Annotated in this window: 52 protein-coding genes (1 of these 52 running past the window's edge); 27 read left to right on the forward strand and 25 right to left on the reverse strand. The window is 52.1% G+C overall.

The window, feature by feature from the left end; all coding sequences use genetic code 11:
* The 4 genes from ACTG3Z_RS11065 to ACTG3Z_RS11080 form a co-directional block, all read left to right on the forward strand.
* On the forward strand, positions 1–764 hold a 764-nt coding region (locus ACTG3Z_RS11065; RefSeq protein ID WP_439143130.1), incomplete at its 5' end, for a hypothetical protein.
* A 155-nt stretch (positions 765–919) separates the two neighbouring features.
* Positions 920–1,702 carry a 30S ribosomal protein S2 gene (gene rpsB / locus ACTG3Z_RS11070; RefSeq protein WP_439143131.1) on the forward strand — a complete coding sequence of 261 codons (783 nt, stop codon included), beginning with the start codon at positions 920–922 and terminating at the stop codon, positions 1,700–1,702.
* A gap of 72 nt (positions 1,703–1,774) precedes the next feature.
* On the forward strand, positions 1,775–2,650 hold the full coding sequence (gene tsf / locus ACTG3Z_RS11075; protein ID WP_439143132.1) for a translation elongation factor Ts: 876 nt from the start codon (positions 1,775–1,777) through the stop codon (positions 2,648–2,650).
* 169 nt (positions 2,651–2,819) lie between these two features.
* Complete coding sequence (locus tag ACTG3Z_RS11080) at positions 2,820–4,043, forward strand: hypothetical protein (RefSeq protein ID WP_439143133.1); 1,224 nt, start codon at positions 2,820–2,822, stop codon at positions 4,041–4,043.
* Positions 4,044–4,370: 327 nt separating this feature from the next.
* On the opposite strand, the gene ACTG3Z_RS11085 is transcribed toward ACTG3Z_RS11080, so the two are convergent.
* The 7 genes from ACTG3Z_RS11085 to ACTG3Z_RS11115 all read right to left on the reverse strand — a co-directional run bounded on the left by ACTG3Z_RS11085 (position 4,371) and on the right by ACTG3Z_RS11115 (position 10,497).
* Positions 4,371–5,132 (reverse strand): helix-turn-helix transcriptional regulator, encoded by a 762-nt coding sequence (locus ACTG3Z_RS11085; RefSeq protein WP_439143134.1) that lies wholly within the window; start codon positions 5,130–5,132, stop codon positions 4,371–4,373.
* The gene (aroQ, locus tag ACTG3Z_RS11090; protein ID WP_439143135.1) at positions 5,129–5,563 is read right to left on the reverse strand and encodes a type II 3-dehydroquinate dehydratase; all 435 of its coding nucleotides are present in this window, start codon (positions 5,561–5,563) and stop codon (positions 5,129–5,131) included. The genes ACTG3Z_RS11085 and aroQ overlap by 4 nt, the downstream gene beginning before the upstream one ends.
* 265 nt (positions 5,564–5,828) lie before the next feature.
* The gene (locus ACTG3Z_RS11095) at positions 5,829–7,052 is read right to left on the reverse strand and encodes an acyl-CoA dehydrogenase (protein WP_439143245.1); all 1,224 of its coding nucleotides are present in this window, start codon (positions 7,050–7,052) and stop codon (positions 5,829–5,831) included.
* Between the two features lie 167 nt (positions 7,053–7,219).
* On the reverse strand, positions 7,220–8,404 hold the full coding sequence (locus ACTG3Z_RS11100; protein WP_439143136.1) for a trans-sulfuration enzyme family protein: 1,185 nt from the start codon (positions 8,402–8,404) through the stop codon (positions 7,220–7,222).
* 3 nt (positions 8,405–8,407) lie between these two features.
* Positions 8,408–8,929: a gamma carbonic anhydrase family protein gene (locus ACTG3Z_RS11105; RefSeq protein WP_439143137.1), complete on the reverse strand. Its 522-nt coding sequence runs from the start codon at positions 8,927–8,929 to the stop codon at positions 8,408–8,410.
* The gene (gene gmk / locus ACTG3Z_RS11110) at positions 8,926–9,585 is read right to left on the reverse strand and encodes a guanylate kinase (RefSeq protein WP_439143138.1); all 660 of its coding nucleotides are present in this window, start codon (positions 9,583–9,585) and stop codon (positions 8,926–8,928) included. Before gmk ends, ACTG3Z_RS11105 begins: the two co-directional genes overlap by 4 nt.
* A gap of 6 nt (positions 9,586–9,591) precedes the next feature.
* Entirely contained in the window at positions 9,592–10,497 is a 906-nt protein-coding gene (locus tag ACTG3Z_RS11115; protein ID WP_439143139.1) for a YicC/YloC family endoribonuclease, read from the reverse strand.
* Between the two features lie 276 nt (positions 10,498–10,773).
* Between ACTG3Z_RS11115 and ACTG3Z_RS11120 the strand changes: the two genes are divergently transcribed.
* The gene (locus ACTG3Z_RS11120) at positions 10,774–11,553 is read left to right on the forward strand and encodes a PAS domain-containing protein (protein ID WP_439143140.1); all 780 of its coding nucleotides are present in this window, start codon (positions 10,774–10,776) and stop codon (positions 11,551–11,553) included.
* Between the two features lie 61 nt (positions 11,554–11,614).
* Here ACTG3Z_RS11120 and ACTG3Z_RS11125 read toward each other — a convergent pair whose 3' ends face one another.
* On the reverse strand, positions 11,615–12,982 hold the full coding sequence (locus tag ACTG3Z_RS11125; protein ID WP_439143141.1) for a class II 3-deoxy-7-phosphoheptulonate synthase: 1,368 nt from the start codon (positions 12,980–12,982) through the stop codon (positions 11,615–11,617).
* 201 nt (positions 12,983–13,183) lie between these two features.
* Between ACTG3Z_RS11125 and ACTG3Z_RS11130 the strand changes: the two genes are divergently transcribed.
* Positions 13,184–14,191 carry a GlxA family transcriptional regulator gene (locus ACTG3Z_RS11130; RefSeq protein WP_439143142.1) on the forward strand — a complete coding sequence of 336 codons (1,008 nt, stop codon included), beginning with the start codon at positions 13,184–13,186 and terminating at the stop codon, positions 14,189–14,191.
* A 47-nt stretch (positions 14,192–14,238) separates the two neighbouring features.
* Here ACTG3Z_RS11130 and ACTG3Z_RS11135 read toward each other — a convergent pair whose 3' ends face one another.
* The gene (locus ACTG3Z_RS11135; protein WP_439143143.1) at positions 14,239–15,327 is read right to left on the reverse strand and encodes a PQQ-dependent sugar dehydrogenase; all 1,089 of its coding nucleotides are present in this window, start codon (positions 15,325–15,327) and stop codon (positions 14,239–14,241) included.
* Between the two features lie 243 nt (positions 15,328–15,570).
* On the opposite strand from ACTG3Z_RS11135, the gene ACTG3Z_RS11140 reads away from it, so the two are divergent.
* From ACTG3Z_RS11140 to ACTG3Z_RS11160, 5 genes are all read left to right on the forward strand, one after another.
* Positions 15,571–16,347, forward strand: coding sequence for an ABC transporter ATP-binding protein (locus tag ACTG3Z_RS11140; RefSeq protein ID WP_439143144.1), 777 nt, complete (start codon positions 15,571–15,573; stop codon positions 16,345–16,347).
* A gap of 81 nt (positions 16,348–16,428) precedes the next feature.
* Positions 16,429–17,142 carry an ABC transporter ATP-binding protein gene (locus ACTG3Z_RS11145; RefSeq protein ID WP_439143145.1) on the forward strand — a complete coding sequence of 238 codons (714 nt, stop codon included), beginning with the start codon at positions 16,429–16,431 and terminating at the stop codon, positions 17,140–17,142.
* A gap of 2 nt (positions 17,143–17,144) precedes the next feature.
* On the forward strand, positions 17,145–17,597 hold the full coding sequence (locus tag ACTG3Z_RS11150) for a hypothetical protein (RefSeq protein ID WP_439143146.1): 453 nt from the start codon (positions 17,145–17,147) through the stop codon (positions 17,595–17,597).
* Positions 17,597–18,607, forward strand: coding sequence for a branched-chain amino acid ABC transporter permease (locus ACTG3Z_RS11155; protein WP_439143246.1), 1,011 nt, complete (start codon positions 17,597–17,599; stop codon positions 18,605–18,607). The genes ACTG3Z_RS11150 and ACTG3Z_RS11155 overlap by 1 nt, the downstream gene beginning before the upstream one ends.
* On the forward strand, positions 18,604–19,908 hold the full coding sequence (locus tag ACTG3Z_RS11160; RefSeq protein ID WP_439143147.1) for a branched-chain amino acid ABC transporter permease: 1,305 nt from the start codon (positions 18,604–18,606) through the stop codon (positions 19,906–19,908). Before ACTG3Z_RS11155 ends, ACTG3Z_RS11160 begins: the two co-directional genes overlap by 4 nt.
* Positions 19,909–20,060: 152 nt before the next feature.
* Here the strand turns inward: ACTG3Z_RS11160 and ACTG3Z_RS11165 are convergent, their stop codons facing one another.
* Positions 20,061–20,834: a 3-hydroxybutyrate dehydrogenase gene (locus tag ACTG3Z_RS11165; RefSeq protein ID WP_439143148.1), complete on the reverse strand. Its 774-nt coding sequence runs from the start codon at positions 20,832–20,834 to the stop codon at positions 20,061–20,063.
* A gap of 329 nt (positions 20,835–21,163) precedes the next feature.
* Here ACTG3Z_RS11165 and ACTG3Z_RS11170 point away from each other — a divergent pair, with 329 nt between their 5' ends.
* The 8 genes from ACTG3Z_RS11170 to ACTG3Z_RS11205 all read left to right on the forward strand — a co-directional run bounded on the left by ACTG3Z_RS11170 (position 21,164) and on the right by ACTG3Z_RS11205 (position 33,902).
* Positions 21,164–22,984, forward strand: coding sequence for an extracellular solute-binding protein (locus ACTG3Z_RS11170; RefSeq protein WP_439143149.1), 1,821 nt, complete (start codon positions 21,164–21,166; stop codon positions 22,982–22,984).
* Positions 22,985–23,067: 83 nt separating this feature from the next.
* Entirely contained in the window at positions 23,068–23,325 is a 258-nt protein-coding gene (locus tag ACTG3Z_RS11175; protein ID WP_439143150.1) for a hypothetical protein, read from the forward strand.
* Between the two features lie 81 nt (positions 23,326–23,406).
* A complete protein-coding gene (locus ACTG3Z_RS11180; protein WP_439143151.1) occupies positions 23,407–24,915 on the forward strand; it encodes a class I adenylate-forming enzyme family protein in 1,509 nt (502 codons plus the stop codon).
* Positions 24,908–25,552, forward strand: a complete 645-nt coding sequence (locus tag ACTG3Z_RS11185) for a DsbA family oxidoreductase (protein ID WP_439143152.1) — start codon at positions 24,908–24,910, stop codon at positions 25,550–25,552. The genes ACTG3Z_RS11180 and ACTG3Z_RS11185 overlap by 8 nt, the downstream gene beginning before the upstream one ends.
* Positions 25,549–26,766, forward strand: coding sequence for a multidrug effflux MFS transporter (locus ACTG3Z_RS11190; RefSeq protein ID WP_439143153.1), 1,218 nt, complete (start codon positions 25,549–25,551; stop codon positions 26,764–26,766). Before ACTG3Z_RS11185 ends, ACTG3Z_RS11190 begins: the two co-directional genes overlap by 4 nt.
* Before the next feature lie 67 nt (positions 26,767–26,833).
* On the forward strand, positions 26,834–28,048 hold the full coding sequence (locus ACTG3Z_RS11195; RefSeq protein WP_439143154.1) for an NADP-dependent isocitrate dehydrogenase: 1,215 nt from the start codon (positions 26,834–26,836) through the stop codon (positions 28,046–28,048).
* A gap of 168 nt (positions 28,049–28,216) precedes the next feature.
* A complete protein-coding gene (locus ACTG3Z_RS11200) occupies positions 28,217–31,891 on the forward strand; it encodes a calcium-binding protein (protein WP_439143155.1) in 3,675 nt (1,224 codons plus the stop codon).
* A gap of 427 nt (positions 31,892–32,318) precedes the next feature.
* A complete protein-coding gene (locus ACTG3Z_RS11205) occupies positions 32,319–33,902 on the forward strand; it encodes a calcium-binding protein (protein WP_439143156.1) in 1,584 nt (527 codons plus the stop codon).
* Between the two features lie 178 nt (positions 33,903–34,080).
* Here the strand turns inward: ACTG3Z_RS11205 and ACTG3Z_RS11210 are convergent, their stop codons facing one another.
* Both ACTG3Z_RS11210 and ACTG3Z_RS11215 read right to left on the reverse strand, forming a co-directional pair.
* Positions 34,081–34,875 carry a class II glutamine amidotransferase gene (locus tag ACTG3Z_RS11210; RefSeq protein ID WP_439143157.1) on the reverse strand — a complete coding sequence of 265 codons (795 nt, stop codon included), beginning with the start codon at positions 34,873–34,875 and terminating at the stop codon, positions 34,081–34,083.
* 3 nt (positions 34,876–34,878) lie between these two features.
* The gene (locus ACTG3Z_RS11215; protein ID WP_439143158.1) at positions 34,879–35,085 is read right to left on the reverse strand and encodes a DUF6356 family protein; all 207 of its coding nucleotides are present in this window, start codon (positions 35,083–35,085) and stop codon (positions 34,879–34,881) included.
* Between the two features lie 118 nt (positions 35,086–35,203).
* Here ACTG3Z_RS11215 and ACTG3Z_RS11220 point away from each other — a divergent pair, with 118 nt between their 5' ends.
* Together ACTG3Z_RS11220 and ACTG3Z_RS11225 are read left to right on the forward strand one after the other, a co-directional pair.
* Positions 35,204–35,659 carry an Lrp/AsnC family transcriptional regulator gene (locus ACTG3Z_RS11220; protein WP_439143159.1) on the forward strand — a complete coding sequence of 152 codons (456 nt, stop codon included), beginning with the start codon at positions 35,204–35,206 and terminating at the stop codon, positions 35,657–35,659.
* 12 nt (positions 35,660–35,671) lie between these two features.
* Positions 35,672–36,007 (forward strand): DMT family transporter, encoded by a 336-nt coding sequence (locus ACTG3Z_RS11225; protein WP_375266840.1) that lies wholly within the window; start codon positions 35,672–35,674, stop codon positions 36,005–36,007.
* Positions 36,008–36,010: 3 nt separating this feature from the next.
* Here ACTG3Z_RS11225 and ACTG3Z_RS11230 read toward each other — a convergent pair whose 3' ends face one another.
* Positions 36,011–36,883, reverse strand: a complete 873-nt coding sequence (locus ACTG3Z_RS11230; protein WP_439143160.1) for an NAD(P)-dependent oxidoreductase — start codon at positions 36,881–36,883, stop codon at positions 36,011–36,013.
* Between the two features lie 119 nt (positions 36,884–37,002).
* Here ACTG3Z_RS11230 and ACTG3Z_RS11235 point away from each other — a divergent pair, with 119 nt between their 5' ends.
* Entirely contained in the window at positions 37,003–39,474 is a 2,472-nt protein-coding gene (locus ACTG3Z_RS11235; protein WP_439143161.1) for a penicillin acylase family protein, read from the forward strand.
* Positions 39,475–39,521: 47 nt separating this feature from the next.
* Here ACTG3Z_RS11235 and hflX read toward each other — a convergent pair whose 3' ends face one another.
* From hflX to dusB, 9 genes are all read right to left on the reverse strand, one after another.
* Positions 39,522–40,793: a GTPase HflX gene (gene hflX, locus ACTG3Z_RS11240; protein ID WP_439143162.1), complete on the reverse strand. Its 1,272-nt coding sequence runs from the start codon at positions 40,791–40,793 to the stop codon at positions 39,522–39,524.
* Positions 40,793–41,032, reverse strand: a complete 240-nt coding sequence (gene hfq / locus ACTG3Z_RS11245) for an RNA chaperone Hfq (RefSeq protein ID WP_072631698.1) — start codon at positions 41,030–41,032, stop codon at positions 40,793–40,795. The genes hflX and hfq overlap by 1 nt, the downstream gene beginning before the upstream one ends.
* 150 nt (positions 41,033–41,182) lie before the next feature.
* A complete protein-coding gene (locus ACTG3Z_RS11250; protein ID WP_439143163.1) occupies positions 41,183–42,700 on the reverse strand; it encodes a TrkH family potassium uptake protein in 1,518 nt (505 codons plus the stop codon).
* Positions 42,701–42,709: 9 nt separating this feature from the next.
* Positions 42,710–44,086, reverse strand: a complete 1,377-nt coding sequence (gene trkA / locus ACTG3Z_RS11255; protein ID WP_439143164.1) for a Trk system potassium transporter TrkA — start codon at positions 44,084–44,086, stop codon at positions 42,710–42,712.
* Positions 44,087–44,251: 165 nt separating this feature from the next.
* Positions 44,252–45,658 carry a nitrogen assimilation response regulator NtrX gene (ntrX, locus tag ACTG3Z_RS11260; RefSeq protein ID WP_439143165.1) on the reverse strand — a complete coding sequence of 469 codons (1,407 nt, stop codon included), beginning with the start codon at positions 45,656–45,658 and terminating at the stop codon, positions 44,252–44,254.
* 34 nt (positions 45,659–45,692) lie between these two features.
* Complete coding sequence (locus ACTG3Z_RS11265; protein WP_439143247.1) at positions 45,693–47,900, reverse strand: ATP-binding protein; 2,208 nt, start codon at positions 47,898–47,900, stop codon at positions 45,693–45,695.
* Between the two features lie 172 nt (positions 47,901–48,072).
* Complete coding sequence (locus ACTG3Z_RS11270) at positions 48,073–49,440, reverse strand: response regulator (protein WP_439143166.1); 1,368 nt, start codon at positions 49,438–49,440, stop codon at positions 48,073–48,075.
* Positions 49,440–50,525, reverse strand: a complete 1,086-nt coding sequence (locus ACTG3Z_RS11275) for a two-component system sensor histidine kinase NtrB (RefSeq protein ID WP_439143167.1) — start codon at positions 50,523–50,525, stop codon at positions 49,440–49,442. Before ACTG3Z_RS11275 ends, ACTG3Z_RS11270 begins: the two co-directional genes overlap by 1 nt.
* A complete protein-coding gene (dusB, locus tag ACTG3Z_RS11280) occupies positions 50,522–51,517 on the reverse strand; it encodes a tRNA dihydrouridine synthase DusB (protein WP_439143168.1) in 996 nt (331 codons plus the stop codon). The genes ACTG3Z_RS11275 and dusB overlap by 4 nt, the downstream gene beginning before the upstream one ends.
* Before the next feature lie 157 nt (positions 51,518–51,674).
* Here dusB and ACTG3Z_RS11285 point away from each other — a divergent pair, with 157 nt between their 5' ends.
* The 4 genes from ACTG3Z_RS11285 (at position 51,675) to ACTG3Z_RS11300 (ending at position 55,104) form a co-directional block, all read left to right on the forward strand.
* Positions 51,675–52,802: a bifunctional 2-C-methyl-D-erythritol 4-phosphate cytidylyltransferase/2-C-methyl-D-erythritol 2,4-cyclodiphosphate synthase gene (locus tag ACTG3Z_RS11285; protein ID WP_439143248.1), complete on the forward strand. Its 1,128-nt coding sequence runs from the start codon at positions 51,675–51,677 to the stop codon at positions 52,800–52,802.
* Positions 52,799–53,296 carry a phosphatidylglycerophosphatase A family protein gene (locus tag ACTG3Z_RS11290; protein WP_439143169.1) on the forward strand — a complete coding sequence of 166 codons (498 nt, stop codon included), beginning with the start codon at positions 52,799–52,801 and terminating at the stop codon, positions 53,294–53,296. Before ACTG3Z_RS11285 ends, ACTG3Z_RS11290 begins: the two co-directional genes overlap by 4 nt.
* Complete coding sequence (locus ACTG3Z_RS11295; RefSeq protein ID WP_439143170.1) at positions 53,293–53,769, forward strand: CinA family protein; 477 nt, start codon at positions 53,293–53,295, stop codon at positions 53,767–53,769. Before ACTG3Z_RS11290 ends, ACTG3Z_RS11295 begins: the two co-directional genes overlap by 4 nt.
* A gap of 156 nt (positions 53,770–53,925) precedes the next feature.
* A complete protein-coding gene (locus ACTG3Z_RS11300) occupies positions 53,926–55,104 on the forward strand; it encodes an ammonium transporter (RefSeq protein WP_439143171.1) in 1,179 nt (392 codons plus the stop codon).
* A 73-nt stretch (positions 55,105–55,177) separates the two neighbouring features.
* Here the strand turns inward: ACTG3Z_RS11300 and ACTG3Z_RS11305 are convergent, their stop codons facing one another.
* The 3 genes from ACTG3Z_RS11305 to ACTG3Z_RS11315 all read right to left on the reverse strand — a co-directional run bounded on the left by ACTG3Z_RS11305 (position 55,178) and on the right by ACTG3Z_RS11315 (position 57,519).
* On the reverse strand, positions 55,178–55,852 hold the full coding sequence (locus ACTG3Z_RS11305) for a hypothetical protein (protein ID WP_439143172.1): 675 nt from the start codon (positions 55,850–55,852) through the stop codon (positions 55,178–55,180).
* Between the two features lie 168 nt (positions 55,853–56,020).
* A complete protein-coding gene (locus ACTG3Z_RS11310; RefSeq protein WP_439143173.1) occupies positions 56,021–57,034 on the reverse strand; it encodes an alkane 1-monooxygenase in 1,014 nt (337 codons plus the stop codon).
* 29 nt (positions 57,035–57,063) lie between these two features.
* The gene (locus ACTG3Z_RS11315) at positions 57,064–57,519 is read right to left on the reverse strand and encodes a type II toxin-antitoxin system RatA family toxin (RefSeq protein ID WP_439143174.1); all 456 of its coding nucleotides are present in this window, start codon (positions 57,517–57,519) and stop codon (positions 57,064–57,066) included.
* A 71-nt stretch (positions 57,520–57,590) separates the two neighbouring features.
* Between ACTG3Z_RS11315 and hpt the strand changes: the two genes are divergently transcribed.
* Positions 57,591–57,671: the beginning of a hypoxanthine phosphoribosyltransferase gene (gene hpt / locus ACTG3Z_RS11320; protein ID WP_439143175.1), read on the forward strand. It continues 483 nt past the right edge of the window; only the first 81 of its 564 coding nucleotides appear in the window; it begins with the start codon at positions 57,591–57,593; its stop codon lies off the right edge, out of view.

Genomic DNA, 57,671 nt, shown 5'->3' on the forward strand with positions numbered 1-57,671 from the left:
CAACTGCTCATGTCCGCGAGCTATCACGCTGGATTCACACAGTGAATCCTACAGTGCCCGATTTGTGCAACAAAGCCGGTGCAAACACAACGATTGGTGATGCCAATGCGCTTACGCCGTCGGCTTTGGTAGGTGTTGCTGCGTCAAGCGCTGTGCGTGTGCTGACGTTTGACACAAACAACGATCAGATCGGCGATGTCGCGGGCGTTTATGATCCGCTTAGCAATGAAGTTACGATTGCGGGCACAGGATATGCGCTCGCATCTGATGGAAATAGTGCGGCTGGAAAGTTGATTGGCGGCGGAAACAATCTCGCGGCAATTATCCAGACACCATCGGCCATGGTTCCAACAGGGGGTAGCGCAACATTGCGTGGTACTGGCGATGTAATCTACGTCAACCAACCGACATCCCAGGTCTTTACCAGAACGATGAATGCAACAGTTACTGCGAATTTCGCAACCGACCGCGTCAATATCACAATGAATAATCCAAATGGTCAGATCGACGGTGTCGCTTATGCCAGTGGTGGCTCCATCGAGGTGGATGAGCTCGCGCTTAACGGCGCGAAATATCAAGATGACAACCGTACGACTGGTTCTGTGACTGGATTTGTCGGTGCAACTGATCTGAATTCCGGTTCCCAAACGGTGAACGCTCTAGGCATTTTGGGCGGCGCTACAGCGAACGAAACAGCGGCAGTAGCACAGATAACAGATGGCAGTCGCGGCACTGCAATTTTGCGTGTGACCGCACAAGAATAAAAGCACTTGAACAATGCCCGCGCGTGTCCTAAACGCGCCCTACTAAATCCCGCAGGTGGGGATGGGCTCTCGGGGGAGAAATCCTCGCAGTAGTCCGCCGGTTTGAACATTCGTTCATCACCCCCACCAAGGCGAAACCGGAAAAGGAAAACGACATGGCTCTTCCAGAGTTCACCATGCGCCAACTGCTTGAAGCAGGCGTACACTTCGGCCACCAAACGCAGCGTTGGAACCCACGTATGGGCCCGTTCATCTACGGCGCGCGTAATGGCATCCACATCATGGACCTGACACAGACCGTTCCAATGCTCGATGCAGCGTTGAACGCGATCCGTGACACCGTCGCTAAAGGCGGCCGCATCTTGTTCGTTGGAACAAAGCGTCAAGCGGCAGCGCCCGTTGCTGCAGCTGCAGAGCAGTGCGCACAGTATTATATGAACCACCGTTGGTTGGGTGGCACTTTGACAAACTGGAAAACAGTTTCTCAGTCCATCAACCGTCTTAAGTCCATCGATGAGAAGTTCGAGACAGGCTTTGAAGGTCTGACCAAGAAAGAGCGCCTCGGCATGGAGCGCGATCAAGGTAAACTTCAGGCGTCCCTCGGCGGTATCCGCGAAATGGGCGGTGTTCCTGATCTTATCTTCGTCATCGACGTGAAAAAAGAAGCGTTGGCAATCGCAGAAGCCAACAAGCTCGGCATCCCTGTCGTGGCGGTTGTTGACACGAACTGCTCCCCGGATGGCATCGATTACATCATCCCAGGCAACGACGACGCGGCACGCGCAATCGCGCTCTACACAGATCTCGCAGCACGTGCAGCGCTTGACGGTATGTCCGCACAGCTTGGTGCCGCTGGTGTTGACCTTGGTGCGATGGAAGACGCGCCAATGGAAGAAGTTGTTGCAGAAGCAGCACCTGAAGCGCCAGCAGCGAGCTAAGCTCTAAGCCTTTATTGAGCGAGGGCAGGGACCAACCCCGCCCTCGTTTTCCCCATTCTAGGAGATATGAAAATGGCAATCACAGCAGCCATGGTTAAAGAACTGCGCGATACATCCGGCGCAGGCATGATGGACGCGAAAAAAGCGCTCACAGAAGTTGACGGCGACATGGAGGCAGCAATCGATTGGCTGCGCACCAAGGGTCTTGCGAAAGCGGCAAAGAAATCCGGCCGTACAGCAGCAGAAGGCCTCGTGGCGGTTGCTGTCGAAGGCGGCAAAGGCGTTGCGGTTGAGGTGAATTCCGAGACAGACTTCGTTGGTAAGAATGCTGAATTCCAAGAGATGGTTGGCGGGATCGCCGCTGTCGCAATGGGCACGACTTCCGTAGAAGAGCTGGCTGGCGCGGACATGGGCGGCAAGCCAGTGTCTGAAGTGCTGACAGACAAGATCGCGACAATCGGCGAGAACATGTCCCTGCGCCGTATGGCTGCGGTCGATGCACCAGCAGTTGTATCTTATGTGCACAACGCAGCGGCAACTGGCATGGGCAAGATCGGCGTTTTGGTTGGTTTGTCCGCAGACAACGAAGCGTTCGGCAAGCAGGTTGCGATGCACATCGCGGCGGCAAACCCAGCGGCATTGTCCGAAGCAGATCTGGACCCGGCAATCGTTGAAAAAGAAAAGCAAGTTCAGATGGATATCGCACGCGAGTCCGGCAAGCCTGAGCAAGTGATCGAAAAGATGATCGTTGGTCGTATGAAGAAGTGGTTGGCGGAAAGCACACTTCTGGGCCAAGCTTTTGTTGTGAACCCTGACCTGACGGTTGGCGAAGCGGCGAAAGAAGCAGGCGTTGAGATCGCATCCTTCGTGCGTCTTGAAGTTGGCGAAGGCATCGAGAAAGTTGAAGAAGATTTCGCGGCAGAAGTTGCGAAAACAATGAAGGGCTAAGAGCTTTTTACTTCTTAGATTTTTGGCGTTGCATGTTAATCCATGCAGCGCCTTTTTTTGGTGACAGCTATTCAGCGTTAGAAAAGATTTGATTGGTGTGCAGATTACGGCCAAGCTTTTGAAGCGAGTTTCCTATTTTGGGAGCATTTCGCTTAAGTAGAGAGATCATATGAAATTTTTTTCCAAAATAGAGATACTGTTTGAGAGTTTTAAACCAAAGTTTTTTGGGAAATCCGCGCTGGCTGTTTTGCTTGCCGCTTCGACATTTGTGCTGCCAAGCAGTGCAAGTGCAAAAATGATACGGGTCGAAGCAATTGGCGAAATTACACAAGTGAACAGCTTTGCAAGCAGTCAATTTCGCCGCGGCGAACTTGGCATAATGATTCTTACCTATGACACAGCCGCGATTGACACTGATCTTTCGAGCCAAAGCGGAAAATATGCTATTGGAGCACTGAAATTTTTTCAGATTCTCGACAAAACTTACCGACCTCATTTTGAATTCGAGCGGAGTGCCAATGGTACGATAACACTCAGGGATCTTCTCGTAGCAGGTGACAGCTTTAAGGTTGAAAGCCTGTCAGGTCTGGGAAGGGCAGGCGATCTGGATGACGGTTTTGTCGCGCCTGAGAGAGCCGGGCTGAAAATCGCTGGCGCTACGTTTGAGCTTCATGAATCTGTGCGAAGTGTTCTTAAGAGTGACAAGCTTCCCGTAACGCTTGGCGCAATCCCTGATGATTGGAGCACATCACAACCGCCTAGTTTCGCGCTGCAATACTGCTTTAGCTGTGGCACCGGGGTTCTTGTAAATGTGACGTTCACCATCAAAGAAGCACGCGTTTACGAGCTGACAGAACCAATTTTGAGTTTTGAGCTTGTTGGCCAAGAGCTTGTCGCAAAGGGCGAGATAGATGCAACCGCGCTTGATGCATTTAAGAAAGCGCAACGGCGAAACCCGAGCGTGAAGAAACTGGTTTTGAAGTTTGTTCCAGGATCCGGGGATGACGATGCCAATCTGATTCTAAGCTCAAGGGTACGTGGGTCTCAATTTGCAACGCATGTTCCGTCTGACGGTTTGATTGCTTCTGGTGGTGTTGATTTGTTTCTTGCGGGCATAAAGCGCTCATTTGATGCTGGTGCTTGCGTTGGCGTTCACAGTTGGGAAGGTGGTGGAGTAGAAGGGCGTGACCTTCCCAAATCCAGTCCCGAGCATGACAAATACCTTGAGTACTTTCGCAAGCTGGGCATTCAAGAAGACTTTTATTGGTTTACGCTCGAAAAAGCTGCGGCAAATGACATGTATTACATGACGCAGGCCGAAGTCGATAAATATGGCGTAAGCACTGAACCAGCGCCGGTCATGGGCACGCAAAAAGAATGCATCTACCGCTAACGCTTAAAGAAAAAGGCGGCGCAACCCGAGGGGGCGCGCCGCCAAAAATCATCGCCAACCCGTTACATGGGGATGAGGCAGACCAGCGACAAGTCCGATCAGACGGTTGACTATACGCCACCTGACCGGTGTTGAATTGCTTCAACAAGGGCGAAAGCGCTTCGGTATCGCGAAGATTTCCCCCAAAAGTTCCTAGGCTAAAGCCACCACTCACGGAACAAGGTGACGATAGGTCAGGTTTGCGTTAATCGAAAGTACAGGATTCCATACCTTCAAGATATTAACGCAAAACTAACGATGCTGGAATCGAGCTATGGACGCATCCAGTTAGATAGGGTCGACCACAAACATCTGGTTTTGAAAGGCAGCTTTCAGTACCGCTTGCGCAGTCGTTTCAACGCTGAGAGTTGCGCGCGCAAGACGCAAGTGCTTTTCAACTGTCGCGGGTGTTAGGCCCATCAACATTGCAATATCTTGCGTCGTTTTCCCATCGCCAACCCATTCGAGCGCTTCGCGTTGACGATTGGTCAAAGACCGATCACCGCGTTGATGGGGCAGGGTGACGATTTTGAGATGCGCAATATTGTTCATAAGAATGATATCGCTACCATGCTCTGCCCAAATCGAGTCGGCGTCTGCTTGGCTCATGCCTTGGCGCGCGGTCAAAGCAATGGCACCCTTGGAACGGGATGTGATTGCTTTGAAACTGATAGAATAGCCTGCGATTACGCCATGTTTTGCGTTCATTTCAACGACTTGTTTTTCATGTTCGCTTAGCGTGCCGCGCTCCATTTCATCCCACAAATAACCCCAGCTGCACGCACCAACGTTATTGAGCGCCCAACGTACCATCGGCGCATCCCTATATAATCCCGTATCTATGAACAGCTTCATGTACTCTGGCGCATGGTTTGTTAGCAGGACAAAATCATCCGGATCCCCCATAGAGGTTGGCGACATAAAGTGAGACAAGCCATAGATAATCCGGTCAAACCCGAACTCTGCCATTTTGGCGCAATGTTTGGTCCACAGTACCTCTGCGCTTTGTGCTGCTGTCAGATCTTCTAAATACCTTCGCAGTGCGCTCATGCTGAAGCTGCCAAATGCGCGCGCAATGCGTCAAGCGCAAATAGATATCCTTGCGCGCCAAACCCGGCGATCTGACCAAGCGCGACTGGCGCGATATAGGAATGATGGCGAAACGCTTCGCGCGCGTGAATATTGCTAAGGTGTACTTCAACGCTCGGCAGCTCGACTGAGGCGAGGGCGTCGTGCAACGCGATTGACGTGTGCGTGTATGCACCAGCGTTCAAGACAATTCCGTCCTGGTTGGTCTTTGCGTCATGGATAGCATCAATCATCGCGCCTTCATGATTGCTCTGAACAAAGCTCAGTTGAGCATCAGGCGCATGTACGCGACACATGTCTTCTACATCAGCGAGTGTCGTTGTGCCATAGACGTCTGGCTGGCGCGTGCCCAGCAAGTTCAGGTTCGGTCCGTTCAAGATAAGTACGCGCATGCTATTCGCCAGTCTTTGAAAAGTGTGATGGTAGTGTGCGTAACCTAGTCGATGCTGTCCAGTATGGATATCGTTGTTTTCATTGGGTTTTGGTAATTCTTAAGGTTACATAATACTGATTATGCGTTACATGCATTGCAAGCTGGGCCAGCAGATAAATGGCTCCAGATACCCCACTACATGAAGGTAGCGCTTTAAAGAACTCGCATAAGTGATTGATAAGACTGGAAAGACAGAAATCATATCTGTCTTTCCAGTCATTGTTTTAAAAGAATGCCTGCAAACCAGTTTGCGCGCGCCCTAGGATCAGAGCGTGCACATCATGCGTGCCCTCATAGGTGTTCACAGTTTCAAGGTTCATCATATGGCGGATGACACCAAACTCGGCAGAAATCCCGTTACCGCCGTGCATGTCGCGTGCCATGCGCGCGATATCTAGCGCTTTGCCACAATTATTTCGCTTCACGATCGAAATCATTTCCGGCGCGGCCTTCGCCGTATCCATCAAGCGACCCACTTGCAAGCTCGCCTGGAGCCCCAATGTGATCTCTGTTTGCATATCTGCAAGCTTCTTCTGGAAAAGCTGCGTTTGCGCCAAAGGCTTGCCAAACTGTTTGCGATCAAGTCCGTATTGAAGCGCTCCGTGCCAGCAAAATTCCGCAGCGCCCATGACACCCCAGCTGATGCCATACCGCGCGCGATTCAAACATCCGAATGGGCCTTTTAGACCTTGAACATGTGGCAGCAACGCGTCGTCGCCAACCTCGACATTGTCCATCACAATTTCACCTGTGACCGACGCACGTAAACTCAGCTTATTACCAATCTTCGGTGCGCTAAGCCCTTTCATGCCTTTCTCAAGAACGAAGCCACGGATTTTGCCACCGTGCTCTTCTGATTTGGCCCACACGACAAAAACATCGGCAATCGGGCTGTTCGAAATCCACATTTTGGAGCCGGTGATCTTATACCCGTTCGCCGTTTTCTCGGCACGCGTTTTCATACCTGCAGGATCAGAGCCTGCATCAGGTTCGGTCAAACCAAAGCAGCCAATCCATTCACCGCTTGCCAACTTAGGCAGATATTTCTTACGCTGTGCTTCAGAACCATAGGCATAAATCGGATACATCACCAAAGAAGACTGCACAGACATCATTGAGCGATATCCACTATCTACGCGCTCAACTTCTCGCGCGACCAAGCCGTAGCTCACGTAGCTCGCGCCAATACCACCGTATTCTTCTGGGATGGTCGTCCCAAGCAATCCCATCGCGCCCATTTCGCGAAAGATCTCAGGATCTGTCTGTTCTTCGACAAATGCCTCTAATACTCTGGGCTGAAGTTTCTCCTGCGCATATGCGCGGGCACTGTCCGCAATCATCCGCTCATCTTCACTAAGCTGTTCGGACATACGCAGCGGGTCATCCCATTGAAAGCTGCTCAAATCAGGCTGATCTTTTGCACGCAATATCGGTGCATTTGTGGACATTTCGTTCATGGTTGTCTCCAAAACATACGATCGATTAGGCTAAGTATAGCGCAGAAATTCATGTGAGGCGAAAGACTCCGTGACGTCATAAACTATAGCTTCATTTTTCTAGTGAAACTCCGGGGGGACTTGGCACCGCCAAGTTGGGGGCTGGCCCCCCTTCTCGCCTAAACTGCTGCGGCCGCCTCAACCGCTTGCGAAAAGACCTCATTCAATGCCGCGCTCTCTTCAAGGCCAACTGACACGCGAAAGAATCCTTCGCTCATGCCAAGCGCTTCTCGGGCTTCAGGTGCTAATGCGCGGTGTGATGAACTTGCAGCGTGCGACAAGGTGGTTCCAACATCCCCAAGCGTAGGTGCAAAAGCAATCCCTTCAGCTGCGCGAGCAAGTGCGTTCGCTGCGGCGCGACCACCACTGACTTCAAAACTAACCATATTGCAGCCCTGCCCGTTCAAAAGTGAGGCTGCGCGTGCGTGATCTGGATGATCGGCCCGCGTTGGATATAGCACACGTTTCACACCTGGCAGCTCTGCCAAATGATCAGCAAGAGCAGCGGCATTGCTCTGCGCGCGCGCAAAACGAAGCTCGAACGTGGCAAGGCCACGCTCGGCAAGCCAGCAGTCAAACGGGCTCGCTGTCATCCCTGTTGTGACAGCAAAATCGTAGATTTTCTTTTGCATTGTGGGATCTTTGGCGGCGACATAGCCGAGCGTTACATCCGAGTGCCCAGCGAGCAGTTTGGTCACCGAGTGAATGACGACATCAGCCCCATTTTCAAACGGGAGATAGCCGCGCGGCGTCGTAAAGGTATTGTCGACCATCAGGATTAAACCGCGTTCACGGCAAAGCTCTGCAATGCCTTGCATATCTGCAATCCGTAGCGTCGGGTTCGAAACAACTTCGATCAAGACCGCTTTAGTGTTGGGGCGGATCGCCTTAGCGAAAGCAGTCGCATTGGTCGGATCTGCAAGAGATGTTTCAATGCCAAAGCGCGGAAGGTCTTCCTTCATCAACCTCAATGATCGGCCATAGAGTTGATCGCCACCAATCACATGATCACCTGCGCTTAATATGCCTGCCAGCGCCGCAAAGACCGCTGACATGCCAGAGGACGTTACGATCCCCCCGCTCACCCCTTCTAGCGCATCGATGCGTTGCGCTAAAACGGCGGCATTGGGATGACCCTCTCGCGCATAGGTGAAACCCTGTTCGCGCCCCTCATATTGTGCGTCCAACTCGTCTGGTGTGGTCGAGGCAAACGCTACAGCCGTGCTCAATGGTGTTACAATCGGGCGGCTTATGCTTTGTGGTGCGCCGACTGGACGGATCAGGGTTTCCTTGGAATTGCGCATATTTTAAAGGGCTTTCAAATTGTCGCGAAAGTGTCGCATATTTTCTTGGTAATGGAGCGCTGATGCGCGCAGTCCTTGGATGCCTTGTTCGTCTAATTGCCGCACAACCTTGCCTGGTGCGCCCATAACAAGCGAACCATCGGGGATAACCTTGCCCTCTGTGATCAGCGCGCCTGCTCCGATGAGACAATTCTCACCAATCACAGCACCGTTCAGGACAGTTGCTCCCATGCCGATAAGCGAATTATCCCCAATTGTGCATCCGTGAAGCATGACTTTGTGCCCAATAGTGCAACCTTTCCCAATTGTTAACGGATAGCCGCTATCTACATGCATGACCGTGTTTTCCTGCACATTGGTGCCCTCGCCGATGTGAATAATCTCGTGATCTGCACGAAGGGTCGAACAAAACCAAACAGAGCTGCCCGCCTCCATCACCACTTGGCCAATCACATTTGCATCATCTGCAATCCATGTGTCGTTGTGTACAGTCGGGTGTTTTTCACCCAAGGCGTATAGGGTCATTTCAAATCCTCGAATTGGCTCTGCAACGCGCGCACATGCTCTGTGAGGTCGGGCTGTTGCGAGCGGCGCAAGCGCGTGGCGGTGATGATCGTCTTTAGCTGCTCTTCCGTTTGATCAAGGTCGTCGTTGATCAGGACAAAATCATAGCCATCCCAATGGGAAATTTCGTCCCAGCTTTTGGACATGCGTCTCTCAATAATCTCTTCGCTATCTTTGGCACGGCTCACAAGTCGGCGATGAAGCTCTGTTATTGACGGTGGCAAAAGAAAAATCGAAAGGGTGTTTTGACCCAAAGATGAATTTCGAATTTGCTGCGCGCCTTGCCAATCGATATCAAAAAGCACGTCTTGCCCTGCGTTGATCGCGGCTTCTACAGGACCTTTAGGCGAGCCATAGAAATTCCCAAAAACATGTGCATGTTCAAGCATCTCGCCCTCAATCACGGCGTTTTTGAATTTGGCTTCGTCCGTAAAATGATAGTCTTGCCCGTCGACTTCCCCGTCGCGCGGGGCCCGTGTTGTCGCGGAGACGGAAAAGCGCACGGAATCGTCCCATGTGCGCAAACGCCCTGCCAGCGTCGATTTACCGGCCCCCGAGGGGGACGACAGGATAATCAGCAAACCACGCCGATCTTTGCTTTGGTGATCCACACTCATGCGCGTTTACTCCACATTTTGCACCTGCTCGCGCATTTGATCGATCAGGACTTTCAGCGCCAGTCCGATTTCAGTCAGCTTTGCGTTTTGTGCTTTGGAGCACAGCGTATTGGCTTCACGATTGAATTCTTGGCACAGAAAATCAAGCTTGCGGCCGACGGGGATACCACTGGCGAGCAAGTCGCGTGCAGCGCTGACGTGAGCGTGAAGGCGATCAATTTCTTCAGTGACGTCGGACTTCACAGCAAGCACCGCGATCTCTTGCGCAATACGGAATTCATCCAAGTCAGCGCGATTGTTCATCACTCGTGCAATTGCAGCCTTGAAGTTGTTTTGCATGTCATCCGCTCTGTCTGCTAACAGTCCTTGAGCCTGATCCGTCAAACTTGCAATTTCATCAAGTTGACGGGTGAGAACGCCGTGTAAAGACGCGCCCTCAGTCGCACGCATCGCATCAAAACTTTCCAGCAGCGGCGCAATATCGGCGCGCAACGCGCTCAATAGTGCAGCGCTTGCATCGCGGTTTTGCGGAGCATCCATAACACCGCGAAAGTTCATCACGTCACTGGCGCTTGCAGGCGTTAGGTTAACGCCCTTGCTTCCGGCTTGATCCTCGATTTGCGCGATTGCATCCAAGACCCGGGCCAGCGCATCTGGGTTTATTTCAACCGCATTGTCACCCGCATCGCGCGTTATGCGCAGATTGAGTGATACAGAACCACGCGCAACGATTGCGCTTACCTGTTTGCGCAAATCTGCCTCAAGCACCCCAAGCCAATCGGGCATGCGAAACCGCAGATCAAAACCTTTGCCGTTGACGGAACGCAATTCCCAGCTCCATGTGAAGCCTTCTGCCTGTCCAGCGCGTGCGGCAAAGCCTGTCATCGATGTGAGGCGCTCGGTGCTTGCCATCAATTTCTCTCTTTCACTCGATATAAGTTGGTCGTGTCACGTGTTGCGGGAGTTACGCCAATTTAGCGGGGAGCTGCAAGTTTTGTAACGTATTCAAATTATGGGACTGCTGTTTTTTACGTTAACCAAGAGCTGAACTTTCACTCAAGTTTTCGCAGAGTTTGATCTATTAAAGGTTTTGTAACCTCCGTTGATATATCTTTAAACAAGAGCGCCGCCCTGCATGCCAAGCTTAACAGGTCGCCTCTCTGCATTAAGCAAAGGCAGCACCTCACGATGATTGATCGGCCTGACATCCCTTCCCTTTCTGCAAAACCAATCAGTGCCGCCGATAATGTCGTTGAGCTGCAAGATGGGGCGCTTTCACAAAGCCATACAAGCTTTCGAACCTGCGCAGATCTTTACGAATATTGGCAACATTTGCGCGGTGATCGCCAAATGCCTGCACGGAGTGAATTTGATCCGCGCGACATTCAAAGTTCGATCGCCGGGACATTTGTTGCGGAAAAGGTTGCCCCGCGTGTCGCGCGCATACGTGTGTCGGGCTCTGTTTTGAACGATACGCTTGGGATGGATGTGCGTGGCATGCCAATCACAGCGCTTTTCGACCCAATTGCACGCGACACAGTTGCGGAAGCGATCAATGATTTGTTCGTCGCACCGTCGATGGTTGTGCTGGATTTAACCTCTCGCCATGGATTTCCACGCAAATCAATCCAAGCACGTATGGTTTTGTTACCCATGAGCGATGCTGCGGGAAATATCACCCGCGCGGTTGGATGTTTAGACATAAAGGGGGAAATCAGCAAAACACCACTGCGCTTCAAGGTCAGTTCTGTGCGTCATACGGAGCTTACGGGCGATGCGCCGCTTGCACATCCTGTTGAAACAGCGCCCTTTACGCAGGCGCTTGCAGACCGACAGTCTGAACCAAGTTTTGCATTTGCCGAAGGTGTCACTGAATTTCGCCCAAAACGACACGACGATGCTGTGAACAGTGCGAGAAGCAGCGCCGGCCCGTCCAAGTTGAGATTGATCGTCGACAACGACGTCTAAACGAAAAACGCCCCGCATGTTGCAGGGCGTCTTTACAATCAATTAAGTGAGGTCGATTTAATCAGACCGCTTGCGCTTGTGCTTGTTGGCGCCGCGCTGAAAGCTCTTCGGCCACAAGGAAGGCCAGTTCCAGGGACTGACTTGCATTCAAACGAGGGTCACACGCTGTGTGATAGCGATCTGATAGGTCCTCATCACTGACAGCGCGAACGCCGCCTGTGCATTCTGTCACATCCTGGCCTGTCATTTCGAAGTGCACACCACCGGGGATCGTTCCCTCAGCTGCGTGAACCCCAAAGAAGTCACGCACTTCGCGCAAGACGCTTTCAAATGGGCGTGTTTTGTAACCAGAAGCGGATTTGATCGTGTTGCCGTGCATCGGATCACAGGTCCAAAGCACCTCGGCTCCTTCTTCGCGTACAGCTTTTACGAGACGTGGGAGGTGTTCCCCCACATTGCCCGCGCCAAATCGTGCGATCAGGGTCAAGCGACCCTGCTCATTGTTCGGGTTGAGCTTATTCATCAAAACCTTGAGATCCTCAGCAGTCGTTGTCGGACCACATTTTAGACCAATCGGGTTTTGAACGCCGCGCGCATATTCTACGTGGGCACCGTCTGGCTGACGCGTGCGATCCCCGATCCAGATCATGTGACCAGACCCCGCGAGCCATTTGCCAGAGGTGCTGTCGAGACGGCAAAGCGCTTCTTCGTACTCAAGCAAAAGCGATTCATGAGAGGTGTAGAAGTCTACGGTCTGCAAGTTTGGCTCTTGCGTGCTATCAAGTCCAGCAGCTCTCATGAAATCAAGCGTGTCGCCAATGCGGTTAGCCATTTCACGGTATTCAGCTGCTTGCTCACCCGCGGTAAAGCCAAGTGTCCAAGCGTGAACTTGGTGCACATCAGCGTAACCACCTGTGGAAAACGCGCGCAGCAGGTTAAGTGTTGCCGCCGCTTGGGTGTAGGCTTGCAGCATCTTTTTCGGGTCAGGAATGCGCGCTTCAGGTGTGAAGGCTAGTTCGTTGATAATGTCGCCGCGGTAGCTTGGCAGCTCTACGCCATCAATTGTCTCTGTGTTGGCCGAGCGTGGCTTGGCAAACTGGCCTGCCATGCGACCGACTTTGACCACAGGCACTTTTGCACCATACGTCAACACCATTGCCATCTGCAGCATTACTTTAAACGTGTCGCGAATACCATCTGCGCTGAACTGCTCAAAGCTTTCGGCGCAATCACCACCTTGAAGCAAAAATGCCTCGCCGCGCGCAGCTGCTGCAAGTTGCGTTTTCAGCTTGCGTACTTCGCCTGCAAAAACCAAGGGTGGATAAGCAGCGAGCTGACCTTCAACAGAGGCCAGCGCCGCCGCATCCGTATACTCCGGCATTTGGACCCGTGGCTTGTTGCGCCAGTCCGATTTCTGCCATTCGCTCATCTGTCTTCTCCTAAGATATAAAGTATCGAAATAGCTGTATAAGACGGTGTTAGCGCTATGACCAGTCGCTTTCGGCCAAGGTGTTCTTGACGTTGTCGATATGATGCGCTCAAGGTGAAATTGGCTCTGCAAAAGTGAATCACTTTCGCCCATGCTTGCCTCACGATGCGCGTGCGCGTGCCAAGCAGGATATGAATTATTATGACGACCCCAACTGACGTAAGGATCAGTGTAGAAACCGAAACCGACAAACCGCGTCGGTTCGTATTTGTTTTGCTCACTGATTTTACGCTTTTATGCTTCTCTGCCGCGCTTGAAAGCTTGCGCATCGCCAACCGTTTGGCAGGCAAGGAACTTTACTCTTGGACGTTGATTGGCGAGGGCGGCGAAAGCGTGTCTTGCTCTGCAGGGACGAAATTTGCGCTAGACGCTGATTTGGTCGAGCTTCAGCGCGATGACACGGTGTTGTTGTGTGGCGGTGTAAATATCCAGTTTGCAACCAATAAGAAGCTGTTGAATTGGCTGCGCCGCGAAGCGCGTCGTGGCTTGACTGTGGGTGGGCTGTGCACTGCGTCTTACAGTATGGCGAAAGCGGGCATGCTGGATGGCAAACGCGCGACGATTCACTGGGAAAATCAGGATAGTTTTCTTGAAGAGTTTGACGAAATCGAGCTGACGAAGTCTGTTTTCGTCGTCGATGGCAATCGCCTTACGACGGCAGGTGGCACCTCTTCCATAGATTTGATGTTGAAGCTGATTGCGGATGATCATGGCGAAGAATTGGCCAATGCGGTGGCGGATCAGTTGATTTATTCATCTATTCGCACGGATCAAGATACTCAGCGGTTGTCTGTGCCAACGCGGATTGGTGTGCGTCATCCGAAACTTAGCGCCGTAATCCAGATGATGGAAAATAACATCGAAGAGCCGATCAGCCCCTCTGTACTTGCGAAAGATGTGGGCATGTCGACACGCCAATTAGAGCGGTTGTTTCGCCGTTATTTGAACCGCTCGCCCAAGCGTTACTACATGGAACTGCGTTTGCAGAAAGCACGTAACCTTTTGATGCAGACGGATATGAGCGTGATTAACGTGGCCCTGGCGTGCGGATTCGCATCGCCATCGCATTTCTCAAAATGCTACCGCGCGCACTATGACACGACACCCTACCGTGAACGTGGATCGCAAGCGGCGCGTCTGTCGATTTAAATAAAGCCACGAATTTGAGAAAATTCGCGGGCGCCTACGGCGTGAGTTTATCCAGAAAAATGAAGCTTGTTCAAAGTGCCATTCCCAACTGAGAGGAACCAGATGCCGCCATCCGGGGCTTCACGGATATCGCGCACGCGTGACGTGGCATCGGTTTGAATTTGTTGAGCTTCGCGAAAGGGCGATCCTGACAAGCGTGCAATGTAGTCAAATTTCAAGCTGCCCACGAAGTGATGGCCGCGCCACTCTGACTTCTGCTTGCCGGAATAAATCATATAACCTGAAGGTGCGATTGAGGGGTCCCAATAGTGTTGTGGCTGCTCAAGGCCGGACTTGTTTGTCCCCTCACCGATCTTGCGCCCTGAATAGTGCCTTCCGTAAGAAATTGTTGGCCAGCCGAAGTTTGCGCCTTTGGCAATGCGATTTATTTCATCGCCGCCGCGCGCGCCATGTTCATTTCCCCAAAGGGTGCCGCTGAGATCAAGGGCCATTCCTTGTGGGTTGCGGTGGCCGTAGGACCAGATTTCAGGCAGATATCCTAGCGCGTCTACAAATGGGTTATCGTTTGGCACCGCACCATTTTTGGTGATGCGAATTATAGTGCCGTTGTGGGTCGCTGGGTTTTGCGCCTGCTCACGTTCGCCGCGATCTCCAATACTGATGAACAGTGTTCCATCGCGTGCCTCAACGATCCTTGATCCGAAATGGCGCCCGCCACTGGAGCCTTCGGCCATTTCAAAGATCGTCGTGACGTTACTGAGACGCGCTGTGTTTTGGTCAAATTGCGCGCGCATGACTGCCGTGCCCGAGCCGCGCCCTTGGCGTTTTGCATAGGTCATAAAGATCGTGCGCGATGTGGCGAAATCGCGCGGGACCAAGAGATCAAGCAATCCACCCTGCCCGTCAACTTCGATCTCTGGCAGACCTGCGACGCGTTTTGAGGTTCCATTTGCAAACCAAAGCAAAGCTCCGTCGCGTTCCGTGATCAGAATTCCGTTTGCCGCGAAGCCAAATGCCCAAGGCGCATCAAGACCACTGATCATCGGTTCAACTTTTAGCGATTGTGCGCTAAGGATCGTGGGTGCGAACAAACTGGATGTCGCGGCGAGAGCGAATTGGCGGCGGTTGAGGGGCATCTGAGGGACCTCTTTCTATGCAAATTGCGTGTGTTTGGGATATATGATCAGTTCGCTTTGAAACCAGTATTCTTGGCCAGTCTGACGTTTTTTTGATTGGCTTAGCGTAAACTCTTTCCAAATCCGTGGGCTGTGCATAGGCTGCCCTATCAAAATAAGCCCAATCCGGCCCTAGAATCGGGTGACAATTTGGGAAGTTTTTGAAAAGAGCGCGCAAAGACGCTGTGGGATGGGAGAAATACTGTGATCCGGGTTGAAAACCTGCACAAGCACTTTGGCGGCTTTCACGCTGTTGATGGTGCTTCGCTTGAGATTGCTGAGGGCTCGATCACGGGTCTTGTAGGGCCCAATGGGGCTGGCAAAACAACGTTGTTTAACGTCATCGCGGGTGTTTTGCCGCCGACTTCTGGGCGTGTGTTTATGGCGGATGAGGATATCACTGGCTTGCCACCGCATGAGTTGTTTCACAAAGGATTGCTGCGCACATTCCAGATTGCGCATGAATTCAGTTCTATGACGTGTCGCGAAAATCTGATGATGGTGCCTGGTGGCCAATCCGGAGAAACTTTGTGGAACACTTGGTTTGGCCGCAAACGCATCGCCAATGAAGAGCGCGCATTGGCGGCGAAAGCTGATGAAGTGCTCGATTTTCTGACGATTGCGCACTTGAGCGACGAAAAAGCAGGTAATCTGTCAGGTGGTCAAAAAAAGCTTTTGGAGCTTGGCCGCACCATGATGGTCGATGCGCGGATCGTGTTTCTAGATGAGGTTGGTGCGGGTGTGAACCGCACGCTTTTGAACACGATTGGCGACGCGATTTTGCGACTTAATCAACAGCGTGGCTATACGTTTTGCATGATCGAGCATGATATGGAATTTATTGGCCGTCTCTGCGATCCGGTCATTGTGATGGCTGAGGGTAAAGAGCTGGCAACCGGAACGATTGACGAAATCAAGGCCAACGAGCAAGTCATCGAAGCATACCTTGGCACCGGTCTAAAGAATAAGGAAACGGCATGATGCGTGCATGCGGTTTAGGGGCTCTGCCCCGTTTGATCCGAGATCAAACTCCCCGGGATATTTTTGGAGAGAGGAAGCCGCATGTCTGAGCCGTTTCTGATTGGAGAGAATATGACCGGTGGCTACGGCACGGGCGCAGATATTTTGCACAACTGTACTTTGGCAGTCGAAAAAGGTGAGATCGCCGTGATTGTCGGGCCCAATGGTGCGGGCAAGTCGACGGCGATGAAGGCCGTCTTTGGCATGTTGAATTTGCGTGAAGGTGCTGTGCGTTTAAATGGTAACGATATTACCAAGCTGACCCCGCAAGCGCGTGTTGCGCAAGGCATGGGGTTTGTTCCGCAAACGTCTAACATTTTCACGTCACTGACTGTTGAGGAAAATCTTGAAATGGGCGCGTTTATTCGGCGCGATGATATCTCACAGACCATGGCGCAAGTGTATGAGCTTTTTCCCATCCTGAAAGAAAAGCGCGCTCAAGCTGCGGGTGAATTGTCAGGCGGTCAGCGTCAACAGGTCGCCGTCGGGCGCGCATTGATGACACAACCAAAGGTATTGATGCTTGATGAGCCAACGGCAGGTGTCTCGCCCATTGTGATGGATGAGTTGTTTGATCGCATCATCGAGGTGGCCCGCACAGGAATTTCAATTTTGATGGTGGAACAAAACGCCCGCCAAGCGCTCGAAATCGCGGATAAAGGATATGTTTTGGTCCAAGGCAGCAATGGGTTCACAGACACGGGCAAAGCACTGCTTGCCAATCCTGAAGTGCGCAAAAGTTTCTTAGGGGGATAACCATGACAGTCTTGAGAAAAGTTACGGCATTAAGCGCCTTTTGTGCGCTATGCGTTTTGTGCGCGCTTCCCGTTGTTGCCGATGAAAATGATGCAGCTGAGGATGGTTCCTATACGCTTCAAAATGCACCGGTAAAGCGTGAGATTGCGTTGCAATGTGCCTTTGAGAATGAGTGTTTTGAAGCGGAAAGCTGCGCGGATACGACGTTTACGTTTGAGCTGAAAGGGCGTGCTGGCGGATTGACGGCCACTGATATGGCTGTGGAGGTCGCAATGGTCAGCGAAATTGGTGATGCGACTTTGATCGGTGTGCGCTCTGGTCGTGCGATGTCGCTTTCTGGTGGGGCGTTTGATGCGCGTCACTTGCTCACAATCGCGCAAGACGGAGCGGCGCGCTACACGCTTCATTATGCGGATGGTCCGATGGTCATCACATACCTTGGAGCCTGCGAATGATTGATTTTCTGAATGCGATTGTCGCGCTGTCGAACTTCGTAATTGTGCCTGCGATTGCCTATGGTAGCCAATTGGCGCTTGGCGCTCTTGGTGTCACGCTGATCTACGGCATTTTGCGGTTTTCCAACTTTGCCCATGGGGACACGATGGCGACGGGCGCGATGTTTACCATCTTTGTGACGTGGTGGATGCAATCGGCAGGTATCAATCTGGGTCCTTTGCCAACAGCCCTGCTCGCCCTGCCCTTTGGCATCCTTGGTTGCATGGTCTTGGTGCTTTTCACAGACCGTTTCGTTTATCGCTTTTATAGAGAGCAAAAAGCCAAACCAGTGATCCTTGTGATCGTCTCGATGGGTGTGATGTTTATCATGAATGGTCTGGTACGTTTCGCCATTGGTCCTGGTGAGCAACGTTTTTCTGATGGTGAGCGTTTCATTATCAATGCGCGCGTTTTCAAAGAGATGACCGGGCTGCGCGAAGGGCTGGCGATCAAGACATCACAAGGCATAACCGTTGTGACTGCCGTCATCGTGGTGGCGCTTTTGTTCTGGTTCTTGAACCGCACACGCACTGGCAAATCTATGCGCGCGTATTCAGATAACGAAGACTTGGCCCTTTTGTCAGGTATCAACCCAGAGCGGGTCGTGATGTATACGTGGCTTATCGTGGCGGCCTTGGCAACGACGGCTGGCGTTCTCTACGGACTCGACAAAAGTTTTAAGCCCTTCACATATTTCCAGCTCTTGCTACCGATCTTCGCATCCGCAATCGTCGGTGGATTAGGCAGCCCGATCGGGGCAATCGCGGGTGGCTTTGTCATCGCGTTCTCTGAAATCACAATCACCTATGCGTGGAAGAAAGTGCTTGTCTATCTTATGCCTGAGCCGCTTGAGCCATCCGGTCTCGTGCAGCTGTTAAGTACGGATTACAAGTTCGCAGTATCCTTTGTGATCCTGTTGATCGTCTTGTTGTTCAAACCTACGGGTCTGTTTTCGGGGAAAGCTGTATGACCTATCCTTTGAAAAATATCGCCCTTTTCGCGGTTATGGCAGGCCTTTTAGGCTATACTGGCATGACGGAGAGCTGGAACACTGCACTGGGCCTGTTCAACATGTGCTTAATCTCAGCGATCATGGCGCTCGGCGTGAACCTGCAATGGGGCTACGCGGGTCTTTTTAACGTTGGGGTTATGGGATTTGTGGCGCTCGGTGGCCTGGCTGCCGTTTTGGTCTCGCATGCCCCTGTGACAGAGGCGTGGAGCGCAGGTGGCATTGGCGTCATTGTTGCTTTGCTCACAGGTGTCGCAACCATTGTTCTGGCTACGATTGTCATGCGCCGCAAGCCGCACAGCCGCACGCGGACGATTGTACTGCTGACTGTCCTCGTGGGTGGGTTTTTCCTATTTCGCGCACTGTTTGACCCATCGGTTCTGGCCATCGAAAAGGTGAATCCAGCCGCAACCGGGTTTCTGGGCGGCCTTGGTCTGCCAATAATGGTGTCTTGGCCCATTGGTGGCCTTTTGGCCGCAGGTGCCGCTTGGGTCATCGGCAAGACCGCGCTTGGGCTGCGCTCCGACTACCTCGCGATTGCGACCTTGGGCATTGCTGAAATTGTCATTGCGATCTTGAAGAACGAAGATTGGCTGACGCGTGGCGTCAAAAACGTGGCCGGACTTGAACGTCCTGTGCCCTATGAGGTGGATCTTCAAAATGATCCTGCTTTTGTCGAACGCGCGACCGGCTTTGGGTTTGATGCCGTCGAAGCGTCAACATTATTCGTAAAGGCAAACTATTCTGTGCTGTTTGCTGTTGTTTTGATTGTCTTGCTGATCATGTTCCAACTTGCGCTCAAAAGTCCGTGGGGGCGCATGTTGCGCGCAATTCGTGACAATGAAGTCGCCGCCGAAGCGATGGGCAAAGACGTCACTGCGCGGCATCTGCAAGTTTTCATCCTTGGCAGTGCCATCTGTGGTCTGGCTGGGGCGATGATGACGACACTCGATGGTCAGTTGATCCCAGGGACCTATCAACCCTTGCGCTTCACTTTCCTCGTTTGGGTCATGGTTATTGTGGGCGGCTCTGGTAACAATCTAGGGGCTGTTCTAGGGGGCTTCTTGATTTGGTACCTTTGGATCCAAGTGGAACCTTTGGGTCATTGGCTTATGGGGATTATCACTGCGGGCATGGCGGACGGCAGTGCGTTGAAAGAACACCTGCTGGAAAGCGCAGCACACATGCGTCTGTTGACGATGGGACTTGTTTTGCTCTTGGTCTTACGTTTCAGTCCACGCGGTTTGATCCCGGAGAAATAACACCTCTCTTCTTTTTTCAAATAAACTCAAAAAACGCCGGCCCAAATGTGCCGGCGTTTGCATATCTCGGGGTTGTGATTTGATCCGAAAACCGCGCGAGCGTCACATCACATCACATCACATCACATCACATCACATCACATCACATCACATCACAGTGCTGTCCAGCCACCATCGACTGAAATCGTTGTACCCGTAATCTGCGCTGCTGCATGGGATGCTAAAAATACGGCTGTCCCACCCAATTGCTCAACGGTTGCAAACTCTTTGGAGGGTTGACGCTTCAGCATCACATTCTTGATGACGTCTTCGCGTGACATGTCATATTCGCGCATCGTGTCCGGGATCTGCTCTTCCACCAGTGGCGTCAAAACGTAGCCCGGACAAATGGCATTTGCGGTGATTGGTTCCTGTGCTGTTTCCAAAGCGACAGACTTGGTCATGCCAACAACGCCATGCTTGGCTGCGATATATGCGGATTTGAAAGGTGACGCTGTCAAACCATGCGCAGAGGCAATGTTGATCACGCGGCCCCACCCGGCTTTGCGCATCATTGGCAAAGCGGCGGCTGTCGTGTGAAACGCAGACGACATGTTGATCGCAATAATGGCGTCCCACTTTTCGACGGGAAATTCATCTATAGCCGCAACATGCTGGATACCCGCGTTATTGATCAAAATATCGCAGGCCCCCGCGTTCTCGATCAGGGCACGGCATTGATCACCTTGTGACATATCTGCTTGAATATAGCGCGCTTGCACGCCGTGCTCTTCGGCGATCTTTGCTGCGATGGCATGGTCTTCCTCACGATCGGTGAATGAGTTCAGAACAACATGCGCGCCAGCTTTCGCCATCTCGTGGGCGATTCCCAAACCGATTCCCGAGTTCGATCCTGTGATAACTGCGGTTTTTCCTGCAAGTGTCATAATGCGCCTCTTTCCGATTAAGCTGTTAAATAGATTTGCGCGCACTCTTATCATGGGCCACCCATAAAATAAGGGGCAAAAGCAGGATTATGAAAACTGCACATGAACGTGATCTGGCAAAAAACAGCTGGCGATAGCACAAAAAAAACCCCAGCACGAAGCTGGGGTTAAGTTATTGAGGCAGGTTTCATACAGGCAAGAAACCTATCGAGCAGTGAGTTACTTATAAGCTTTAAGTTGCCGTAGTCCAAGCTAAAAGTTTGAATAGTGGTGAAAGGCTCGTTACGGTTTTTATCCACAGGCTAGGCATATGAGGGATTGTTAACCAAATGAGATCACTGTTTTTCGCGCGCCGGTTGCGCGCCGCTGCATCTATACTAACGCTCTCGGTACTGCCTGTCAGCCTTGCTGCCGAGCCGAGCCATGGCATCGCTATGTATGGTGACCCTGCCCTTCCACACGATTTTGTGTCCCTCCCTTATGCCAACCCGGACGCGCCCAAAGGCGGTAAAATCAGTTTTGGTGAAGTGGGAAGTTTCGATTCTCTCAATCCGCACATTCGAAAAGGGTCCGTGCCTTGGCAGCTACGATCGCTTGCTTATGAAAGTTTAATGGGCCGATCTTACGGCGAACCCTTCTCACTTTACGGACTTTTGGCCGAATCGGTGGAAACCGGACCGAATCGTGAGTGGGTTGAATTCACCTTGCGCGAAGAAGCGGCCTTTTCCGATGGTAGCCCTGTCACAACCGAGGATGTCATCTGGTCGTACGAAACGCTCGGCACCATTGGCCACCCACGCTACCGCGGGTTTTACGGCAAAATCGAAAGTCTTGAGGCCGCAGGCCCGCGCAGCGTGCGCATTACCTTTAATGAGGACAATCGCGAGCTTGCTTTGATTGCGGGCCTTCGCCCAATCCTGAAGAAAGCGCAGTGGGATGGCAAAGACTTCGCGAATTCCACTTTGGATGATATTCCGATTGCGTCTTCCCCCTATGTGATCACCGATGTGGACGCAGGCCGCTCGGTCACGCTCACGCGCAATCCTGAGTATTGGGGCAAGGACGTGCCGTTCCGACGCGGCACCATGAACTTGGATGAAATAAAGATGGAGTTCTACGGCGACAGCTCCGTCTTGTTTGAGGCGTTCAAGGCGGGCGAGTTGACCATGCGTCGTGAAAACAACGCGGAAAAGTGGGAAACCCAGTACAACTTTCCGGCGGTTCAAAGCGGAGATGTGGTAAAATCTCCTATTCCTCATCAGCGTCCAACCGGCATGACAGGGTTTGTGATGAACACCCGTAAAACGCCCTTTGATGATTGGCGCGTACGCGATGCGCTGCTTCATGCGTTTAATTTTGAGTTCATCAACGACACGCTCACGGGCGGGCGACAGCCGCGGATTAGCTCTTATTTTTCAAACTCTGTCCTTGGGATGCAAAACGGTCCAGCGACAGGCAAAGTCGCCGCGTTGCTTGAACCCTACAAAGCAGATCTTCTGCCCGATACGATAGAGGGGTATACTTTACCCGTCTCTGATGGCTCTGCGCGCAATCGCAAGAACATTCGCGCGGCAATGACGCTGCTACAGGATGCAGGCTATACCGTCACGGACGGCAAGATGGTCGACGCCAATGGTGAGCAGCTCAGCTTTGATGTGCTTTTGCGTCAAGGTAATCAAGAAAACCAAGCGATAATGGATATTTACATCAATGCGCTCGCGCGTTTGGGGATCGACGCAAAGGTTTCAACAACCGATGATGCACAATATACAGAGCGCACAGCAACCTATGATTTCGATATGACGTATTACCGCATTGGTCTGTCGCTTAGCCCTGGAAATGAACAATATCTTTATTGGGGCAGCGAGGGGGTCGACAGCCCAGGGCGGCGCAACTGGATGGGGATGAACGTCCCTGCGGCTGAGGCGATGATCGACAATATTTTAGGCGCACGCTCTCAAGAAGACTTCATCGCAGCGACCCGCGCGTTGGATCGCATTTTGATATCGGGGCGTTATTTCATCCCACTCTATCAATGGCCCTACAGCAACATCGCCCACGCAAAAGAGCTGAAATACCCTGAAAATTTACCAATTTATGGCGATTGGCTTGGGTTCTTGCCCGAAGTTTGGTGGTGGGAAGAAGGTTAAGCGGAAAAAACCACCGCTGGTAACCCGAAGCTAACGTTTTTCTGGAAAGCTGTTTGAAACGAGCAGCTTTTTAGGAGATCTACATGACTTGGTCGCAGTTTGCATCGAATTGGAACGTCAATCTCTCTGCTTTGGTGCAGCGGTTTCCGCATGTTCCGGAACAAGACCTTGATCAGGCGCGCATCGGCCCCACTGCGTTGTCTCGCTTGATCGCAAAGAGCCATGATTTGACTGAACCGGAAGCGCGCGAAGAGCTGGAGCAATTTTTGGATAAGCAAAGCTTGGCACGCGCAGCTTTGGGTATCCGTTCGTATGATACAGCTTTGGCTGCTCAAAAATAGCAAAAGATAATCGCTTCGTACGTCGCGTTTTTACCTGACTGGCTTGCGAATGGGGGACGTGCTGCGCTACCGAATGGGACTATGGATGAACAACACGACCAGCCTTGTCCCTCGCCCTTCAACATGGCGGCGTATGTATTAGCCGCAACCGCAGATGCACCTGACAAAATTGCATTAGAAGTGTTGGCAGACGAAAAACAATGTTGGAGCTTTGCACAGATTGAAAGTGCCGTACGCGGTGTTGCAACAGGGCTTTTGAACAAAGGTCTGCAAGCAAACGATCTCGTCATGCTACGTCTTGGCAACACGGCTGATTTTCCGATTGCCTATTTGGGGATTATCGCCGCTGGAATGGTTGCAGTGCCGACCTCATCTGCGCTGACGCAGAATGAAATCACCAAAATGGCGCATGCGGTGAAACCTTCTGCGATTTTGCAAGATGACTCCCTCGCGGCCCCCGAGATTCATAGTGCGCTTAGCATTTCGTTAGGTTCATTGCGGGACATGTATGCGCTGCCGCCTGCCCCTTGGCATATGGCGGATGCAGAGCGGCCTGCTTATGTTGTTTTCACGTCTGGCACGTCCGCTGCGCCGCGCGCCGTTCAACATGCACATCGCGCGATTTGGGCGCGCCGGATGATGCACAAAGACTGGTACGATATCTCAAGCGAAGATCGCTTGTTGCACGCGGGCGCGTTTAACTGGACCTTCACGCTTGGGACTGGATTGATGGACCCATGGAGCGTGGGCGCAACTGCCCTAATAGCAAAAGACGGCACGCCGCCAGAGAATTTGCCAAACCTATTAGCCCAGTCCAAAGCAACCTTGTTCGCAGCAGCACCGGGCGTTTTTCGCAAGATCTTACGTGTGCATATGCCGAAGTTGCCGCATCTGCGACATGCCCTAAGCGCGGGTGAAAAAATGCCTGCCGTTTTGCATGCTGCGTGGACACAGGCCACAGGGTTGAAAGTGTATGAAGCATTTGGAATGTCGGAATGCTCGACCTTTATTTCATCTAGCCCGCAACGCGAAACTTCACCTGACCATATTGGCTTGCCGCAAAAAGGGCGCAACGTCGCTGTGCTCACTCAAGAGGGTAATCCAGCACCCGTAGGCGAAATAGGCACTATTGCGATCCATCGCTCTGATCCGGGGCTTATGCTCGGGTATCTCAATGACACCGCAGGCACGAAGGCCCGCTTTCAAGGCGAATGGTTTTTGACAGGTGATCTTGGTCAAACAGATGCGACAGGCTCAATTAGCTATGCTGGTCGCAGCGACGACATGATCAATGCTGGAGGTTTTCGCGTCTCTCCGCTTGAAATTGAAACTGTGTTTCAACGCAATCGCGCAATCAATCAGTGCGCAGCAATTGAAGTTAAACTCAAAACTGGCGTTTCTTTGATTGCGCTTTGTTATGTGGCGGAGGATGATCTGGAGCAGAGTACACTTGAAGCTCTGGCAAATCAGCACCTTGCGCGTTACAAGCATCCTAGAATTTACCACCCCTGCGATACACTGCCGAGCAGCGCCAATGGCAAACTGTTGCGCCGCGTGTTGCGCGCTCAGATTGAGGCCCGCTATGGTTAAGCTAGACATTATTTCCGACCCTATTTGCCCGTGGTGCTTTATTGGCAAAACGCTTCTTGATCGCGCACTGGAAGCAGAGCCAGAGCATCCGTTTGAGATTGAATGGCATCCGTTCCAGCTGAACCCCGACATGCCGATGGAAGGCATGGATCGCCGCGAATATCTTGAGCGTAAGTTTGGCGGCAAAGAGGCCGCTGTAAAAGTCTACGCGCAAATCGATCAACATGCGCGCGACGTCTGTCTTGAGCTTGATTTAGGCGGTATCAAACGCACACCAAACACGCTGAACGCCCATCGATTGATCCATTGGGCAGGCATTGAGCAGCGCCAGTCCATGATTGTTGCAGCGATGTTTCGAGCTTACTTCAAAGAGGGCCGCGATATCAGCGATGTCGAAGTGTTGGCGGATCTCGCAGATACTTGCGGTATGGACGCGTCTTTGGTGCAGCGTTTGCTTGCAACCGATGAAGACCTTGAAGGGATCCGTGAAAAGGATGCAGGCTTTCGCAAAATGGGTGTGAATTCTGTTCCAACCTTTATTATCGCAGGCCAACACGCCGTACCAGGCGCGCAATCACCTGAGATGTGGCGCAAAGTCATTGCTGATATCAAGGCTCAGCTGAACGAAGACGCATGAGCCCTTCCCAAAACTTGCCGATGGGGCGAGTCGAATTCATCGCTTTTTGCGCAATGCTGTCGGCAACAACGGCGTTTTCGATTGATTCCATGTTGCCTGGTTTGCCGGATATGGCGGCTGAGCTTAGTCCTGTTGATCCCAACAAGATTCAGCTTGTCCTGACAAGCTTTGTGCTTGGTATGGGAATTGGTACCTTTGTTGCAGGACCTTTGTCAGATAGTTTTGGTCGGCGCAAAATTATGCTCTTTGGGGCGTCTATCTATTGTATCGCAGCGTTTGTTGCGTGGCGTGCCGCGTCGCTTGAGGTGATGTTGATCGCACGTATGTTCCAAGGTTTTGGCGCTGCGGGCCCGAGGATTGTGTCGATGGCAGTGATCCGTGATTTGTATTCCGGTCGCCAAATGGCGCGTATCATGTCGTTCGTAATGATGGTTTTTACCTTGGTTCCTGCCGTTGGTCCGTTGATTGGTACAGGGCTTATCGCGATTTCAGATTGGCGCGGCATTTTCTTGGCGTTTATCCTGTTCTCTTCGGTGTCCATGCTCTGGATGAGCCTGCGTTTGCCGGAAACCTTAGCGCCCGAAAACAAACGTCCCTTTAAGTTTCGCATGTTGTTTGAAGCAACCAAAGAGCTGCTGTCCCATCGCAGTGTGCGGATTTCCATATTGTGTCAGTCCACGATTTTTGCGTTCATTTTTGGTATGTTGTCTGTGGTGCATCCGATTTACGACATCACGTTTGATCGCGCAGCAAGCTTTCCTTACTGGTTTGGCCTGATTTCGGTTCTTGCTGGATCCGCTTCGCTTTTAAACGCTACGATCGTTGTACGCTTCGGGATGCGCAACGTGATCACTGTGAGCTTTGCGATTCAGATGATCTTCTCACTGATTATGCTGTGGCTAAGTTTTGCCCCCCCCAGCGATGCACCGTATTTTGTTTTGTTCATGATTTGGCAAACCTCTGTGTTTTTTCTAGCGGGTATGACAATCGGTAATCTTAATGCGCTGGCGATGGAGCCAGTGGGCCATATTGCGGGGATAGCCGCGTCATTGTTGGGCGGCATCGCAACCATATTGGGCACGTTGATCGCGATCCCTGTAGGCTTGATGTTTGCGGGAACCCCTGCCCCGTTAGCCGGAGCAGGTGCAATAATGTGCTGTGCATCGACGCTTTTGATGCTTTGGCTGCGCCGCTGCGAAATGCGCGCAAACTGATGCGTCGTTTCACTTGCAGTCGATCTAATGTAGAATCTGCACAACCCTTCAAAATGAGGTGCTTCACGTGAGCAAGATCAAAGTAGCCAACCCAATCGTCGAAATGGACGGCGATGAAATGACCCGCATCATTTGGGATTTCATCAAGAAGAAGTTGATCGAACCCTATCTCGATATCGACTTGCTTTATTATGATCTCAGTATTCAAGAGCGCGATCGCACGGACGATCAGATCACCATAGATGCGGCCAATAAGACGAAAGAAGTCGGCGTTGCCGTAAAATGCGCGACGATTACGCCGGATGAAGCGCGTGTCGAAGAGTTTGGCCTTAAGAAAATGTGGAAAAGCCCGAATGGCACGATCCGCAATATTTTGGGCGGTGTGATCTTTCGCCAACCCATCATCTGCAACAATGTACCGCGCCTTGTCCCCGGTTGGACGCAGCCGATTGTTGTCGGGCGTCACGCGTTTGGCGATCAATACAAAGCGACGGATATGAAATTTCCGGGTGCGGGCACGCTCACGATGAAATTCGTTGGCGAGGATGGCACAGAGATTGAGCATGAAGTCTACCAAGCAGAAAGCGCGGGCGTGTTCATGTCTATGTATAACGTCGACAAATCGATCTACGATTTCGCGCGTGCGTCACTGAACTACGGTTTGAACATTGGCTGGCCCGTCTATTTGTCTACCAAGAACACGATCTTGAAACAGTATGACGGGCGTTTTCTGGAGATCTTCCAAGAGGTCTACGACGCTGAATTCGCCGAGGCGTTTAAGAAAAAAGGCATCTGGTATGAGCACCGCTTGATCGACGATATGGTCGCATGTGCGCTTAAGTGGAATGGCGGTTTTGTTTGGGCCTGCAAGAACTACGATGGCGATGTTCAGTCTGATATTGTTGCGCAGGGGTTCGGGTCTTTGGGCATGATGGCGTCGCAGTTGATGACACCGGATGGCAAGATCGTTGAAGCAGAAGCTGCCCATGGCACTGTGACACGTCACTACCGCCAGCATCAGGCAGGTGAATCCACCTCCACCAACTCGATTGCATCGATCTATGCTTGGACCGGCGGGCTGAAGCATCGTGCGAAACTTGATGACAACACAGCGCTAATGGAGTTCGCAGAAACGCTTGAGCGCGTGATTGTAGAAACAGTAGAAGCCGGTCACATGACCAAAGACCTCGCGCTTTTGGTCGGTCCTGATCAAGGGTGGCTCACAACGATGGGTTTCCTTGAGAAAATCGATGAAAATCTAAGCGCTGCACTCAACGCGTAAAGCTTACTACCTAAGACGGATTGTGGCGCTCTTTACGGGTGCCGCTTTCTTTTCTGCCCTATTGTTTCGCTTTTTCGAACAATTCAGCAAAAAGCTTCCCAAAGGTCACCCAATCTGCTTCTCTCAACGTGTATCGCATGAAAATGCGCGCAATAAGTTGGGGGACTTATGCTTTATCTATTGGCTTTGCTCGGTTTGGCTGCGGGATCTGCGTTTATCGGCAGCGAGGGTGACGACGAAATTTTTGGCACCGAAGACGGCGACAGTATTCATGGCGCTGGTGGTAATGACGTTATCGAAGGGCTTGGTGGTTTAGATACCCTCTTTGGTGAAGATGGCGACGACACTGTCGATGGTGGCGAAGGCATTGATTATGTCGATGGTGGTGCAGGCAACGACTACCTCGTTGGTGGGTCGGGTGCAGATTTTATTCTTGGTGCAAATGGCGACGATCTTATTGACGGTGGTGATGGCGGTGATTTGATCTGGGCAGGCGCTGGTGATGACGGCGGACACGGCGGTGCTGGTGACGATACGATCCGTGGTTATGAAGGCAACGATATTTTCCAAGGCGGCACTGGCGCTGATACCATTGAAGGTGGCGACGGCGAAGACGTTTTGCATGGCTTTGAGTTTGGTTTTCAAGGCCCTGATGGCGGCGACACGATTGATGGCGGCGCGGATGACGATCTGCTCTTTGGTGGCGAAGGAAGCGACTCCCTCATCGGTGGCACTGGCAACGATTTGCTGGAAGGCGATCTTGACAACGACACGCTGATCGGCGGCGACGGCGACGATGAAATCTTCGGCGGCGAAGGGATGGACAGCATCTCCGGTGGTCTCGGCAATGACGTTATCGAGTCTGGCAGTGAAGACGACGAGGTCTACGGCGAAGACGGTGATGATTTTATCACCGCTGGCAAAGGCGATGACTTTGTCTCTGGCGGGTCTGGAAATGATGGCATTGTCGCGGACGAAGGCGACGACACGATCTTAGGCGGCGAAGGTGACGACAACATCAGCGGCGAAGGTGGGGCCGACAGCATCGATGGCGGCGACGGCAACGACTATATTAGAGCGGTCTTGGGTGCGGATACGGTCACTGGCGGTGTCGGGGATGATACAATCTACAGCGCATCACATGAGACCCTAGGCGAAGACGCACAGATTGGTGCGCTTCTGTTAACAGGTGATGGCGATGACGTCGTCACAGCTGGCCGCGAAGACACGGTTTGGGGCGGAAATGGCGACGATTCAATTCAAGGCGGTCAAGGCGGACAAACCGACGAAATCTTGGGCGGTGACGGCGACGACACCATCCGCGCAGGGTATTTTGGGACTGCGATTGTCGATGGTGGCGCTGGCGATGATGTTATCCAGTCTGTGCTCTATCTGGGAGCGGACGGCACATATACTGGCGGCACTGGCAACGATATCATTTCGTCAGCCAATACAGGTGATCATCTGATGTTCGGTGAGCAAGGCAACGACACAATTTACGCAGGGTTTGGCCAGTCAACCATCGATGGTGGCGAGGATCGCGATTATTTGCGGTCCGGCTTTCTTGGTGCCGAGATGATCGGTGGTAGTGGCGGTGACATCTTTGCCATGAACACTTTGAATGCAGATCGTGATTTGGGCAACCCTGCGAACGGTATAGATACGATTGCTGATTACTCAGCTGAGGAGGATCAATTGATCCTTGCCCACAGCGCTTCGCACCCTGCCCCGCTGCTCGCAGAGTTGAGCTTTCGTATTCTGGACGACAATGACCCAGATGCGCCTGCGGCTGAACTTGTACGCCTGCGACCAGATGGGGAAGAAGAAATCGTTGCGCTTTTACAAGGTGAGTTCACGCCGGAAGATCTTAATATCGATGATATTCTCATCGTTCAAAACGATGCACTGCAAAGCACGGTTAACGATTTAATGGCACCGACGCCCTTTGATGACAGCCTTTTGGGAACCAGTGGCGATGACATCATTGATGCATTGGCAGGAGATGACACCGTGGACGGCGCGGATGGTGACGACACGCTCTTTGGCTCCGAAGGTGACGATTCATTCGTTGGTGGTGGCGGAAATGACGAGATCTACGGTGGCGAAGGCAACGACGGTATTTATGTGCGTTTTGGTTCAGACACGGCTTATGGCGAAGCTGGTGACGACACGATTTACGGCGACGGTAGCGGCGTGTCTGGTGCAGAAAGCTTCGAGCCCAATCTGCTCGATGGCGGTGATGGCAATGACAGCATCACAGGAGGTCGTGACGACACGATCATAGGTGGCGCTGGTGATGATTATCTCAGCGGTGGCTCAACCTCACAAAGCGATCAAATCCTTGGCGGGGATGGTGATGACACGATCTACGCTGGGTTCTTTGGCTCCGAAAGTGTCGATGGTGGCGCTGGCAATGATGTCATTAGCTCGGTCGCTACGTTGGGTGGCGATGGCACGTACTATGGCGGAACTGGGAATGACCTTATTTATTCGTCCAACAATGGTACGCATACGATGTTTGGCGAGGACGGCAATGACACGCTCAACAGCACCTATGGCGACGGGACGCTTGTCGGTGGCGAGGGCGATGATCTGCTGATCTCGAACAACCGCGATATTGAAATGACAGGTGGAACTGGCGCGGATGGTTTTGCGCTGCGGCTCGGCTCTGAGACGGATATCGTCACTGACTTTGTCCCTGGCCAAGATACTCTGTACGTGACGTATAGTGACATAAGTCAGATGGCTCCGCTCAATTCGGATCTTAGTTTTCGGCAACTGCCTGCGGACGCTGTGAATGCTCCAGCCGTTGAGTTGGTGCTTGATCTGGGGGATGGCGAAGAAGAGGTCATGGCGATCTTGCTAGGTGAGTTCGACTTAGCTGAGCTCGACCCGAATGACATCACAATCGTTGAGCGTGGAATGCTGGAAGATGCTTTTAATTCACCAGTGACAAGTGGTGCGACCGCTGGCGATGACAGCCTTTTGGGAAGCAACAACGCGGATTTGATTGATGCGCTTGCAGGAGATGACATCGTGGACGGCGCTGACGGCGATGACACGCTGCTCGGAAATGACGGTGCCGATACTTTATCTGGCGATTTGGGCAATGATTTCATCAGCACAGGTGATGATACGATTGTCTATGACAACACAGTGCTTGGCCCAATTGAGCGTGGCCCCCAAGATGAAGCGTATGGCGGTGCTGGCAACGACACGCTGGAAGCGGGTGATCGCGATGCTGTGCTTATTGGTGGCGAGGGCAATGATGTATTGAGGGGCGGTCGCAATGGCGTGCAAACCCTTGACGGTGGTATTGGCGATGACACGCTGATCGCTGGCGAAGCAGACCGTGTCATTCAAACACCCTTTGGCGGCGTGCTTGAAAGTTCATCTCTCAATGGCAACCTAGGCGACGATGTTATCCTTCTTGGGCAGGATTATTCCGCGACGGGAGGCAGCGGTTCCGATACATTCATCGCAGCGGATGCCAATGTGTCATACCCACAAATCTTGGATTTCGAGCGCGGTGAAGATGTGCTGGTCATTCCTTACCCCGAGGGCACAACTGCGCCAGAATATGAGGATCTGCGCTACCGCAACGTGCCGCGCTACTTCCGTTTGACTTATCTAGGTGCCCATCTGGATGTTGGCTATGTCACAGATGACGGAAGCATTGATTGGGTCGCGCGTATAGATAACCTTGGGCAAAACTTGCCTGGTGGTCCGAGCATTTTCCAATACCCTGTTGGCACTCAGTTACTTGGCCCTGAAAGCGTGAGCTTTGCGACGCCGTCAGAGATAGATGTGATGCTCGGTCAAGCCCCTGTGAACGTCACATAGAAAAGAAGTGCGCCGTATAAGTTTGCCTTACGCGGTGCACCTTTTTCCATTCAGTCTTTGAAAGTTGTGTTTCGTTCACAACAAGAGACAGTGGATTGGCTTTTTTCGGCTCATCCAGCGAACAATGCTGTTAACCGTTACCAAGCACCAAGCTCGCCCGCAAAGTTTGATCAAATTTGCACTAGTCGCGTTCGTGATTGACGCTTTGCACTAGAGGCCAGCTATGAACCGCTCGGTTAAGTGGTGCTTTAAGCATTAGGAAACAATTGTGACATTTCCCCAGTATTATCCCAAATCTTAGAGCTGGCGCAGAAGATATTGGTCGTTTCTGATGTGAAACGTTCAAGTTTCGTGAATTTACTATTTCTATTTTCGTGGCCCATCGTAAGCTCGTATCGGGCAATTTTTATTAAAGAAGGTACTGGGGATGTTATTTATATTAGCACTATTAGGACTATCAGCAGGCGCTATGTTTGTCGGCTCGACTGGTGACGACGAAATTATTGGTACGGATACAGCAGACGATATCGATGCGGATGCCGGAAATGACTATGTTTTCGGCGAAGCAGGCAATGATGCCATTCTAGGTAATAGTGGAAATGACTTCATTTTTGGCGGTGATGGGCTCGACACACTTGATGGTGGCGAGGATGACGATTTCCTTGCTGGAGACGCTGGTGACGATTTGATTTCAGGCGGTCTTGGCAACGACTTTGGGGCTGGTGGTCTTGGTGATGATACGGTTGATGGCGGCGAAGGAAATGATAGCTTTTCTGGACAGTTTGGTTCTGACAGCTTGAGCGGCGGCGGTGGCGACGATTTCCTTATTGGTCATGACTGGGGAATTTCAGATGCAAACGCTTCAGATACGCTCGATGGTGGTGTTGGTAATGACACGCTCGTTGGCGGCGACGGCGACGATTTAATTGATGCGGGACGCGGGAATGACAATCTAAAGGGCGGTTTTGGCAATGACACATTGATTGCAGGGCTCGGAAATGACGAATTGTTTGGCGACGCTGGTAATGACCTTATGACAAGTCGTGGTGGCTTTGATGAAATGCATGGTGGTGCTGGCAACGACACTATGGCGGGCGCTTTTGAAGGTGCTACGATTTATGGTGAAGACGGTAACGACAGCATCAGCGGTGCGCGCTTTGGCGTAGGTGGACTAGGCGATGACACGATTGTCGGAGCTGCGTATCTTGGTGGAACCGATGTTTTATTGGGTGGCGAAGGAAACGACTCGATCACCGGAAACTCTAACAGTGCTGACAAGATGGAAGGTGGCCTTGGCGAAGATACAATAGACGGCTCCTTTGGCGATGACATGATTTGGGGCGATGAAGGCAACGATAACCTCTTTGGTGGGCGTGACAATGATACCCTCTACGGCGGCACCGGTGTCGATCTCTTGGAAGGAGGTCAGGGTAATGACTATCTGCTTGGTGAAGCAGATGCTGATACCATATTAGGAGGAGACGATAACGACACCGTAGATGGCGGCGCGGGTTTGGATGTTACGCTCCAGGGGAATGCCGGAGATGATATGGTGTTTTCGGGGACTGATGGCGCGCTAAGTATGACAGGTGATGTGGGCAACGACACGCTTGTGGGCCAAGACGGCACGGTTGAGAACATGTTGGGCGGCGAAGGTGATGATCACCTGTTCGGATTTGAAGATGCGACAATGGATGGTGGAGCAGGTTTGGACACCTATTACTTCGCAGGTGCTTTTGATCCTGGTCTCAGTATTATCGAAAGCTTCGATGCTTTCTCTGAAACGTTGGTTGTGATGCATCCAGATGATGAAACGCCAAGCATTGAAAACATCAGCTTTATACCAACGGCAGATGGGCTGTATTCAATCATGAATTATGAGCATCCGAACGGCACAGTTGAAGCACTCGCACGGTTTAATATCCAAGATGTGTTCTTTGGTGACGGTGAAGAGCAAGGCTTCAATATTCAGTTTGCATCAATCGATACCTTTCAACATCTGCAACTATAAATTGGTGATGTAAAATTGCAGATTTTCAGTCTGTGCATCTTTTTGGATGCGCAGGCTTTCTAACAAGATCTTACTCGCGAGAGCAATTTTGACCGACGTGTTTTGACTGTTGTTAGAACACTTTACGGTTTCAGACTTTGTAAATTTTACATTATATCAAGCGCCTTTTCTTTGGCTGTTACAAGGCTTTGGCGAGCGTGGCTTTGATTTGAAATTGGTGATGTGTCACGCTGGATGGGGTAAAGTGTGAAAAGGTGTTTGGCTCAACGCTGATCCAGGTTTCATCTCTTTCCAAAGGTTCGGAAACCACACACCAACCGATGTCATTGCGACCTTTGCGATAGTAAAGTGACGGTGGATTATCATCGCTGGCGTAGCGAAGCGTGAACAGCGATTCCCCGTCACTGATTGCCAAGCTCATTCGCAAGCTTGGCTTTGCCCCTGCGTCTGTACTCATCTGATGCAAAATCTTTAATGCTCTTTGCAAGGCTGTAAATGGATCCTTTTCAAGGTCCTGCCCCAAAGCAATCAAAAACAATGCTTCACTGTCGGTTGCCCCTTTGCGCGCGGTATAGAGCGCGTCAGGAATAGCCATGTCGGCACGTTTTCTAAAGGCATCAAACCCGCCGATTTGACCGTTGTGCATAAAGCTCCAACAGCTGTGGGCAAAAGGGTGGCAATTATTGCGACTGATTGCAGTTCCCGTTGATGCGCGCACATGTGCCATAAACAAGCGCGAGCTAACTTGTTCTGCAAGTGCACGTAAATTCATGTCCGACCAAGCAGGATAAACATCGCGGTAAAGCCCCGGTTGTCGATGATAATTATACCAAGCCAATCCAAAGCCATCTGCGTTGATTGTCGTCTTACATTCTTCGGCCTGACGTGCCTGCGCGATCAAAGAATGTTCAGGCGCGCTGACAAGATCCGCAATGAAAATCGGTTCACCAATATAAGCAACCCAACGACACATGCTTTATGCCCGGCGATTGTGCATACGGGTGTAGAGCTTCGCAATAATTGTGCTGGCGGTTTTTTCACACATCGCTGGGATGAAAGCGTGGATCAAAGCGGCAGTCGCTGCGCATGAAAGTAACGCTGCGAATTTGAGCGCGAACCACAAATGCTCAAGGTAAGTTTCATTAACGCTGTGCGGGTGCTGAATGAAAATGCGATTGATCATGATGTCTCTCCAAAAACTATGTTGAAGGGACGATAATCAGGCCTTCAGTCAAAATTTTCCCATATTTTAGAAGAAACCAAGAATTGTGTGTGAATATTTCCCATGATATGCCTAATTCATGGAATTAGATCAAACAGACCGTCGGATTTTGGGCCAAATGCAACGTGATTGCGACGTTTCTCTGGAAACGCTTGGTGACATGATTGGCCTTTCGCGCAACGCCTGTTGGCGCCGGATCAAACTGCTGAGCGAAGCTGGCGTGATTAAAGGAAAGGTAGCGCTGCTTGATGCGGAAGCGATTGGCCTACCTCTCACCGTCTTTATCCAAGTGCGCACGGATCAACATGATCCTGATTGGTCAGCCAAATTTGCGCGCGCGACTCGTGCATTGCCGCAAATCCAAGGCGTGTACCGCATGTCCGGTGATTTGGATTATCTCATCCGTGCGCGCGTTGCAGATATGAAAGATTACGATCGCCTCTATCAAAAGCTGACAAACTCTGTTTCTCTTGCGGATGTTTCTGCCAGTTTTGTGATGGAAGAAATAAAAGACACCACTGCCCTGCCCCTTTGAAGGTCTACGCGCATGCCAACGCACTACATTATTCTTTTAATGGCTGTCTTTAGTGAAACGATCGGGACCGCGGCCCTGCAAGCCAGTCAACAGTTCAGCAAGTTCTGGCCATCGGTTATCGTTGTGATTGCCTATGCGATCAGTTTCTATTTGCTGGCCCTCGCCTTGCGCAGCATTCCGCTTGGGATTGCCTATGCGCTTTGGTCTGGACTTGGCATTTTCTTTATCGGCTGTATCGGCTTTTTGGTCTACGGGCAAAAACTTGATTTGCCCGCAATCCTTGGAATGGGAATGATTTTGAGTGGGATTGTCGTGATCCACCTTTTCTCAAACACATCAACGCATTAGCGTTTAGCCCATCGCGCGTAATCGCTTGATCAAGCTTGAGGTGTCCCAACGGCCCCCGCCAAGCTTTTGGACGTCTTTATAAAATTGATCAACCAAAGCAGTCACAGGCAGGCTCGCACCGTTTTCATCTGCTGTATCCAGACAGATGCCCAAGTCTTTGCGCATCCAATCAACTGCAAAACCATGTTCAAATTGATCATCAAGCATCGTCTCATAGCGGTTTGCCATTTGCCAAGACCCAGCGGCCCCTTGTGAAATCACCTCGACCACAGCGCGCCCATCAAGCCCTGCTTTCTCTGCAAAATGCAACGCTTCTGAAAGACCTTGAACCAAGCCTGCAATTGCAATCTGGTTGCACATCTTGGTCATTTGACCGGCACCACTTTCGCCAATGCGGCGGCACATCTTTGAATACGCGTCCATCACAGGTTCTGCACGCGCATAGGCTCCTTCGTCACCACCACACATAATCGACAAAGCGCCGTTTTCAGCGCCTGCTTGTCCCCCGGAAATAGGTGCGTCAACAAAGCTGATCTGTAAGCTATCGGCCGCATTGTAGAGTTCCTCCGTGACTTTCGCGGATACGGTTGTGTGATCCACAAAGACCGAGCCGCTCTCCATACCTGCGAAGGCGCCATCTTCGCCAAGACACACAGAGCGCAAATCATCATCATTGCCAACGCAGGCAAAAACAAACTCAGCGCCATGCGCAGCCTCACGTGGCGTTGCTGCGAACTTGGCTTTGTTTGCGTCAGCCCAAGCGCGCGCTTTGTCAGTCGTTCGGTTGTAGACGGTTACGTCGTGACCCGCTTTCACCAGATGCGCCGCCATTGGAAAACCCATGACTCCAAGACCTAAAAATGTACATTTCGCCATCGGCTTTTCCCTTCGTTTGAATTACCCTAAACGGTGTGTCGAAGCGCGCGCATAATGACAAGGGCTTTGGCGCATAAACGCGCCGCATATGGCCCGTATTTGAAACGAGAGACTGAACTATGGTGATGATTTTTCGCTGGGTGTTACGCCTGACAGGGGCTGCGATTGGCCTTGCTGTTCTCGCGGCGTTTCTGGCTTATTTCCTCGCGTCTCGTTCACTGCCGGATTATACAAAAACGCTGGACGTCGAAGGTATCGCGGCCCCGGTCGAGATTGTGCGCGACAATGCTAATGTACCACATATCTTCGCAAGCAACGATGCTGACGTTTTCTTTGGTCTCGGTTATGCCCATGCGCAGGATCGTTTGTGGCAGATGACCATGTTGCGCCGCACCGCCCAAGGGCGTCTGTCAGAAGTCTTTGGACGTCGCACGCTCAGCATCGACACGCTTTTGCGCCGCCTTGACATCTACCGCCTCGCGAGCTTGTCAGTTGATAGTCAGGATGCGCGCACAAATGACGCGCTCAGCGCATACGCAGCCGGTGTTAATATGCGCATCGCTGAGATTAACAATCGCTCGTTGGGCCGCGGCGCGCCTGAAATGTTTATGTTCAGTGCACCTATCTCGCCGTGGCGCGCAGCTGATTCATTGGCTGTCACGAAACTCATGGCGCTGCAGTTGTCCGGTCATTTGCAGGATGAAGTTTTACGCGCGCGTACGTCGCTTGTTTTGCCTGATGAAGCACGTCTTTCTGATATTCTACCCGATATGCCAGGTACGGGCATTGCAGCCTTGCCGGAATATGCGTCGCTGTTTGATACGCCTTTGCCGCGCTATGCCGCCGTTTCAACCGAACGTCATCCGCTGGATCCTGTTCCAGCACGAGGATTGGGCGGCGCGTCGAACGCGTGGGCTGCTGCCCCGTCTCGTTCAGCCACGGGTGGGACGCTGCTGGCCAATGACCCGCACCTTGGGTTTACGGCCCCCGCGATTTGGTACCTGGCGCGCCTTGAGCTTGAAGCTGGCGGCGTTATTGGTGGTACAATTCCGGGAATGCCTGTCGTTCTTGCAGGGCGCAGCGCTACGATCGGCTGGGGTATCACATCATCCTATCTGGATGATCAAGACTTGTTTATTGAACAGCTTAATCCAGAAAACCCTGAAGAATATCGTACGCCAGACGGATTTAAACCGTTTGAGACGCGCAAGTCGATCATCAACATCAAAGACGATGAACCCGTCACGCTGACCCTGCGTTGGACGGACAATGGCCCTGTGTTGCCGGGTTCTGACTTTTCACTGGCGTCTATCACACCGCAAGGACATGTCGCGGCGCTCTCATGGACGGCGCTCAGCCCGCGCGATACGTCGCTCAGTGCTGCGATTGGGATCATGCAAGCCGCGGACGTTCAAAGCGCCCTGATCAGCGCACAAAGCTATATTGCGCCGTCGCAGAACTTGTCCCTCGTTGACAAAGAGAAAGTTGCGCTGAAGCTTATAGGTGCGATGCCTGAGCGTGACGTGAACCATCAAAGTAAAGGACGCATGCCCAGCCCCGGCTGGATTGCAGAGAACCGCTGGAAAGGCGTGTTTCCGATCGCGACCAATCCAGAATTTACCGAACCCGTTGGTGGTATCTTAGGCAACACGAACAACAAGATCGTTGAACGCCCTTTCCCAGTTCATGTGAGCTATGAATGGGGCGACAGCCAACGTGTGCAACGCTGGCAACGTCTTATGCAGACCCGCCAAGTGCACACACGTGATAGCTTCGTTGAGGCACAGCTCGATACTGTCAGCTTTACTGCGCGTACTTTGCTACCGCTTATTGGCGCCGACCTCTGGTTTACGGGTGAACCTGCCCCAAACGGCACACCAGAGCGCAAACGCCAAATTGCTCTTGAGTTGCTTGCCAACTGGAACGGCGAAATGAATGAGCACCTGCCAGAGCCTTTGATCTATTCCGCCTGGCTGCGCGCCCTTCAAGACCGGCTCATAAAAGATGAGCTAGGTCCCTTGGCCACCGAATTTAAACATGTTGAGCCGCTTTTTATCGAACGCGTGTTTCGCAATATTGATGGGGCGTCTGAGTGGTGTGATATTTTGCAATCCTCACCAAAAGAAACCTGCACCGATGTGTCGCGCATCTCGCTTGATGCAGCGATTTTGTGGTTGGAGGAAAACTATACCACTGATCTGGCGTCCTTGCGTTGGGGGGATGCGCATCAAGCGACCCATGATCACGCAGTGCTCGGCGATGTGCCAGTGTTGCGCTATTTCGTAAATATTCGCCAATCCACGTCTGGGGGCGACAACACGTTGATGCGGGGGCGTACACAGGGTGGTTTAGGTCCTGATGCATTCTTGAATGTCCATGGCGCTGGGTATCGCGGCGTGTATGACTTCGCTGATCCGGACAGCTCGCTCTTTGTGATTTCGACCGGTCAGTCAGGCCATCTCTTTTCGCGTCATTATGATGACCTTGGCGCACTATGGCGGCGCGGTGAATATATCCCAATGTCACTTGATGAAGGGCTTGCGCGCGCCGCAGCTGTGGGCATCACGACACTTATGCCAAGCGAAGACTAACCGCTTCGGGCGCAGTCTAAATGTTGTCACCGAGGTCGCAGAACATCTTAAAGCGAGTCGAACTGCGCGCGATCTTTGGCTTTCCAGCGCAGGTCCAGCTCAAACCCAGTTTCGCCCTGCCGCTCTGCTTCAACAAGGGAGCGTTCAAACAACCACGCTCGTTTGCGACCGTCTGAATACGGTAGCACCATCGTCTCTTCGATGATCTCACCTTCTAAAGCAAATTCAACGGCTTGTACGAAGTCGCTCATGCCAAATCCGGTTACGGACGACGTCGCTATCACTTCTTCATGGCGCGCGGCACGGGCCAGAACAGCATCGTGATCTTCGGACTCTAGCAGGTCGATCTTGTTCCAAACTTCGATCTGTTTGGCGTTTTCACCAACCCCGAGCGAGGACAGAATACTGCGCACATCTGTTGCTTGTTCTTCACTGCCTTCGTGCGAGATATCACGCACATGCACGATAAGATCAGCCGCCAACACTTCTTCCAGTGTTGCGCGAAACGACGCCACGAGCTCTGTTGGCAAATCAGAAATGAAACCAACCGTGTCCGAAAGAATAACCTGTGGCCCATCAGGCAGTTCAACCGCGCGCATTGTCGGATCAAGCGTCGCGAACAGCATGTCTTTTGCAAAGACCTGCGCGCCGGTCAGCTTATTGAACAGCGTCGACTTTCCCGCATTTGTGTAACCAACAAGAGCGACAATCGGAAACGGCACTTTTGCACGCGCTTCACGGTGCAGCGCGCGGGTTTTGACGACTTTTGCAAGCTTGCGACGCAGACGCACCAATTGATCATCAATCGCGCGGCGATCAGATTCGATCTGTGTTTCGCCCGGACCGCCAACAAAGCCAAGTCCACCGCGCTGGCGCTCCAAGTGGGTCCAAGCCCGCACCAAACGTGTCCTTTGATAGCTCAAAGCAGCCATTTCAACTTGCAACACGCCTTCACTGGTGCGCGCGCGATCCGAGAAGATCTCAAGGATCAAACCCGTGCGATCCAGAAGCTTAACACCCCACGCCTTTTCTAAGTTGCGCTGCTGAACAGGCGTTACAGGACCATCAATCAGAACGAGGTCTATCTCGCTTTCCTCAAACACAGTGTGCAGTTCTTCGATCTTACCTTTACCAAACAGCATGCCTGAATGTGCTTTGGGCAGACGTACAATCGTCTCGCCAAAAACCTCTAGTCCGGGCAAGGCTTCAGCCAAAGCAACCGCCTCTGCCAAAGCAGGTTCGGGCAAACGCCGGTCATTGTTGCTTTTGATGTCAGGATGCAGGACCCACGTACGGGTCACCGACGGATCATGCCCCATCAGTTTGCGTCTTCACCCTCATAAAGAGAGATTGGCTGGCTTGGCATAATCGTCGAAATCGCATGCTTATAGACCAACTGAGACTGTCCATCGCGGCGCAAAAGAACACAAAAGTTGTCAAACCACGTGATCACACCTTGAAGCTTTACACCGTTGATCAAGAAAACAGTGACAGGAACTTTGGTCTTGCGAACATGATTGAGAAATGCGTCTTGCAGGTTTTGTCTATCAGTGGCCATTGGGGCATGCCTTTATTCTTGCGTTATTATTTTTGGGCGCAGCAATACGCACGATACGATCGCGCGATCCATAATGACAAAAGTATGTCGTCTTGAGCGCTGAGTTTCCAGCGCTTTTTTGTATCAAACCAGATTATCTGCCTTTGTGCGTTATCGTCGCCAAAGTCCCGGTGTCAAAAGCGCGATGATCGCAAGGGTTTCCAAGCGCCCCAATATTGTTGCCGCTGCAAAGCAAAGCTTTGCCCCTGTTGAAAGATCGGTCAAAAAAATTGGGTCCGGTCCTGCAACGTCTAACAAAGGTCCAGTTGTCGAAAGCGCGGCGACAGACATGATCAAAGCATCCGAAAAACTGGCCCCAAAGCCGGTTAAAGCCAACGTCACAACTGCCAGCGACATGGCGAACAACATGAAAAAGATCCAAGCCGTATAAGCACCTTGTCGACGGATGCGACGATTACCCGCCCCTTTGCCGCTCACAGAAGACGGATGGATCAGCTTTTGCATCTCCCGCAGCCCATTCAGATAAAGCGTGAAAACGCGTAACAATTTCACACCACCCGCCGTCGTCGCAACACCACCGCCCATCAGGGCCAGCCCCATCAAGATAAGGCCTGGTGTTGCCAACCCTGACCAATCTTGCGCGCCACTCCATTCCGAGCTGATAAAGCCAGTTGTCGTGAGAAACGACAAAACGGTGAACATCCCGCCCCAGAGCGCTTTCAAGCCAAGCCAAATGTTGTCTTCTTCATTTACTTCAAACGCGCCGAGCCAATGGCGCATGAACAGCAAAAACGGCACTCCAACCACAAGGATGATCCCGATGCGAAATTCAGCATCTTCATGCAAGCCACGCGTTTTGCCAGTAATTGTATCAGTCGAAAACGTCAGTCTTGAGAGCGCAAATAGTAAGAATACAAAGATCAAAAACTCCGCCGCGACGGCGTTGGCACTTTCTTCAACGCCACCGAAACCTGAAATGCCGCTGGTGGACATCGTCGCCATCGCATGCATCAGGCCTTGAAGCGGTGTGTCACCCGATAAGATCAAACAAAACCAGAGTGTCCCTGTCAGCCCCGCATAGATTGGAAAGAACAGCTTTGCAGCACGGATCAATCGCTGCCCCGGCGAAGCCGCGCGCATATCAAACCGGCGCAAACCGCCCTGCCCCGGCTCTGCGCTGGTGGTGACTTCAAAGCCTCCAAGATTGAGCGGAGCCAAGATCGCCGCAGCTGCAATCCACATCAAAAGCCCGCCAAACCACGCGATCATTCCACGCCACAAATGCAAACTGTCAGGCAACCTAGTATGATCTGGAAATAGTGTCGCCCCTGTCGTCGTAATGGACGACACCATTTCGAAATACGCATTCACAAAACTTGTAGTGCGCAAGGCCTCATAAAACGGAACCGCAAGGATTAAAGGCAAAACAGCAAAAACCGCAAACAACGCAAGCAGATGTTCAAGGGCACTGTTCTGAGACGGGCGACCAGACAGTGCGATGCCAATCATCGCACAAATCATCAAACCCAAAGTTGCTGAGTAAAAGAAACTACGCGCGACATGAAAAGCATCTTGGCTGAGCGCATGGATCGCGGGCACATACATTGCTAAAAGGGCAAGTATGATAAAGATCAGAAAAACGGGTAGCTTCAGTATACGCTCAAGCATGCGAACAGCTCAGAAGAAATCAATGGAAACTTGAAGCAATCGCTCCACTTCGGGCACATCCGCACTCATAGTGAAAAGTGCAATTACGTCGCCTTCTTCCACACGCAACTTACCTGTCGGGCGCAAAAGTTTGCCTTCTTTCAGAACACCGCCAACCAACACGCCTTCGGGGAAACCAATGTCGCGGATCAACTGGCCGGCCAAGGGTGACGTCGACAACACCTCCGCCTCGATCATCTCAGCCTCTGCGTCGCCAATCGAGTAAACTGCACGTACGCGCCCATGGCGAATGTGACGCAAAATGGAACTCACCGTCGTTGCACGTGGATTGATGTAGGCGTCAATGCCAAGCGGGCCCATTAACGGCACAAGCGTTGGGTCGTTAATCAACGCAACAGCCATCGGACAGCCTGCGGCTTTGGCACGTACCGCTGCTAACATGTTTGTCTTGTCGTCATCTGTGACGGCCAACACAGCATCGGCACGATCAATATTGGCTTCGCTCAACAGCGCACGATCAAGGCCATCACCGTGCAAAACAATCGTGCGTTCTAATTCATCCGCGGCAAATTCTGCGATGCGACGGTCTTTTTCGATGATTTTTGCACGCACGCGGGTGGTTCGTTTTTCCAACGCTTGCGCAACGGCCAGTCCGACATTGCCACCACCAATCAGCACAACGCGCTCTTGCGTGCGGTGGGTTTTGCCAAAAATCTCCATCGTGCGACCAACGTCATCCACGTGACAGAAAATGTAGCACTGATCGCCAACAAAAAGTTGGTCTTCCGCTTCAGGGGCGAAAAGTGTTCCCTCGCGTCGCACACCCACAACAATAGAACGCAGCGTTGAAAACAAGTCCGTCAACTGCCGCAGCGGCGTGTTAATCACGGGGCAATTCTCTGCAATCTCAAGGCCAAGCAATTGCGCCTTGCCATCAAAAAACGTTTCGGTGTCAAATGCCGAAGGCGCAGACAATCGCTGCAAGGCCGCGTCCGCAACTTCTTTTTCAGGGCTGATCACAACATCAATCGGCATGTGATCGCGGCGATAAAGATCAGAGTAAATCGCGTCGAGGTAGGACTGCCCCCGCAAACGCGCAATCTTGCGCGGAATCGAAAAGACCGAATGGGCCACCTGACAGGTGACCATATTCACCTCGTCCGAATGGGTTGCTGCGATAATCATATCCGCGTCGCGCGCACCTGCTTTGGACAAAATATCTGGATAGCTTGCAAAACCAGCAATGCCCTGAACGTCCAAGGAATCCGTTGCACGACGCACAAGCTCGGCGTTGTTATCAACCACCGTCACATCGTTTCGTTCACCGGAAAGATGTCGTGCGATCTGCCAGCCGACTTGACCCGCACCGCAAATAATGACCTTCATGATTGGCCTCTGCTCAACTCACGTTCAAACTGCATGACAGAGACGCCTAAACCCGTCAATGCCGCTCTCTCGCTTCATTTTTCCAAATAAACTCAAACCTGCGGCCGAAAGGCCGCTCAAACAAGCGCGCCTTAAAGGCGCTCAATCAGGTCAGTTTCCTTGGCTCTAGCTTGCCTCTTCTTCCTCAACCTGCGCAACACGCGCGCCGGCTTTGTTCGTGGTGACAACACCCAAAGACTTTAACTTGCGGTGCAAAGCGGAGCGTTCCATTCCAACAAAATTCGCAGTGCGCGAAATATTTCCGCCAAATCGATTGATTTGCGTAAGAAGATATTCCCGCTCGAAAGCTTCGCGCGCCTCACGCAATGGCAACGTCGCGAGAGAACCCGAGAGAACAACACGGCCCTCTTCATCGCTCGCATGCTGCTCATTGGGTAGTTCTTTTGCTTCGATCGGGCCTGTCCCATCCCCTAGGATCAAAACGCGCTCTACAAGGTTCTTCAATTGACGCACATTGCCGGGCCACACCATCGTTTGCATCAACGCAGCCGCTTCGTCAGAAAACTCGCGTGCGCTCAAACCTTGGCTCTTGTTGCATTCCGCTATGAAATGCGCACCAAGCAGCGGGATATCTTCGCGACGCTCCTCCAGCGATGGAACAGGGATCGGAACAACGTTTAGACGATGGAATAACTCTTGGCGGAAACGATCTGCTTCAATCTCTGCTTCAAGATCACGGCTTGTTGACGAAATAACGCGTAAATCAACGCGCACCTTGTCAGTGCCCCCGACCCGCGTAAATTGCTGATCCACCAGAACGCGCAGAATTTTGCTCTGCGTGCCAAGCGGCATGTCTGCGACTTCATCAAAATAGATTACACCGCCATTTGCTTGCTCCAGCAATCCAGGCTGTATGCCTTGATCTTTGCCTTCTTGACCAAACAACACTTCTTCCATGCGATCAGGTTCTACCCCTGCGCAGTTCACCGTCACAAATGGCGCATCAGCGCGATTGGAATTTGCGTGGATGTAGCGCGCGGCGACCTCTTTTCCGGCACCCGCAGGCCCGCGCAAAAGAACGCGTCCGTTGGACTTGGTCACTTTATCGAGTTGGGAAATCAACGTCCGGAATGCCGCACTATCACCGATCATTTCTGTGCTTGGCGCATCCCGACGTTTGAGCGATTGGTTTTCGTGACGCAAACGCGATGTTTCCATTGCGCGGCGGATCACGACCAAAAGCTGGTCAATATTAAAAGGCTTTTCGATAAAGTCATACGCGCCTTGCTTGATTGCGGCTACGGCAATCTCGATATTGCCGTGTCCGGATATAATAACGACCGGCACATCAGGATAATCCTTCTTGATCACCTTCAGGATATCGATGCCATCCATCGAGCTGTCTTTGAGCCAAATATCGAGGATCATCAACGCGGGTTGTTCTTTAACCACTTGCGCCATGCACTCATCCGACGTGCCCGCAAGCCGCGTCGTAAAGCCCTCGTCCTCCAAGATATCCGATACCAGCTCTCGGATATCACGCTCATCATCCACAATTAGAATGTCGCCCATCATTCTCTCCACCAATTAACTTTTTGTTGTTTTTTCAAGATCCTGCGTCCTCCACATTTAAAAGCGGCAAACGCACCACAGCCATCGCACCTGCTTGGCCTTTTCCATTCATCAAAGGTGCATCGGTTAGCACCAATGATCCTCCGTGTTCTTCAATAATTTTTTTAACGATTGGCAAGCCAAGACCCGTGCCTTTGTCGCGTGTTGTGACATATGGTTCAAACAAGCGTCCACGATCCTCTGGCAAACCAATTCCACTGTCTGCAATCTGGATCAGAGCCACATTCGACTCTTGCGTGAGAGAAATCGAAACCTTTCGAACGACATCCGTTTCGCCGTGCTTTTCTATGTAGCTCTCTATCGCTTCACCAGCGTTCTTAATGAGATTTGTCAGGGCCTGAGTGATCATTGTCGCATCAAATTCTGCGATCAGATCAGTTTCTGGCAAGGTCACATCAAATGACACATCCGGTTGTCCGACTTCTTGCAAAAGCGCTGCGTCGCGTACCATTTGCGTCAAATCCCCTGTGCGGCGATCTGGTTCTGGCATACGCGCAAATTTGCTGAATTCATCCACGATACGGCGCAAATCACCGGTTTGGCGAATGATGACGCCGGTCATCTGTTCAAGCTTTTCGGCGTCATCCCCAACTTGTGGCATAAATTTGCGCTGAATACGCTCCGCCGAAAGTTGGATCGGTGTTAGTGGGTTCTTGATCTCATGGGCAATGCGTCGGGCCACATCGCCCCACGCGGCCATGCGCTGCGCTGTAACCAGATCGGTCACGTCATCAAAGGCGACAACATAACCCTCTAACGTGCCATCATCACGAAAACGCCGTGAAACACGCACAAGCAGGTTTTCAAGTTGACCATCACGGCTCACTTTGATCTCGCTTTGCGCTGTGCTCACCTGACCGCTGGTGAGTTTCTCCAGCAGCGGGCCAAACTCTGGAACAGCAACAGACAGTGCAACATCTTGTTGGTCTTCATGCCATCCCAAAAGGCGCTCTGCGGATCGGTTTACAAAAGAAATCCGCCCATCTTCATCAAGCCCAACCACACCGGACGTGACTGAGGACAGCACAGAATCAAACATGCGCCGACGTCTTTCGATCTGCCTGTTGTTGTCCATCAAAGTATCACGCTGTGCTTTGAGCTGTCGCGTCATCTGATTAAAATAACGCCCGAGCATCGCGATCTCGTCATCGCCTTCTTCCTCAAGCACCTGAACATCAAGGTTGCCGCTGCCAACACGTTGCGCCGCACCTGTGAGACGGCCAACAGGACGTGACAAACGCTCCGCAAACCACAGCCCAAGCCAGACTGCCGCCAAAATAAGGATGACGGCAAAGCCAATGTAGATAAGTCCAAACTCAAAAAGGCGCCTGCCCCGTTCGCTTTCTTGTTGTTGATAAAACAGCGCTGTTTCTTGGGTTTCATCAAGCAATTTAAGCAAATCGCCATCCACATCGCGGCTGACGTACAAATACTCATCAAGATAGCCTGTTAAGTGCACCAAGGCGCGAAATTCGTTGTTCTCCCAATCTTTGATGATAATCAGCCCGTTTTCGCGTGCCGCTTTAATTTGGATCGGAGCGAGTTCATCAAAATCAAACAGGTAAGATCGCTCGCCACGCGCTTGAACTGTGCCTGTGCCATCAACGACAAACGCTTCGCGCAAGCCGCGTTGGATCTGGAGTTGTCCATCTACCAGAACTTCGCGCATGCTGGCGGTGAAAGAGAAACGTACTTCGCCGCGCCGCGCATTAAGATAGGCTGCAAGGGCTTCTGCATCCTGCGTTAAATCGCGGCGTTGTTCCGTTTCATACGCCTGTGCTGCTGCTAAAGAGTTTCCAACAACACGTTGAACACGTTGCGAAAACCAGGCTTCGAGACCCATGTTGATCGTCAAACCCGCAAAAATCGCAACAGTCACAGTCGGTATCAGCGCCATCAGGGCGAAAACGCCAGTCAGCCGCAAATGTAGCCGTGAACCCGCAGACCGTGCGCGCCGCGCAGAAATCATGCTGGCGACGCGCTGTAGAACCAAAGCGGCAACCACCAGCACGTACACCAGATCAATAAGCAGAACAAAACGCAGCCCAGGTCCGCCAGCATTTTGATCAAGCGGGCCAAGCACAAGAAAAGTCGCCAGCGCAAGAACAGGGCCAAGCGACACCACGCCAAGCGTTACAGCATTCTGCACACGTCTTTGCCGACGCAGGTGCGAAAAACGCACCCACCAAGACGGCTTTGCTCGCTGCTCCGCTTTCAGCGGCGCAGGCTCTGTTACAGGCTGGCTCACGCTCTGCCCTCGATCTATGGGAGCTATCGCTCCACCGCCAAATTCTGTGACTCTCGTTGCGCTTTCACCAAAGGCGATGCGAATGGGCCACGTTTATGTTGCGGTTTTACATCAATTTGCGTCGCCGTGTCACGCTAATATCGAGGTCTGTTATCTTCTTACGCAAGGTATTGCGGTTAATGCCCAACAAATCAGCACATTTAGCCTGATTTCCAGCCGTCGCTTCGAGCGATATTTCTATCAAAGGTTGCTCAAATTCGCGCAAAATGCGTGCATAAATGCCAGCTGGCGGCAGCGCACCGCCGTGTAAATCAAAATATCGACGTAGATGACGCTCCACAGAGGCAGAGAGTTTTTCGGTCGAATTGTTCCCTGTTAAAACAGGTTCGAGGTCTGGCTGATTGCCAAGGACCGCTTCAATTTCACTGCGCGTGATCTCGTCTGTGCGGGCATTTAGCCCTAGCCGGCGCATCGCGTTTTCAAGTTGGCGCACATTTCCGGGCCAAGTGTAGTCATGCACAATCTTGCGCGCCTCAGCACCCAACGCCCGTGGCGCACTGTTTTCAAACTCTGGTTTGCTCAAAAAATGCGTAGCAAGAAGTTCGATATCATCCACACGTTCGCGCAAAGCCGGCACATTCAACGCCGCACCATCAAGCCGGTAGTAAAGGTCCTGACGCAACGCACCGCTTTCAAGGCGGCTCGAGAGATCAACCAATGACGTTGCAAGAAAGCGTGGCACATGTTCGCCTGGCGAATCCATCATGCGCACTAGGCGCGCTTGTGCCTCAAGATCAATGTCCGCAATCTCTTCAATCAAAAGCGTGCCGCCTTTTACGCGCGCAAGCACGCGGGCTGGACCTTCGATATCTTGCAAATCCGCCGTCGTCACCGCAATAAAGGGGAGCGTGCGACGATCAGAGAAATCGTGAATTGTACGCGCAATCGCTGTTTTGCCTGTCCCAGATTCCCCTGTAATCAAAACTGGAATATCCGTGTTCATCACGCGCGCAATTAGGGCGTAGAGCTCTTGCATGACAGGCGTTTTACCAATCAATGGCAAATCATCGCTTGTGTCACGCTCATCAGGTGCCGCTTTTGATGCTGTGCCGCGCTTTTCCAACGCGCGCGCGGTGCGCTTCATAAGATCCGGCAGATCAAATGGTTTGGGCAGATAATCGTAAGCGCCAACTTCGGTGGCCTTGATCGCGGTCATAATTGTGTTCTGCGCAGAAATAATGATGACAGGCAGGCCCGGTCGATCCTGTTGGATTTTCGGCAACATTTCGAGCCCATTTCCATCCGGCATCATCACATCCGAGATCACGACATCACCGCGCCCTTCTGCAACCCAGCGCATCAAAGTGGTCAGCGATGACGTGGCATGCACCTTGCATCCTGCGCGCGTGAGGGCTTGGGTCAAAACAGTGCGAATTGTACGATCGTCATCAGCGACGAGAACTGTGCCGTCCATTACGCGGTATCCTTGTTTTGTGAGGGTGATTTAGTCGCCATAGGCAGTGAAAGCCGAAAAACCGTGCGTCCTGGGATGGAATCTACTGCGACCCAGCCACCATGATCCGCAATGATTTTAGAGACCAATGCCAGCCCGAGACCGGTGCCGTTTTCGCGGCCTGATACAAACGGGTCAAACACGTTGTCTGCAAGCTCTGGTGGCAGGCCCGGGCCATCATCAATTACTTCGATCTGGAGCGGTAAAGCCCGCCCGTCACCGCCCGAGCGGCGTAGGCTGTAGGAATGTTCGAAATAGGTGCGCAGCTTGATGGTGCCACCGGTTTCAGGTGCGGCCTCAGACGCGTTTTTGAGCAAGTTCAAAATGACTTGCAGCAATTGATCCTTGTCGACATGCGCATGTGGCAAAGACGGGTCGTAATGCTCTTGAATTGTCATACGCGCGCCCACACCGAGCAATGTCGAACGCCGCGCGCGGTTCAGCACATCGTGCAGGTTCACACTGTCCAGATCCGGCGCATGAAGGTTGCCGAACTGCTCAACTTGATCGAGCAGTTTTACGATGCGTCGCGATTCTTCGACAATAAGATCGGTAAGCTCGAGGTCTTCGCTGGAGAGATTCATCGACAAGAGTTGCGCAGCGCCAGTGATGCCTGCCAACGGGTTTTTGATTTCATGGGCCAGCATTTCTGCCATACCAATCGCGGATTTCGCCGCCGACTTTACGCCCTCGCTTTGACTTAAACGGCCCGCCAATTCCCTTGGTGAGATCATCAAGATCATCATGCCGTCAAAGCCTGAAAGAGGCGCAATCTGCAAAGTGCATTGCAGCGGTGCCCGCTCGCCCGTGCCCACGTTAATGTCATTGACAAACAATGGGGACATGTTGGCACGAGCGCGCCCTAATGCGCGCTCGATCGGTGCGTCGACTGCGAGTTTGTCCCAGATTGGCGTTCCTGTCAGCGCTTTGGCTGATGAATTGAAAAAACCCTCTGCTGCAGGATTGATGTCGGAAATCTTGTCGTCCTTATCGATAACAACCGTTGCAACCGGCATCGACATCCAGATCGTTGAATCAGTAATCATGCGGCCACCATCTCTTTTTGTGGTGTGGCAAGGGCATCAGGGAGCAGCGCCATCACCTCTTGTGGTGTGCGTGTTGTCAGTACCTTTTTACGCAATGCAGGCAAAGTGCCGACACCATCCATGTACCAGCCTAAATGCTTACGCGAGACACGGCTACCAAGCTCTTCGCCGTAAAACGACAGCATTGCAGCATAGTGGGTCTGCACCATTTCTATAAGCGCTTGGTCCTTTGGAATAATTGGCTTTGGAAGATCATAAAGTTCGGCTGCGATTTGTGCCAAGACCCAAGGACGACCTTGCGCGCCGCGCCCGATCATCACGCCGTCTGCGCCACTTAGACGTAGTGCTTGGCGCGCTGTCTGTGCGTCAACAATATCGCCATTGGCAATCACAGGAATCTTCACGGCTTCTTTGATGGCTCTGATCGCGGCCCAATCCGCGTGGCCCTTATAAAACTGGCAGCGCGTTCGGCCGTGAATAGTCAACATTTTGATCCCAGCAGCTTCGGCGCGCGTTGCGAGGTCTGCCGCATTCATCAGGTCGGCGTCCCAACCAAGACGGGTTTTTAGCGTTACGGGTACATCCACCGCGTCAATCACGGCCTCAATCAAGCCCAGTGCGTGATCAAGGTCTTTCAAAAGCGCGGAGCCCGAGTAGCCGTTTGTAACCTTTTTTGCAGGGCATCCCATGTTGATATCGATGATCTTAGCACCGTTGCCCGCGGCCATCTTGGCCGCCTCGCCCATCCAATACCCATCGCGTCCTGCGATTTGTACTGAGGTGTTTATCGCCTCAAACCCCAGCTCTGCTTTTTCGCGGACACCTGGTTTGGCCTGCACCATTTCTTGGCTCGCAACCATCTCGCTGACAACCAAGCCGGCACCGAAAGAACTGACCAAATCGCGAAACGGCAAGTCTGTGATGCCTGCAAGGGGCGCAAGTAAAACTGGCGGTGAAAGCTCTATCGCACCGATATTTAGTGAAGGTTTCATAGCGCTGTCTTACCGCGTGTTTTGAAACTGCTCAATGATCCAATGGGTAAATAAGTGGCAGGGGTGATTATTTGCCTAAATTTTAATCAATTAGGCTGTGATTGCACCGATCTTATTGCTTGGCTATGAAAGCTTAATGAACACAAAACAACAAAATATGCGCATAGGTGCCGTGATCGTCGGAGCCGGACGCGGCACCCGTGCGGGCGGCGAAATTCCCAAGCAATGGCAAAAGGTTTCAGGTCATTCTGTTGCGGCTTGGAGCTGCGCGCGGTTTCGGTCACGTAATGATATCGCTCAGGTGATCTTGGTCATTCATCCTGATGATAGCGATTTTGCCCAAAATATTGAGGGCGTTACGCTGGTGCATGGTGGTGCCACGCGCGATGGGTCAGTGTATAACGGTCTAAGAGCGCTTAGTCCAACTTTGACGCATGTTTTGATCCACGATGTTGCACGCTGTACGGTCAGTGATCGCGTTATTGATGGTGTTATAGATGCGCTGAAAACAAGTGATGGGGCAGCACCAGCCCTGCCCGTTAGTGATGCGCTTTGGATTGGTGAAAATGGCAAGGTCAGCGGCACCCAGGATCGCACGGGCCTGTTTCGCGCGCAAACACCCCAAGGATTTTCGCTTCCTGCAATTCTGAGCGCACATGCCTCGCACACAGGCGGTGCAGCAGATGATGTAGAGGTTGCGCGCATCGCAGGCCTTGACGTTGCGATCACTGAGGGCGATGAAAATAACCTAAAGATAACACTGCCCGATGACTTCGCTCGGGCTGCCAAAATACTGGAGCAAAGAGTGGATATTCGTCTGGGCAATGGCTTTGATGTGCACGCGTTTGAGGACGGTGATCACGTTGTTCTTTGTGGTATAAAAATCCCTTATTCCAAAAGCTTAAAGGGGCATTCTGATGCAGATGTTGGAATGCATGCTGTCACAGATGCGATTTATGGCGCGCTGGGGGATGGCGATATTGGTCAGCATTTCCCGCCCTCTGATCCACAATGGAAAGGCGCCGCAAGCGATATTTTCCTACGCCATGCCGTTGAATTGGCAGCGTCCCGTGGGTTCGCGATATCAAATGTGGATTGCACGCTGATTTGCGAACAGCCCAAGATTGGCCCCCATGCGCAGGCGATGAAAGAAACGATGTCTCAGCTCCTTGAGATCACCCAAGATCGCGTGTCAGTCAAAGCAACCACAAGCGAACGGCTTGGATTTACAGGACGCGAAGAAGGCATTGCCGCCCTCGCAACGGCAACGTTGGTGGCGAAATGACCTTACTTGCACGCCTGATCGGAACGGTCTGCTTCGTTGGGTATATGAAGCCAGCGCCGGGCACTTGGGGGTCGCTTGTCGCACTGCCAATTGGCTTTGTGATCTATCAAGTCGGTGGCTTTTGGCTGTTTTGCGCCGCCATCATTGTCGCTTTCTTCAAAGGCTGGTGGGCAACCGCGCAGATGACAAAGGGGCTTGAAAATCATGATCCCTCAGAAATTGTTGTTGATGAAGTTGTCGGGCAATGGATCGCGATCGCGCCTGTCTTTTTCGCTGCGACGCGCCTTGATATCGATGTGACGCTTCTTTGGCCGGGTTGGCTGGCTGCATTCTTACTGTTCCGCGCGTTTGATATTTTCAAGCCTTGGCTTGTGGGATGGGCAGATCGCCGTGATGACGCGCTTGGTGTAATGCTTGACGATGTGATCGCGGGTATCTTTGCGGCTATTTCCGTTTTGATCCTCGCGGCGTTTTTCCACTTGGTGATCATGTGAGCTTAGCATCGCAAGTTATCGAGTTAGCAAAACAAAGTGGCGTCACGATAGTCACGGCTGAAAGTTGCACAGGCGGACTGATTGCCGCTGCAATAACAGATATTGCAGGCAGCTCTGCGGTGTTTGATCGTGGCTTTGTCACCTATAGCAACGATGCCAAGCGTGCGATGCTCGGCGTGCAAAGCGCAACCTTAGATGCGTTTGGCGCGGTCAGTGAAGAAACTGCACGCGAGATGGCAACAGGCGCGCTTGAACACTCTGCTGCGCAACTTGCTTTGTCTGTTACAGGTATCGCGGGTCCGGGTGGATCTGATTTCAAACCTGAAGGACGCGTGTGTTTCGGGATATGCTACGCGGGTTTGACGCAAGTGGAAACTGTAGGGTTTGGTGCGCTTGGCCGTGAAAATGTGCGCAACGAGGCGCGTGATCATGGATTAAACATGATTCTACGAGCGCTTTCAGAAAGCGCCTAATTCTTAATCTCACCCCCTAGATTGTCGCCTAAACTTTTTGCAGTTAGTATTTTGCTGCATTTTTTAGCGCAGATTCATGCGTTAGCCACTTTTTCCATCAGCACTGAGCGCGCACACAGCCGCTCATCATTACTTTATTCGCAAAGGAGGCTCGCGATGAACGGTGCCGATACAAGTTGGATCATTGTCGCGACGGCATTGGTCTTGTTCATGACCCTGCCCGGCCTTGCGCTGTTTTACGGCGGTCTCGTGCGGGCGCGAAATGTGCTCAGCGTTTTCATGCACTGCTATGCGATCGCGTGTTTGATGAGCATTCTCTGGCTCGCCTTTGGCTATTCCATCGCATTCGGTGATGGCAATGCATATTGGGGCGGATTTGGTAAAGCGTTTCTGAGCGGTGTGACGGCGGATAGCCTGTCCGGCACGATCCCTGAAATCTTGTTCTTTGCCTTCCAAATGACTTTTGCGATTATCACACCCGCACTTATTGTTGGCGCCTATGTTGAGCGCGTCGGCTTTGGCTTTGTTCTAATCTTCTCGGGTCTTTGGATGCTTTTGTGCTACGCGCCTGTCGTCCACTGGATCTGGGGAGGTGGCATGTTGTCAGACGGCGGCATCTTCGGTGAGGTCGGTGTCAAAGACTTCGCAGGCGGCATTGTGGTGCACGAAACCGCTGGTTTGGCCGCTTTGTTGATCGCAGTCTTTCTTGGCCCTCGTAAGAACCAGACCACCCCACCCCATAATCCAGGTTTTGTGATGATCGGTGCTGCGATGCTTTGGGTCGGTTGGTTTGGCTTTAACGGTGGCTCTCAGCTTGCAGCGGATGGTGGCGCAGCGATGGCGCTTACCGTGACACATATCTCTGCCGCCACAGCGTCCTTGTCATGGGCTCTTTGGGAGCGCATCAAATTTGGCAAATCCAGCCTTGTGGGCATCGTTACAGGTACAATTGCCGGTCTTGCCTCTATCACCCCAGCGTCTGGTTTTGTGGGGCCAATTGAAGCTCTGATCATTGGTGCAATTGCTGGTGTCTTGTGCCAGGAAGCTGTGGTTATCATTCGTAACCGTCTTAAAATTGATGACACGCTCGATGTTTTCGCAGTGCACGGGGTCGGTGGTATCTTTGGTACGCTTATGATTGCGGCGTTTGGCGCTGGTTCTTGGGTGGCGCAGATTGGTGGTTTGGCGATCGTTGGCGTTTACACAATCGTTGTCACAATCGTTCTGATCTACATAGTCAAAGCGATCACACCTTTGCGAGTGGATGAAGAGACAGAAACCAACGGCCTTGACCTCGCGGTGCATGGAGAACGTGCATACGACATGTCATCTTAAAAGTGACAGCATAACCAATAGTAAAGGGCTCTGAAGTTTCAGAGCCCTTTCTTTTTTGTGCTATACTGCTCAGTTAGCGATCTGCGTAAAAGCGCCCGCCTGTGTTAAGCTTATTCGCACCGCTCGTTTCAGTAATCACAACAGAGTTGGAGCCAGTAATGCTCGCGCCATTTGTGCCGCGCACTGTACCTGCAAAAGTCATCTGAGCATTTCCCGTCAAAGTACCGGTCGGATCTGCCAAAGCGCCATCTGCTCGCACGGCGATACTTGTGGCTGTCGTTCCCAAAACTGGCAAAGCAACCACCTGATTAATACCCGAGCTGCCTACACTACTGAGCGTGCCTGTCACTTTCGTATCAACACCGCCAATGCGGCCTTCTATGTTCGAGACTGTTGCTGTGATTGGGGATGCCGCGCCGCCAAAGTTCACATCCATCGCAAGATCGCCGTAAACCACATTGTCCGGATCAGTGCGGCTTGCGGTGGTGTGCACTTCTACCTCACCTGTGTAATTCGCAGTTCCGGTCATTGGTGTGGTCGTTGCAAGTTGTGCATTGGATGCATCGAAAGCAGTCACAAAGCTATTTGTAGAAGCAGCTGTCGGCGTCATGCCTGAGGTCGCCACCATCGTTGCGGGTGTCGTGGCAGGCGCGGTCATATTTGCGGCGGGCGTCGCAGAGTTACACGCAGACAAGGCCGCGATAAAGCACAGAGCTGTCGATGCGCGAAGAGTTTTAAAAGTTGTCATAATACACCTAATGATTGATCAAATTATGGTGTTTTCTCGCAAACCAAATTTGATGCGTCTCCCCCCTGATCAGGGGGCTTCATTGGTGTGAACCGCTTTGAGCACCGCGAAAGCAGTTGTAAATGATCAACATTTGAAGAGTTTGACAGGTCGATCCAAAAAGCGAAGTTAAGGGCTGGTTTCCCATTGAGCCACGCGCCCATCCATAACGCGGCGCCAAAGGGGTGGCATCAATGCAATCACCGCCATCATAGGCAAGCTGTAGGGAAGCATCGGCATGTCATCCCCTAGCAGTTGTAGTGACGGATAGTTTCGGCCCGGATGGGTGTGGTGGTCTGAGTGACGTGGGGCATTCAACATCATCGCCGAAGAAAAGCGGTGCGGTGTATTCCAACTGTGCTGTGGGCCAACAGGTTCAAACTTGTCATTTGCCAACATTTTGCGGCGCAGCCCGTAGTGCTGGACATAATCGCTTAGAAAGATCTGAAGCTGCGCATAAAGCCCGATCAATGCCCAAATAAGCGCCCCTTTGATACCGCCAAGCGCGAAGGCTGCAAGCAAGCACGCCGCACCGCCAAATTGATACATAACGTAGGGATGAAGCCCCTGCCCTTTACGGCGTTTGTTTTCGGCAGCGTAGCCCGCGCGAAACGAGCCGATCCAAGCGCGTCCAAAAAAGCGCCAGAAGCCTCGTCCTTTCGGCGCTGACACAGGATCCTTTGAGGTGCCAACATGCACGTGATGCACCAGTGGATGCGCTGATGCGTGATGACCCATAAGGATGGACATATAAATAGCCTTGCCCAAACGACGCAACGGTCGCGTCGATCGGTGGATCAACTCATGTGCATTTGGATGCCCGATCTGGCCTGCGAAAAGCGAGGTCGCAAAAAAGAGCACGATCTTTTCAAGGGTCGAATGCTGCGTGCTTTGTGCGAGTGTGAAAACTACGACACCCAGAACAACAAAATGCGCGACGGCCAATGCGGCGCTAAGTGTGTCGGACGCAGGAAATTCGCTTTCAGGGTCCGCATTCGCCATCACATAAGGGCTTAGCCGATCAATCGCGTAGGCGAATACAGTGATATAAAGCAGCGCGGCCCAGACCCAAAGCCCCCCAAACACAGCACCCATAAGTAACAATGCGACAATACCGAACGTCGCAACTGTAAATCTGAGCATTGTGGCACTCCCTAAAACGCATGCGTTTGTTAGCTTGATGGAGTATATAGCGCCTCTGCGCGCGCTTCAAAGGCACGCACGACACGTTGCATCGCTTCATTAAAGACGATGCCGATTATTCCCTGCAAAATCGCGTTTTTGAACTCGAAATCGACAAAGAACTGAACGTGACATCCGCCTCCGTCTGCGTCCTCGAACGCCCAGTTGGATTTCATATATTTGAACGGCCCATCCAGGTATTCGGTATCAACTTTATGCTCATCTGGGTGCAAGACCACGCGACTGCCGAATTTTTCGCGAAACACTTTGAAGCTGATGACCAGATCCGCAAGCATCTCCTCGCTCGCGCCTTGCGGCGTGCGAGACCTGATGCGCGCGGCAGAGCACCATGGCAAAAACTGCGGATAGGATGCCACATCTGCCACAAGATCATACATCTGTTGTGCCGTGTAGGGCATGTGGCGATTTTCAGAATGGGTTGGCATAGCCGCGATTTTCCCGTTAACAAACTCCCGCTGCATGTCATATGTGTGGCACCGAAAATCAAGGGGTAGCCATGTCACAGCGTCCATATGTCATTGATCAAATGATTTCGGCCAAGTCGATTGCCGCGCGTATCGAAGAATTGAGTAATGAC

Origin of the sequence: Planktotalea sp. (assembly GCF_965659345.1) — a bacterium.
In the GTDB taxonomy this organism is placed as follows: domain Bacteria; phylum Pseudomonadota; class Alphaproteobacteria; order Rhodobacterales; family Rhodobacteraceae; genus Planktotalea.

What these genes read in the sequence shown, in the direction of transcription:
- ACTG3Z_RS11210 (WP_439143157.1), bottom strand. Translation starts at nt 34,875, where the DNA reads ATGTGTCGTTGGGTTGCTTATATTGGTGAACCGATTTTCATTGCGGAT.
- ACTG3Z_RS11205 (WP_439143156.1), top strand. Translation starts at nt 32,319, where the DNA reads ATGTTATTTATATTAGCACTATTAGGACTATCAGCAGGCGCTATGTTT.
- ACTG3Z_RS11200 (WP_439143155.1), top strand. Translation starts at nt 28,217, where the DNA reads ATGCTTTATCTATTGGCTTTGCTCGGTTTGGCTGCGGGATCTGCGTTT.
- ACTG3Z_RS11135 (WP_439143143.1), bottom strand. Translation starts at nt 15,327, where the DNA reads ATGCCCCTCAACCGCCGCCAATTCGCTCTCGCCGCGACATCCAGTTTG.
- ACTG3Z_RS11305 (WP_439143172.1), bottom strand. Translation starts at nt 55,852, where the DNA reads ATGACAACTTTTAAAACTCTTCGCGCATCGACAGCTCTGTGCTTTATC.
- ACTG3Z_RS11285 (WP_439143248.1), top strand. Translation starts at nt 51,675, where the DNA reads ATGCGCATAGGTGCCGTGATCGTCGGAGCCGGACGCGGCACCCGTGCG.
- ACTG3Z_RS11160 (WP_439143147.1), top strand. Translation starts at nt 18,604, where the DNA reads ATGACCTATCCTTTGAAAAATATCGCCCTTTTCGCGGTTATGGCAGGC.
- ACTG3Z_RS11180 (WP_439143151.1), top strand. Translation starts at nt 23,407, where the DNA reads ATGGATGAACAACACGACCAGCCTTGTCCCTCGCCCTTCAACATGGCG.
- ACTG3Z_RS11130 (WP_439143142.1), top strand. Translation starts at nt 13,184, where the DNA reads ATGACGACCCCAACTGACGTAAGGATCAGTGTAGAAACCGAAACCGAC.
- hflX (WP_439143162.1), bottom strand. Translation starts at nt 40,793, where the DNA reads ATGGGGCATGATCCGTCGGTGACCCGTACGTGGGTCCTGCATCCTGAC.
- ACTG3Z_RS11235 (WP_439143161.1), top strand. Translation starts at nt 37,003, where the DNA reads ATGGTGATGATTTTTCGCTGGGTGTTACGCCTGACAGGGGCTGCGATT.
- ACTG3Z_RS11100 (WP_439143136.1), bottom strand. Translation starts at nt 8,404, where the DNA reads ATGCGCAATTCCAAGGAAACCCTGATCCGTCCAGTCGGCGCACCACAA.
- ACTG3Z_RS11125 (WP_439143141.1), bottom strand. Translation starts at nt 12,982, where the DNA reads ATGAGCGAATGGCAGAAATCGGACTGGCGCAACAAGCCACGGGTCCAA.
- ACTG3Z_RS11315 (WP_439143174.1), bottom strand. Translation starts at nt 57,519, where the DNA reads ATGCCAACCCATTCTGAAAATCGCCACATGCCCTACACGGCACAACAG.
- trkA (WP_439143164.1), bottom strand. Translation starts at nt 44,086, where the DNA reads ATGAAGGTCATTATTTGCGGTGCGGGTCAAGTCGGCTGGCAGATCGCA.
- ACTG3Z_RS11220 (WP_439143159.1), top strand. Translation starts at nt 35,204, where the DNA reads ATGGAATTAGATCAAACAGACCGTCGGATTTTGGGCCAAATGCAACGT.
- ACTG3Z_RS11185 (WP_439143152.1), top strand. Translation starts at nt 24,908, where the DNA reads ATGGTTAAGCTAGACATTATTTCCGACCCTATTTGCCCGTGGTGCTTT.
- ACTG3Z_RS11190 (WP_439143153.1), top strand. Translation starts at nt 25,549, where the DNA reads ATGAGCCCTTCCCAAAACTTGCCGATGGGGCGAGTCGAATTCATCGCT.
- ACTG3Z_RS11250 (WP_439143163.1), bottom strand. Translation starts at nt 42,700, where the DNA reads ATGCTTGAGCGTATACTGAAGCTACCCGTTTTTCTGATCTTTATCATA.
- aroQ (WP_439143135.1), bottom strand. Translation starts at nt 5,563, where the DNA reads ATGCGCGTACTTATCTTGAACGGACCGAACCTGAACTTGCTGGGCACG.
- ACTG3Z_RS11115 (WP_439143139.1), bottom strand. Translation starts at nt 10,497, where the DNA reads ATGGCAAGCACCGAGCGCCTCACATCGATGACAGGCTTTGCCGCACGC.
- ntrX (WP_439143165.1), bottom strand. Translation starts at nt 45,658, where the DNA reads ATGGGCGACATTCTAATTGTGGATGATGAGCGTGATATCCGAGAGCTG.
- ACTG3Z_RS11095 (WP_439143245.1), bottom strand. Translation starts at nt 7,052, where the DNA reads ATGTCCACAAATGCACCGATATTGCGTGCAAAAGATCAGCCTGATTTG.
- dusB (WP_439143168.1), bottom strand. Translation starts at nt 51,517, where the DNA reads ATGAAACCTTCACTAAATATCGGTGCGATAGAGCTTTCACCGCCAGTT.
- ACTG3Z_RS11120 (WP_439143140.1), top strand. Translation starts at nt 10,774, where the DNA reads ATGATTGATCGGCCTGACATCCCTTCCCTTTCTGCAAAACCAATCAGT.
- ACTG3Z_RS11170 (WP_439143149.1), top strand. Translation starts at nt 21,164, where the DNA reads ATGAGATCACTGTTTTTCGCGCGCCGGTTGCGCGCCGCTGCATCTATA.
- ACTG3Z_RS11105 (WP_439143137.1), bottom strand. Translation starts at nt 8,929, where the DNA reads ATGACCCTATACGCCTTGGGTGAAAAACACCCGACTGTACACAACGAC.
- ACTG3Z_RS11270 (WP_439143166.1), bottom strand. Translation starts at nt 49,440, where the DNA reads ATGGACGGCACAGTTCTCGTCGCTGATGACGATCGTACAATTCGCACT.
- ACTG3Z_RS11275 (WP_439143167.1), bottom strand. Translation starts at nt 50,525, where the DNA reads ATGATTACTGATTCAACGATCTGGATGTCGATGCCGGTTGCAACGGTT.
- ACTG3Z_RS11215 (WP_439143158.1), bottom strand. Translation starts at nt 35,085, where the DNA reads ATGATCAATCGCATTTTCATTCAGCACCCGCACAGCGTTAATGAAACT.
- gmk (WP_439143138.1), bottom strand. Translation starts at nt 9,585, where the DNA reads ATGAGTGTGGATCACCAAAGCAAAGATCGGCGTGGTTTGCTGATTATC.
- hfq (WP_072631698.1), bottom strand. Translation starts at nt 41,032, where the DNA reads ATGGCCACTGATAGACAAAACCTGCAAGACGCATTTCTCAATCATGTT.
- ACTG3Z_RS11085 (WP_439143134.1), bottom strand. Translation starts at nt 5,132, where the DNA reads ATGAGCGCACTGCGAAGGTATTTAGAAGATCTGACAGCAGCACAAAGC.
- ACTG3Z_RS11145 (WP_439143145.1), top strand. Translation starts at nt 16,429, where the DNA reads ATGTCTGAGCCGTTTCTGATTGGAGAGAATATGACCGGTGGCTACGGC.
- ACTG3Z_RS11230 (WP_439143160.1), bottom strand. Translation starts at nt 36,883, where the DNA reads ATGGCGAAATGTACATTTTTAGGTCTTGGAGTCATGGGTTTTCCAATG.
- ACTG3Z_RS11150 (WP_439143146.1), top strand. Translation starts at nt 17,145, where the DNA reads ATGACAGTCTTGAGAAAAGTTACGGCATTAAGCGCCTTTTGTGCGCTA.
- tsf (WP_439143132.1), top strand. Translation starts at nt 1,775, where the DNA reads ATGGCAATCACAGCAGCCATGGTTAAAGAACTGCGCGATACATCCGGC.
- rpsB (WP_439143131.1), top strand. Translation starts at nt 920, where the DNA reads ATGGCTCTTCCAGAGTTCACCATGCGCCAACTGCTTGAAGCAGGCGTA.
- ACTG3Z_RS11290 (WP_439143169.1), top strand. Translation starts at nt 52,799, where the DNA reads ATGACCTTACTTGCACGCCTGATCGGAACGGTCTGCTTCGTTGGGTAT.
- ACTG3Z_RS11175 (WP_439143150.1), top strand. Translation starts at nt 23,068, where the DNA reads ATGACTTGGTCGCAGTTTGCATCGAATTGGAACGTCAATCTCTCTGCT.
- ACTG3Z_RS11080 (WP_439143133.1), top strand. Translation starts at nt 2,820, where the DNA reads ATGAAATTTTTTTCCAAAATAGAGATACTGTTTGAGAGTTTTAAACCA.
- ACTG3Z_RS11300 (WP_439143171.1), top strand. Translation starts at nt 53,926, where the DNA reads ATGAACGGTGCCGATACAAGTTGGATCATTGTCGCGACGGCATTGGTC.
- ACTG3Z_RS11165 (WP_439143148.1), bottom strand. Translation starts at nt 20,834, where the DNA reads ATGACACTTGCAGGAAAAACCGCAGTTATCACAGGATCGAACTCGGGA.
- ACTG3Z_RS11310 (WP_439143173.1), bottom strand. Translation starts at nt 57,034, where the DNA reads ATGCTCAGATTTACAGTTGCGACGTTCGGTATTGTCGCATTGTTACTT.
- ACTG3Z_RS11225 (WP_375266840.1), top strand. Translation starts at nt 35,672, where the DNA reads ATGCCAACGCACTACATTATTCTTTTAATGGCTGTCTTTAGTGAAACG.